The organism is Pseudomonas sp. AFG_SD02_1510_Pfu_092 (genome assembly GCF_003331055.1).
GTDB lineage: Bacteria > Pseudomonadota > Gammaproteobacteria > Pseudomonadales > Pseudomonadaceae > Aquipseudomonas.
Genome location: NZ_PUQD01000004.1, coordinates 1 through 57,105, shown reverse-complemented (window position 1 = coordinate 57,105; position 57,105 = coordinate 1). Strand labels below are relative to the sequence as shown.

Genomic DNA, 57,105 nt, shown 5'->3' with positions numbered 1-57,105 from the left:
CTGCCAGCCATCGCCGAACTGTCCTCGGGGCTGGCCGAGCTGTCGGCGCGCCACCACAAGCTGGTGAAGACCGGCCGCACGCACATGATGGACGCCACGCCGATCACCTTCGGCCAGGAGGTATCGGCCTTCGTCGCCCAGCTCGATTACGCCCAGCGCGCGATCCGCGCCACCTTGCCGGCGGTGTGCGAACTGGCCCAGGGCGGCACCGCCGTGGGTACCGGGCTCAATGCCCCGCATGGGTTTGCCGAAGCCATCGCCGCCGAGCTGGCGGCGTTGTCCGGCCTGCCATTCGTCACGGCGCCGAACAAGTTCGCCGCCCTCGCCGGCCACGAGCCGCTGACCAGCCTGGCCGGTGCCTTGAAGACCCTGGCCGTGGCCCTGATGAAAATCGCCAACGACCTGCGCCTGCTGGGTTCCGGCCCGCGCGCCGGGCTGGCCGAGGTACGCCTGCCGGCCAACGAGCCGGGCAGTTCGATCATGCCGGGCAAGGTCAACCCGACCCAGTGCGAAGCCCTGTCGATGCTGGCCTGCCAGGTGCTGGGCAACGACGCGGCGATCGGTTTTGCCGCCAGCCAGGGGCATTTGCAACTGAACGTGTTCAAGCCGGTGATCATCCACAACCTGCTGCAGTCGATCGAACTGCTGGCTGACGGTTGCCGCAACTTCCAGCAGCACTGCGTGGCCGGGATCGAGCCGGATGCCGAGCAGATGGCGGCCCATCTGGAGCGCGGTTTGATGCTGGTGACGGCGCTGAACCCGCATATCGGTTATGACAAGGCTGCGGAAATTGCCAAGAAAGCCTATGGCGAAGGCAAGACCCTGCGCGAAGCGGCCCTGGAGTTGAAGTACCTGAGCAACGAGCAGTTCGACCAATGGGTGCGGCCGGAGAACATGCTGGCGCCAGGTGGTAAGGGCTGAATATCCTGTCGCCTGTGCCGGCCTCTTCGCGGGCTTGCCCGCTCCCACAGGATCACCACAAAGCTGAATACTGTGGTGTCCCTGTGGGAGCGGGCAAGCCCGCGAAAGGGCCGGCACAGGCAATCACTGAACCTGGGCCAGCCGCGCCCTGCGCGCCCGCCACCCGGCCACCAGCGATGGCCCCAGCGCCACCAGCGCCGACCCCAGCACCACCGTCACCGCCCCCACATACCCCAGGGCATTGATGTCCTCGGCATGCACATACTCAGGCCAGGCCAGCGCCGCCAGCGCCACCGCGACAAAGGTCACCAGCGGGGTCAGCGCCAGCGTGGCACTCACCCGCGAAGCCTCCCAGTGCGCCAGCGCTTCGGCAAACGCGCCATAGGCCACCAGGGTATTCAGGCAACAGGCCAGCAGCAGCCAGCCTTGCACCGGGGTCAGCTGCAATGCCTCCAGCGGGTGCACCCAAGGCGTCAGCAGCGCAGCACAGCAGAGGTAGATCACCATCATCACCTGCTGCGAGTTCCACACCGTCAGCAACTGCTTCTGGCTGAGCGCGTAGAACACCCAGATGCTGGTGGCCAGCAGGATGGTAAGCACCCCGGTGGTGTAGCTGCCCAGCGAGGTCAGCAATTCCTCAAGGCGCTGGTTGAAAAACAGGCCGAACCCCGCCAGCAGGATCAGCAAGCCCACGCCCTGCCCCAGGCTGAAACGCTCGCGGAACACGAACACGCTGGCCACCAGCAACAGCACCGGGCCGAGCTGTACGACCAGTTGCGCAGTGCCTGGGCTGAGCAACTTGAGGCCGATCAGGTAGAGCACGTAGTTGCCCATCAGGCCACAAACTGCCAGCAGCACCAGGCCCTTGCCCTTGAGCCCCAGCTTGCCGAATGAAGGCAAGCGCCGCTTGGCCGCCAGCCAGGCGAACAGCAGGCCACCGGAAACCAGCAGGCGATACCAGGTGACGGTGACCGGGTCGACCACTTGCAGCACCTGCTTGAGCTTGATGGGCAGGATGCCCCAGAGCAGCGCCGTCAGAAGTGCCAGGAACAACCCGTAGCCCCAGCGGCCGGTAGTGATGTGCATAAAATCCTCGATCAAGCCCGTGGTGGGGGTGGTTGAATTCTAAAGGCTTGGAGGGGCGGGACGGGCGCGAGTGCCGAGAAAAGAATTCATCATCATTCTTTTGTGGCATGGCTTGGTGGGGTGGCTTGAGGGTGGCTTGGCTGTGCCGGCCTCTTCGCGGGCTTGCCCGCTCCCACAGGAGCGCCACAAACTTGAATTTTGTGTGATCCCTGTGGGAGCGGGCAAGCCCGCGAAGAGGCCGGTACGGGCTACCAGAACTTGGCTATTTCTTGTCCCGTGCAAACGCCGCCTCGAGTGCCTGGTTGATGGTGCGCAACACCTTCACCCGCGCCCAGCGCTTGTCGTTGGCTTCTACCAGCGTCCATGGCGCGATCTCGCTGCTGGTGCGGTCGACCATGTCGCCCACCGCCTGGGCATAGTCGTCCCACTTGTCGCGGTTGCGCCAGTCATCCTCGGTGATCTTGTAACGCTTGAACGGGATCTGCTCGCGCTCCTCGAAACGTGCCAGCTGGGTCTGCTGGTCGATCGCCAGCCAGAACTTGACCACCACCACGCCGGCATTCACCAGCTGTTCCTCGAAATCGTTGATCTCGCTGTAGGCACGCATCCAGTCGGCCGGGCTGCAAAAGCCTTCCACCCGCTCCACCAGCACCCGGCCATACCAAGAACGGTCGAAGATGGTGAACTTGCCGCGCGCCGGGATGTGCCGCCAGAACCGCCACAGGTAAGGCTGCGCGCGCTCTTCTTCGGTGGGTGCGGCAATCGGCACGATGCGGTACTGGCGCGGGTCCAGCGCGGCCGCCACGCGGCGGATGGCGCCGCCCTTGCCGGCGGCATCGTTACCTTCGAACACCGCCACCAGGGCATGGCGGCGCATGCGCTTGTCACGCAGCAGGCCGGCCAGGCGCGCCTGTTCGCTGACCAGTTGCTCCTGATAGTCGGCCTTGTCCAGGCGCAGCGACATGTCCAGCGCACCGAGCAGGCTGCGCTGGTCGATGCTGCGCCCCAACGGCGCGACGTTGCCCTGGTGCTTGCTTTTGGGGTTGTTGGCCAGTGCCGCCTGCAGGCTTTCCAGAAGGATGCGCCCCACCGCCAGGCTGCGGTAGTTCGGGTCGACGCCTTCGATGATGTGCCATGGGGCATAGTCGCGGCTGGTGCGGCGCAGCACGCGCTCGCCAAAGCGCACGAAACGGTCGTAGGTCTGCGACTGCTGCCAGTCCAGCGGGCTGATCTTCCAGCTGTGCAGCGGGTCGTCCTTGAGCGATTTCAGCCGCGCTTTCATCTGCTTCTTGGACAGGTGGAACCAGAATTTGATGATCAGCGCGCCTTCGTCGCAGAGCATCTCCTCCAGCCGCTCGGCGCCGGTGATGGCCTGGTCGAGCACGGCGTCCTTGAACAAGCCGTGCACCCGCCCCTGCAGCATCTGGCTGTACCAGTTGCCGAAGAACACGCCCATCCGCCCCTTCGGTGGCAGGGCCCGCCAGTAGCGCCAGGCCGGGGGCCGCGCCAGTTCCTCGTCGGTCTGCTGGTCGAAGGTGAGCACATCGATCAGCCGCGGGTCCATCCACTCGTTGAGCAATTTGACCGTCTCGCCCTTGCCGGCGCCTTCGATGCCGTTGATCAGCACGATCACCGGGAAGCGCGCCTGCTGCTTGAGTTCGTACTGGGCTTCGAGCAGGGCCTCGCGTAACGCGGGCACCTCGGCGTCGTAAGCTTCCTTGTCGATGCTGTGGCCGATTTCGGCGGATTCGAACATGCACTGGCTCCTTCAATGGATAAGCAAGACTAGCGGATTTGCGGGTTGCCTGTGCCGGCCTCTTCGCGGGCTCGCCCGCTCTCACAGGGACTGTGCTGCTCTTGCGAGCCGGTACAGCCAGCGCAAAATCTGCGGATGGCATAAAATCCGCCCGTCCGCTGCAACCGAGCCAACCATGTCCACCCTCCTCCAGCATGCCCAGATCGACTGGGACGACCAAGGCCGCCCTCACTCGCGGCAATACGACGACGTCTATTTCGCGGTCAACGAAGGCATCGAAGAAACCAAGCACGTGTTCCTCGGCCAGACCCGCCTGGCCGAACGCTTTGCCAACCTGGCGCCGCACGCCTGCATGGTGATCGGCGAAACCGGTTTTGGCACCGGGATGAACTTTTTCTGCGCCTGGCAGCTGTTTGCCGAGCACGCCCCCAGCGACGCACGCCTGCACTTCGTCAGTGTCGAGAAATACCCCCTCAGCCAGCAGGACATGGCCCGTGCGGTGCGGCTGTGGCCCGAACTCGGCGCCTACACCGAGCCCCTGCTGGAGCAATACGTGGCCGTGCACCCGGGCTTTCAGCAGTTCACCTTCGCCGACGGCAGGGTCAGCCTCACCTTGCTGATCGGCGATGTGCTGGAACAACTGCCGCAACTCGATGCGCAGATCGATGTGTGGTTCCTCGACGGCTTCGCCCCGGCCAAGAACCCCGACATGTGGACCCCGCAGCTGTTCGCGCAACTGGCCCGGCTGTCACACCCTGGCACAGTGCTGGGCACGTTCACCACCACTGGCTGGGTACGCCGCAGCCTGGTCGATGCCGGCTTCGCCATGAAGAAGGTGCCAGGCATCGGCAAGAAATGGGAAGTGATGAGCGGCGCCTACGTTGGCCCCCTGCCCGCCCCTGCTGCGCCGTGGTACGCGCGCCCGGCTGGCTCAGCGCTGCCGCGTGAAGCGCTGGTGATCGGTGCCGGGCTGGCCGGCAGCGCCAGCGCCGCCAGCCTGGCCCGGCGCGGTTGGCAGGTGACCGTGCTGGAGCGCCAGGACGCGCCGGCACGGGAAGCTTCGGGTAACCCGCAAGGGGTGCTGTACCTCAAGTTGTCTGCGCATGGCACCGCGCTGTCGCAGATGATCCTGTCCGGTTTCGGCTACACCCGGCGCCAGTTGCAGCGCCTGCAGCGTGGCCGCGACTGGGATGCCTGCGGCGTGTTGCAGCTGGCCTTTGACGGCAAGGAGGCCGAGCGCCAGGGCAAGCTGGCGGCCGCCTTCGACTACGACCTGCTGCATACACTGGCGCGCAGCGAGGCCGAAGCCATCGCCGGGGTGGCCTTGCCGGCCGGGGGGCTGTTCTACCCCGAAGGGGGCTGGGTGCACCCGCCAGCGCTGTGCCAGCAACAGTTGCAGCACCCAGGTATTCGCCTGCTCACGCACCGGGAGGTGCTGGAACTGCGCAAGGTCGGTGACCACTGGCAGGCCTGGGCGGGGGCACAGCTGCTGGCCAGTGCGCCCGTGGTGATCCTGGCCGCAGCCGCCGAAGTACGGCGCTTCGAGCCGTGCGCGCAGTTGCCGCTCAAGCGTATTCGCGGGCAGATCACCCGCTTGCCGGCCACCACCAGCAGCCGCGCGCTGCGCACCGTGGTGTGCGCAGAGGGCTATGTGGCGCCACCGCGCGAGGACGAACACACCTTGGGCGCAAGCTTCGACTTCCACAGCGAAGACCTAGCGCCGACGGTGGCCGAACACCAGGGCAACCTGGCCTTGCTGGAGGAAATCTCCCGCGACCTGGCCCAGCGCCTGGGTGCCCCCGACCTGGACCCGGAACAGTTGCAGGGGCGTGCCGCGTTCCGCTGCACCAGCCCGGATTACCTGCCGATCGTCGGGCCGCTGGCGGATGCCCAGGCGTTCGCCGAGGCCTATGCGGTGCTGGGGCGCGATGCGCGCCAGGTGCCAGAGGTGGCCTGCCCCTGGTTGGACGGGTTATACGTGAACAGCGGGCATGGCTCGCGCGGGCTGATCACCGCGCCGTTGAGCGGCGAGCTGGTGGCGGCCTGGGTCTGCGGGGAACCGCTGCCGTTACCACGGGCGGTGGCCGAGGCCTGCCACCCGAACCGGTTTGCCTTGCGCAAATTGATTCGCGGAAAGTAGGGAAATGGCGCCGCTGCGCAGCCCAAGAGCCTTTTGCCATATAACAGATCGATCTAAAACTCTCGCAAAGCACATGGGTCAGTTCCTTAAGATGCCCTAATCCGGGGCATCCCCTCCCCAACGGAAAAACCGGTAAGGACCTATGTGCGGATTAGCAGGAGAGTTGCGTTTCACCCCAATCGACCAAGCCCCTCGCCCAGCCGACCTGGCTGCGGTAGAGCGCATCACCCATCACCTGGCGCCTCGCGGCCCGGATGCCTGGGGCTTCCATAGTCAGGGCCCGATCGCCCTCGGCCACCGGCGCCTGAAAATCATGGACCTGTCCGACGGCTCTGCGCAGCCGATGGTCGATAACACCCTGGGCCTGTCACTGGCCTTCAACGGTGCCATCTACAACTTCCCGGAACTGCGCCAGGAGCTGCAGGACCTGGGCTATCGGTTCTGGTCCGACGGCGACACCGAGGTGCTGCTCAAGGGCTACCACGCCTGGGGCGCGGCCCTGCTGCCCAAGCTCAACGGCATGTTCGCCCTCGCCATCTGGGAGCGCGACAACCAGCGCCTGTTCCTGGCCCGCGACCGCCTCGGCGTCAAACCTTTGTACCTGTCGCGCAATGGCGAGCGCCTGCGTTTCGCCTCGACCCTTCCAGCGCTGCTCAAGGGCGGCGACATCGACCCGATGCTCGACCCGGTGGCCCTCAACCACTACCTGAACTTCCATGCCGTGGTGCCAGCGCCGCGCACGTTGCTGGCCAACGTGCAAAAGCTGGAGCCCGGCACCTGGATGCGCATCGACCGCCATGGCGAAGTCGAACGCCAGACCTGGTGGCAGCTGAAATACGGCGCCAACCCGGACGAGCGTGAACTCGACCTGGAAGGCTGGACCACCCGTGTGCTCGACGCCACCCGCGACGCCGTGGCCATTCGCCAACGGGCAGCGGTCGACGTTGGCGTGCTGCTGTCCGGCGGTGTCGACTCGAGCCTGCTGGTCGGCCTGCTACGTGAAGTGGGCGTGGACGACCTGTCGACCTTCTCGATCGGTTTCGAGGATGCCGGCGGCGAACGCGGCGACGAGTTCCAGTATTCCGACCTGATCGCCAGACACTACGGCACCCGCCACCACCAGCTGCGCATTGCCGAGCACGAAATCATCGACCAGTTGCCTGCGGCCTTCCGCGCCATGAGCGAACCGATGGTCAGCCACGACTGCATCGCCTTCTACCTGCTGTCGCGGGAAGTGGCCAAGCACTGCAAGGGCGTGCAAAGCGGCCAGGGCGCCGACGAGCTGTTCGCCGGCTATCACTGGTATCCGCAGGTGGACGGCGCCGAGGATGCCTTTGCCGCCTACCGCGAGGCCTTCTTCGACCGCAGCCACGCCGAATACCGCGAAACGGTGCAACCCTCCTGGCTGCTGGAAAGCGACGCTGCCGGCGACTTCGTACGCGAGCACTTCGCCCGCCCCGGCGCCGCCGACGCGGTGGACAAGGCCTTGCGCCTGGACAGCACGGTGATGCTGGTCGAAGACCCGGTCAAACGGGTCGACAACATGACCATGGCCTGGGGCCTGGAGGCGCGTACGCCGTTCCTCGACTACCGCCTGGTGGAGCTGTCGGCGCGCATTCCGGCGCGCTTCAAGCTGCCCGACGGCGGCAAGCAGGTGCTCAAGCAGGCGGCGCGGCGGGTGATCCCGCACGAGGTGATCGACCGCAAGAAGGGCTACTTCCCGGTACCGGGCCTGAAGCACCTGGAAGGCGCCACCCTCGGCTGGGTACGCGAGTTGCTGACCGACCCCAGCCAGGATCGCGGGCTGTTCAACCCGGCCATGCTCGACCGCCTGCTGAGCAACCCGCACGGCCAGTTGACGCCGCTGCGCGGTTCCAAGCTGTGGCAACTGGCGGCACTCAACCTGTGGCTGAGCGAACAAGGACTCTGACCAATGAAAGCCCACGAAACCCCTTTTGGTCAGCGCCTGATGCGCGGCCAGGCGCCCTCCTACGAGCGCCTGCAAGCGCGCCTGGCGGGCGACGGTAGCCAGCCCCACGACCAACCGCGTGCAGTGCACTGCGGTTGGGGCCGGCTGCTGATCGGCCACACCTACGCCGACCCGGCCAAACTGGCCGAGGACCTGCTGGGCGAGTGCCCCGGCGAACGTGACATCGCGCTGTATGTGGCGGCACCGCAGCAGGTGCTGGCGCATGCACCGCAGCAACTGTTCCTCGACCCCTCCGATACCCTGCGCCTGTGGTTTACCGACTACCGCCCGGCGCAGCGGGTGTTTCGCGGCTTTCGCGTGCGCCGGGCGCAGAACCCGGCCGACTGGCACGCCATCAACACCCTGTACCAGGCGCGCGGCATGCTGCCGGTCGATGCCGAGCTGCTGACGCCGCGCCACTTGGGTGGCCCGGTGTACTGGCTGGCCGAAGACGAGGACAGCGGTGCGGTGATCGGCAGCGTGATGGGCCTGAACCATTGCAAGGCCTTCGATGACCCGGAAAACGGCAGCAGCCTGTGGTGCCTGGCGGTCGACCCGCAATGCACCCGCCCCGGCGTCGGTGAGGTGCTGGTGCGTCACCTGATCGAGCACTTCATGAGCCGTGGCCTGGCCTACCTGGACCTGTCGGTGCTGCACGACAACCGCCAGGCCAAACGCCTGTACCAGAAGCTGGGCTTTCGCAACCTGCCAACCTTCGCGGTCAAGCGCAAGAACGGCATCAACGAGCAGCTTTTTCTCGGGCCCGGGCCGCAAGCCGACCTCAACCCCTATGCGCGCATCATCGTCGATGAGGCGCTACGGCGCGGCATCGAGGTGCAGGTCGACAACGCCGCCGCCGGCTTGTTTACCCTGAGCCTGGGCGGGCGGCGCATTCGCTGCCGGGAATCGCTCAGCGACCTGACCAGTGCCGTGACCATGACCCTGTGCCAGGACAAGCGCCTGACCCAGCAGGCCCTGCATAACGCCGGCCTGCAAGTGCCGACGCAGCAACTGGCAGGCAATGCCGACGACAACCTGGCGTTTCTCGACGAGCACGGCGCGGTGGTGGTCAAGCCGGTCGATGGTGAACAAGGCCAGGGCGTGGCGGTGAACCTGACTTGCATCGACGAGATCACCCGCGCCGTGGCCCATGCCCGGCAGTTCGACAGCCGGGTGTTGCTGGAAAGCTTCCATGCCGGGTACGACCTGCGCGTCGTAGTGATCGGCTATGAGGTGGTGGCCGCCGCCATCCGCCACCCGGCCCAGGTGGTAGGCGACGGCACGCACAGCATCCGCCAGCTGATCGACGCCCAGAGCCGCCGGCGCCAGGCGGCAACCGGCGGCGAAAGCCGCATTCCGCTGGACGATGAAACCGAGCGTACCCTGGGTGCGGCGGGCTTTGCCTATGACGATGTGCTGCCTGCCGGCCAGCGCCTGGCCGTACGGCGCACCGCCAACCTGCACACCGGCGGCACCCTGGAGGATGTGACCGAACGCCTGCACCCGGTGCTGGCCGACGCAGCCGTGCGCGCTGCGCGGGCGCTGGAGATTCCGGTGGTGGGGCTGGACTTCATCGTGCCGGATGCCGGGCAGCCGCAGTACGTGATCATCGAAGCCAACGAACGCGCCGGCTTGGCCAACCACGAACCGCAGCCGACCGCGGAGCGGTTCATCGACCTGCTGTTTCCGCATAGTCGGCCTTTGACCTGACCGCTGAGAGCCTCTTCGCGGGCATGCCCGCTCCCACAGGTTTGCCACCTTTCTTGAGACTTGTGGGGTCCCTGTGGGAGCGGGCGCGCCCGCGAAGAAGTCAACGCAATTGCCAAAAGGAGTACTCATGTCCGAACGACTCCCCGAACCCGATCTCGACTACCTCAAGCGCGTGCTGCTGGAAATGCTCGCCATCCCCAGCCCCACCGGTTTCACCGACACCATCGTGCGCTATGTGGCCGAACGCCTGGAAGAACTGGGCATCCCCTTCGAGCTGACCCGCCGCGGCACCATCCGCGCCACCCTCAAAGGCCGCCAGACCTCGCCTGACCGCGCCGTGTCCGCCCACCTCGACACTATCGGCGCCAGCGTGCGCCAGTTGCAGGACAATGGCCGTCTGGCCCTGGCGCCGGTCGGCTGCTGGTCCAGCCGCTTCGCCGAAGGCAGCCGGGTCAGCGTGTTCACCGACACCGGCGTATTCCGTGGCAGCGTGCTGCCGCTGATGGCCAGCGGGCATGCCTTCAACACCGCCATCGACCAGATGCCGATCAGCTGGGAGCACGTCGAGGTTCGCCTGGACGCCTACTGCGCCACTCGCGCCGATTGCGAGGCGCTGGGCGTGAGCATTGGTGATTTCGTGGCCTTCGACCCACTGCCCGAGTTCACCGAAAGCGGCCACATCAGCGCCCGTCACCTGGACGACAAGGCCGGCGTGGCAGCGTTGCTGGCGGCGCTGAAAGCGGTGGTGGAAAGTGGCCGCCAGCCGCTGATCGACTGCCACCCGCTGTTTACCATCACCGAAGAAACCGGCTCCGGTGCAGCCGGTGCCCTGCCCTGGGACGTCAGCGAGTTCGTCGGCATCGACATCGCCCCGGTGGCGCCCGGGCAGGCTTCCAGCGAGCATGCGGTGAGCGTGGCCATGCAGGACTCGTCGGGGCCCTACGACTACCACCTGTCCCGGCACCTGTTGAAGCTGGCCGGCGACCACGACCTGCCGGTACGCCGCGATCTGTTCCGCTACTACTTCAGCGATGCCCATTCGGCGGTGACGGCGGGGCACGATATTCGTACCGCGCTGGTGGCGTTTGGGTGCGATGCCACCCATGGTTACGAGCGCACCCACATCGACAGCCTGGCGGCGCTGAGCCGCTTGTTGTCGGCCTACCTGCTGAGCCCGCCGGTGTTCGCCAGCGACTCGCAGCCGGCCAATGCCTCGTTGGAACGCTTCAGCCACCAGCTGGAACACGATGCGCAGATGGAGAGCGATACGCGGGTGCCGGCGGTGGACAGCCTGGTCGGCAACAAGGCTTGAGGCCCTTGGGGCTGCCAAGCAGCCCCAAAATGCCGAAGGTTTCGCGTAGCATGGCCACACCGACACCTAGACCACACCTGACATGCTGATCCCCTACGAGCAACTGCAAGCCGAAACCCTGACCCGCCTGATCGAAGACTTCGTCACCCGCGACGGTACCGACAACGGCGACGACACCCCGCTGGAAACCCGTGTACTGCGGGTGCGCCAGGCATTGGCCAAAGGCCAGGCGTTCATCCTGTTCGAGCCGGAGAGCCAGCAGTGCCAGCTGTTGGCCAGGCATGATGTGCCGCGCGAGTTGCTCGACTAGCCGGGCCGGCCTCTTCGCGGGTGAACCCGCTCCCACAGGGATCGCACCGCTCTCGAGGACTGTGCCGTACCTGTGGGAGCGGGTTCACCCGCGAAGAGGCCGTTGCAGGCGACATCAGACCTTGTTTTGCTCGGCCTCCTTGATCCGCTTGTACACCTCGGCCCGATGCACCGGCACCTCACGCGGGGCATCCACGCCAAAACGCACCACCCCGTCCCGGGCTTCCACCACCATGAGCCGAATGTCATCGCCAATCATGATGACTTCCCCTACTTCGCGCCCTATTACCAACATGCTCCGATCCTCCAGCGAAAGGGAAAACCGGAGCCTGCCTTGATGGCATTCGGCTACTCAATAGCTCCGCCGCGATTCAGAAGCGCCCTACACCACTCAGTAATTTTCCTTACAGATTGTTCACCGCGAATGGGCCTTGGCGCGCATTTTCGCCGCCATTTCGGCCATCTCGTCATAGAGCCGCTCGGGGGCCTGGCGTTTCACCTGCCAAGCCTGGCGCCCGGCCTCGTGCGGCAGAATCAGGAACTCACCGGCCGCCACCTGCCGATGGATGTACTCAGCGATTTCCACCGCGCTGATCGGCGATCCTTCCAACAGTTTGCCTACCTGCGCCTTCATCGCCGGGTTCGGCCCGCGGAACGAGTCCAGCAGGTTGGTCTGGAAGAACGACGGGCATACCACGTGCACCGCCACCTGCAGCTGGCGCAGTTCCACCAGCAGGCTTTCCGACAGGGCCAGCACGCCGGCCTTGGCCACGTTGTAGTTGCTCATGCCCGGGCCCTGCATCAGCGCGGCCATGGAGGCGATATTGATGATCCGCCCCTTGCTGCGCTCCAGCAGCGGCAGGAACGCCTTGCACCCCTTGACCACGCCCATGAGGTTGACCGCGATCTGCCAGTCCCAGTCCTCCAGCGAGAGCTCGGCGAAGAAGCCGCCCGAGGCGACCCCGGCATTGTTGACGATCACGTCAATGCCGCCGAACTGCTCGGCGCAGGCCTGAGCCAGCGCGGTGAGCTGGCTGTAGTCGCGCACATCGCAGCGCTGGACGAAGCCATCGCCCCCCGCCGCGCGCACCTGCTCCAGGGTTTCGCGCAGGCCGGCTTCGTTGACATCGGCCAGCGCCAGGCGCCAGCCCTCACGCGCCCAGCGCAGGGCGATTTCGCGACCGAGGCCGGACCCGGCGCCGGTGATCATGATGCGGTTTTGCATGGTGGCTGGCCTTGTGCTGATGACTGTTGAGCGCAGTCTAAACAAGGGCCTGCGCGACGGCAGGGTTAATCAGGGCAGTGAATGAGCGGGCATGACCCTGTGGATAGCCTGCGCATACAAAAATGGAATCTTTCACAAGCGGCGCCGGTCCCATTTTACAAGAGGCCAGCAGTCCGAGGCCCTTGACCTTCAACCACGCAAGGACTCCGTCATGACCACGATTCTCATCATCATCCTGATCCTTTTGCTGATTGGTGGCTTACCGGTCTTCCCGCACTCACGCAGCTGGGGCTACGGCCCGTCCGGCATCATCGGCGTGGTGCTGGTCATTCTGCTGGTGTTGTTGTTGCTAGGCATGATCTAGCGGCAACACCATGAAAAAACCGCGCCTAGGCGCGGTTTTTTCATTACGGCAAGACCGCAAGGATCAGTGCGAAACAGCCCCCGAAGCCCCCAGGCCAGTCTGCGAACGCACGAACTGCGGGAAGAACAGTGCACGTTCGTCTTCAGCAGCCTTGGACTTGTCGGTGACCGAGAAGAACCAGATGCTGACGAAGGCAATGGCCATAGAGAACAGAGCCGGGTACTCGTACGGGTAGATCGCTTTCTCGTGACCGAGGATCTGCACCCAGATGGTCGGGCCGAGGACCATCAGCGTCACCGCGCTCACCAGGCCCAGCCAGCCGCCGATCATGGCGCCACGGGTGGTCAGCTTCTTCCAGTACATGGAAAGCAGCAGTACCGGGAAGTTGCAGCTGGCGGCGATGGAGAATGCCAGGCCGACCATGAAGGCGATGTTCTGCTTCTCGAACAGGATGCCCAGGCCGATCGCCAGCACGCCCAGGGCGACGGTGGTGATCTTCGACACGCGGATCTCGTCCTTGTCGTTGGCCTTGCCCTTGCGCCAGACGCTGGCGTACAGGTCGTGCGACACCGCCGAGGCACCCGCCAGGGTCAGGCCGGCAACCACCGCCAGGATGGTGGCGAAGGCCACCGCCGAGATGAAGCCGAGGAACACGCTGCCACCCACGGCGTTGGCCAGGTGCACCGCTGCCATGTTGTTGCCGCCCAGCAGGGCGCCCGCGGCGTCCTTGAACTCCGGGTTGGTGCTGACCAGCAGGATGGCGCCAAAGCCGATGATGAAGGTGAGGATGTAGAAGTAGCCGATGAAGCCGGTGGCGTACAGCACGCTCTTGCGCGCTTCCTTGGCGTCACTGACGGTGAAGAAGCGCATCAGGATGTGCGGCAGGCCAGCGGTACCGAACATCAGCGCCAGGCCCAGCGAGAACGCCGAGATCGGGTCCTTGACCAGGCCGCCCGGGCTCATGATCGCCTCGCCCTTGGCGTGTACCTTGATCGCTTCGGAGAACAAGGTGTTGAAGTCGAAGCCGACGTGCTTCATCACCATCAGCGCCATGAAGCTGGCACCCGACAGCAACAGCACGGCCTTGATGATCTGCACCCAGGTGGTGGCGAGCATGCCGCCGAACAGCACGTACAGGCACATAAGGATGCCCACCAGGATCACCGCCACGTGGTAGTCCAGGCCGAACAGCAGCTCGATCAGCTTGCCGGCACCGACCATCTGCGCGATCAGGTAGAACGCCACCACCACCAGCGAACCCGAGGCCGACAGGGTGCGGATCTCCTTCTGCCCAAGGCGGTACGAGGCCACGTCGGCGAAGGTGTACTTGCCCAGGTTGCGCAGGCGTTCGGCAATCAGGAAGAGGATGATCGGCCAGCCGACCAGGAAGCCGATCGAGTAGATCAGGCCATCGTAGCCAGAGGTGAACACCAGCGCGGAAATACCCAGGAACGAGGCGGCCGACATGTAGTCACCGGCGATCGCCAGGCCGTTCTGGAAGCCGGTGATCTTGCCACCGGCGGCGTAGTAATCGGACGCCGACTTGTTGCGCTTGGAGGCCCAGTAGGTGATACCGAGGGTGAAGGCGACGAACGCCACGAACATGGCGATCGCAGAAACGTTCAGCGGCTGCTTCTGCACCTCGCCGGTCAGGGCATCGGCGGCCCACACGGCGGGTGCGAAGGCTCCGCAGGCCAGTACGGCCAGGGCTTTGGCGTGGCGAATCATTGTTGCGCCTCCTTCAGGATGGCCTTGTTCAGCTCATCGAATTCGCCGTTGGCGCGGCGTACGTAGATGGCGGTCAGGACGAATGCCGAGATGATCAGGCCGACGCCCAGGGGAATGCCCCAGGTAATCGACGACTCAGGGCTGAGCTTGGCGCCCAGTACTTGAGGACCGTAGGCGATCAGGAGGATGAAGGCGCAGTACAGGCCGAGCATGATCGCCGAGAGAATCCAGGCGAACCGTTCGCGTTTGGTGACCAGCTCCTTGAAACGGGGGCTGTTTTGTATCGAGAGGTAAATGCTGTCGTTCATTGTTTTTGTCCTAGCAGCACAGATAGGGGATGGAACCCACGACCCTTACTTTATGCGGCTATGCAACGCCAACCAGACGACCTTAGTCTTAGATGCAACGGTGTTTTACCGGTTGCGTAACAAAGTGATGGCCCATTCGCGGGCACGCCCGCTCCCACAGGGGTTATCAGTAAGCCTGAAGGCAGTGATATCCCTGTGGGAGCGGGCAAGCCCGCGAAGCAGCAGAACCGGCCCTGACGGGTAGTTACTTGCCAGTCCACTCCTTCACGCGCTCAGGGTGCTTGGCCACCCAGTCCTTGGCCGCCGCTTCAGGCTTGGCGCCTTCCTGAATCGCCAGCATCACCTCGCCGATCTCGTCCTTCGACTGCCAGTTGAACTTCTTCAGGAACTCCGCCACTTCCGGCGCCTTGCTCGCCAGTTCCTTGCTGCCGATGCTGTTCACGGTTTCTGCCGCGCCATACACGCCTTTCGGGTCTTCGAGGAACTTCAGCTTCCACTTGGCGAACATCCAGTGCGGTACCCAGCCGGTCACCGCGATCGACTGCTGTTTGGCATAGGCACGGCCCAGTTCGGCAGTCATCGCCGCGCCGGAACTGGCCTGCAGCTTGTAACCGGTCAGCTCGTAGTCCTTGATGGCTTGCTCGGTTTTCAGCATGACGCCGGAGCCGGCGTCGATGCCGACGATCTTCTGCTTGAAGGTGTCGTCGGTCTTGAGGTCGGCGATGCTCACCGCCTTGACGTATTCGGGGACGATCAGGCCGATCTTGGCGTCCTTGAAGTTGGGGCCGTAATCGACCACGTTGTCCTTGTTCTTGGCCCAGTATTCACCATGGGTCACCGGCAACCAGGCCGACAACATGGCATCGAGCTTGCCGGTCGCCACGCCCTGCCACATGATCCCGGTGGCCACCGCCTGCAACTTCACGTCATAGCCGAGTTTCTGCTTGATCACTTCGGCGGCCACGTTGGTGGTCGCCACACTGTCGGCCCAGCCATCCACGTAACCGATGCTGACTTCTTTGGCCATTGCCTGTGCTGCGCTCATTCCCAGTACCACGGCAGTGCCCACGCCCAGGAAACGTCGCATTTTTTTCAAAGTTGCCATCAAAGCATCCCCTCGTCAGGTCTTGGAGATTGCATCATCTTCCTGCAACACGTGGCGACCTGATCCAGCTGCGACCTGTACCGCACCATAGGCGACAGCACTATGCCATTAGCGCCATCGGCCCGCGCCGACCTGCGCGATCCTTGCATGCCAAAGGTTTGGCGCCGGGCTACTATCTATCCTTTTGCGCCTGACGATGGACCGCCCGATGCCCAGTTCCACCCGCCTGCTGTTGCCGTTGTACCTGCTTGCCTGCCTGCTTGCCCTGCTCGGGCTTGCAGGGCTCTGGTACGGGCTCGGCCAGCCGGTACAGCTGCCCGACGCGGCCAGCCCGACGCACAAGCTGCAATGCGCCTCGTACACGCCGTTCGACAAGGACCAGTCGCCCTACGACCAGCCGTTTCGCCTGCGCCCGGCACGCATGGACGCCGACCTGGCCCTGCTGGCTGCGCGCTTCCAGTGCATCCGCACCTATTCCATGACCGGTCTCGAGGCGATCCCGGCGCTGGCGCGCAAGCATGGCCTGAAGGTGATGCTCGGTGCCTGGGTCAACGCCCACCCCGCCGACACCGACCGGGAAATCGACCTGCTGATCGCCGCCGCCAATGCCAACCCTGACGTGGTCAGCGCGGTGATCGTCGGCAACGAGACGCTGCTGCGCAAGGAAATGACCGGCGCGCATCTGGCCGGGCTGATTGCCCGGGTGAAAAGCCAGGTCAAGGTGCCAGTCACCTACGCCGATGTCTGGGAGTTCTGGCTGCAGCACCCGCAAGTGGCGCCGGCGGTGGACTTCCTGACCATCCACCTGCTGCCCTACTGGGAGGACGACCCGCGCGGCATCGACCAGGCCCTGGCCCACGTTGCCGATGTGCGCCGGGTGTTCGGCACGCGCTTCGCGCCCAAGGACATCCTGATCGGCGAAACCGGCTGGCCCAGCGAAGGCCGCCAGCGCGAGACCGCCAAGCCCAGCCGGGTCAACGAGGCGCGGTTCATTCGTGGCTTTGTCGCCCTGGCCGAGCGCAACGGCTGGCACTACAACCTGATCGAGGCGTTCGACCAGCCCTGGAAGCGCGCCAACGAGGGCGCGGTCGGCGGTTACTGGGGGCTTTACGATGCCGATCGCCAGGACAAGGGCGTGCTCGAAGGGCCGGTAAGCAACCTGCCGCACTGGCCGCAATGGTTGTTCGCCAGTGCTGTGCTGATGGCGCTGATGCTGCTGCTTGCCGGGCGCCCCGCGACCACCACGGCGGCCTTGCTGCTGCCGCTGCTGGCGGCGTTCGGTGCCGGCTGCCTAGGGCTGTGGGGCGAGCTGATGCGGACCCATGCACGGTTTGCCGGGGAATGGTTGTGGGCGCTGCTGCTGGCGGCGCTGAACCTGCTGGTGCTGGCCCACGCGGTGTTGGCCCTGGCGCGGCGCACGGGCTGGCGCGAGCGGCTGTTCGCCTGGCTGCAGGCGCGGGCCGGCTGGCTGTTGCTGGCAGCCGGCTTTGCTGCGGCGGTGAGCATGCTGGCGATGGTGTTCGACCCGCGTTATCGCAGCTTCCCGACTGCGGCGCTGGCGTTGCCGGCGCTGGTGTATGCGCTGTGGCCGGTGCGTGCGCGACGGGCGGAAGTGGCGTTGCTGGCGTTCATGGTCGGGGCCGGGGTGGCGCCGCAGTTGTTTGTCGAAGGGCTGCAGAACCAGCAGGCCTGGGGCTGGGCGGCGGTCAGCGGGTTGATGACCGTGGCGTTGTGGCGGAGCTTGCGCTTGCGACCGGCTTGATGCCCTTGGGGCCGCTGCGCGCGCCCATCGCCGGCAAGGCGGCTCTCACACCGACCGCGTCGCCTTTCAGATTTGAGCAAGACGGCCCTAGGCTGATGCGGTCGGTGTGGGAGCTGGCTTGCCGGCGATGGGCCGCACAGCGGCCCCTGTCGAGTTCACTGCGGTTGCCTGACCAGCCGCAACCCCGCCAGCACCAGCGCGAACACCGCAATGCTGGCGGTATACAGCACCAGCGCCGGCACCGCGAACACCAGCGCCAACAACGCCAGCCACCAGCCGCCCCGCGCGGCCACCAGCTGCGCCAGCAGCGCCAGCCCCAGCCCGCTCCAGGCCAGCACCTGGTAGTGAATGCCCAAGCCCAGCAGCGCGCGCACCTCACACTGCCAGTACGCCGCCGGCACGCTGCACAAGCCCACCCACTGGCCATCTTCCATCAGCCCGTAGCGCACGCCATAACTGGCGGCCAGCCACAGTCCCAGAACCAGTACCAGCAGCGCAGCCGGCAACGAACGAGACATCCAGTTCTCCAATAGCGGTAATCGAAAGCATCCATGATCGCTGAAGCGTTGTTGTAAGGCAAAATCAGCGCTCTGCAGCTATGTTGCAGATAACAAGCACACAAAAGGCCACCACACCCGGCAACTTTGCCCAGGCCGCCGTGGTCCTAGCCTGCACACCGCTCGACCTTGCGTTCTTTTGGGGGATTACATGCTTCGATCTTTGCGCCTCGCTGCCCTGCTCGGCGGCCTGCTCATGGCTGTGGCCGCTTCTGCGCGGGATATCGACGCCGCGAGCTATGGCTACCCCTTGACCAACCCGTTCGAGGCGACCATCGCCACCACGCCGCCGGACCAGCGCCCGACCTTGCCCGGCGACGACGAAATCAGCCAGTCCGACTACAGCCTCAACCTGCGCCCGGACCGTGAATTCACCCTGCCCGACAACTTCTGGGCGGTGAAAAAACTCAAGTACCGCCTGGCCCGCCAGGACCGCGAGGCGCCGCTGATCTTCATCATTGCCGGCACCGGCGCGCCCTACAGCAGCAGCATCAACGAATACCTGAAAAAGCTGTTCTACCAGGCCGGCTTCCATGTGGTGCAACTGTCGTCACCCACCAGCTACGACTTCATGAGCGCCGCCTCACGCTTCGCCACCCCCGGCGTCAGCCAGGAAGACGCCGAAGACATGTACCGGGTGATGCAGGCCGTGCGTGCCCAGCACCCGCGTCTGCCAGTCAGCGAGTTCTACCTCACCGGCTACAGCCTGGGGGCCCTCGACGCGGCGTTCGTCAGCCACCTGGACGAAACCCGCCGCAGCTTCAACTTCAAGCGCGTGCTGCTGCTGAACCCGCCGGTCAACCTGTACACCTCGATCAACAACCTCGACAAGCTGGTGCAGACCCAGGTCAAGGGCATCGACCGCAGCACCACCTTTTACGAACTGATGCTGACCAAGCTGACCCGCTACTTCCAGGAAAAGGGCTACATCGACCTCAATGAGGCGCTGCTGTACGACTTCCAGCAGTCGCGCCAGCACCTGTCCAACGAACAGATGGCCATGCTGATCGGCACCTCGTTCCGCTTCTCTGCGGCCGATATCGCCTTTACCTCCGACCTGATCAACCGCCGCGGCCTGATCATTCCGCCGAAATACCCGATCACCGAAAGCAGCAGCCTCACGCCGTTCTTCAAGCGTGCCTTGCAGTGCGACTTCGACTGCTACATGACCGAACAGGTCATCCCCATGTGGCGCGCCCGCACCGACGGCAACAGCATCCTGCAGCTGGTCAACCAGGTCAGCCTGTACGCGCTGGAGGACTACCTGCGCAGCAGCGACAAGATCGCCGTGATGCACAACGCCGACGACGTCATCCTCGGCCCGGGGGATATCGGTTTTCTGCGCAAGGTGTTCGGTGACCGCCTGACCCTTTACCCTCACGGCGGCCATTGCGGCAACCTCAACTACCGCGTCAACAGTGACGCCATGCTGGAGTTCTTCCGTGGTTAACAAACTCCTCTTCGCCACTGCCCTGTTCGCCAGCGGCCATGCCCTGGCCGCCGAAACCGCAGCGCGGGCCAGCGTGGTCGAGGCCGACCCGCAAGTGGTCGCAACGCCGCTGGCGCCCGAGGCGGATGGCTTCATCGACCCGCTGCGCGAGCTGAAATTCAACCCTGGGCTGGACCAGCGCGAGTTCGAGCGCTCCACCCTGGAAGCGCTGAACGTGTACGACCCGCTGGAGTCGATCAACCGGCGTGTCTACCACTTCAACTACCGCCTGGACCAATGGGTGCTGCTGCCGCTGGTAAGCGGCTACCAGTACGTCACCCCGCGCTTCGTGCGCACCGGGGTGAGCAACTTCTTCAACAACCTGGGCGATGTGCCGAACCTGTTCAACAGCGTCTTGCAGCTGAAGGCCAAGCGTTCGGCGGAGATCACCGCACGGCTGATGTTCAACACCATCATCGGCGTGGGTGGGCTGTGGGACCCGGCGACCAAGATGGGCCTGCCACGCCAGAGCGAGGATTTCGGCCAGACCCTGGGCTTCTACGGCGTACCGGACGGGCCGTACCTGATGCTGCCGGTGCTGGGGCCGTCGAACCTGCGCGACACCACCGGGCTGGTGGTGGACTATGCCGGCGAACAGGCGATCAACTACCTGAACGTGGCCGAAGCCAGCACCGATCACCCGGAAATCTTTGCCCTGCGCGTAGTCGACAAGCGCTACACCACCAACTTCCGTTACGGCCAGCTGAATTCGCCGTTCGAGTACGAGAAGGTGCGCTATGTGTATACCCAGGCGCGCAAGTTGCAGATAGCCGAGTAAGCAGGTCTGGCCTCTTCGCGGGCTTGCCCGCTCCCACAGGATCACCACAGGTCTGGACATTGTGGGGTTCTGTGGGAGCTGGCTTGCCGGCGATAAGGCCAGCACAGGCAACATCAAATCCCCAGAAACTGGCACAGCTCGCGCTTCTTGGCCAAGGCATCGCGCCGCCCCAGCTCGATCAGCTCGCTGCAATAACTCGCTTCGAACAGCAGATAGCTCAACACCCCCGCCCCGCTGGTGCGCGTCGCCCCCGGCCCGCGCAGGAACAGGCGCAACGCCGCCGGCAATTCGCGCCGGTGCCGTGCGGCAATCTCGTCCAGCGGCTGGCTGGGCGCCACCACCAGCACCTCGATGGGCGCCAGCCCCAGGCTCCGGGCATCCAGGTGTGGCGGCAACAGGTGGCTCAGGTGGTTGAGCCGCTGCAGCAACTCGATGTCGTCTTCCAGGCTGTCGATGAACGTGCTGTTGAGCATGTGCCCGCCGATCTGCGCCAGGCTCGGCTGCTGCCCGCTGAACACGCGCTGGGCCGGCAACGGCGGCGCCGGCCGCTGCGGGTTGCCGCTGACCCCGACCACCAGCACGCGGCTGGCGCCCAGGTGCAGCGCCGGGCTGATCGGCGCCGACTGGCGCACCGCGCCATCCCCGAAATATTCGTCGCCCAGCCGCACCGGGGCAAACAGCAACGGGATCGCCGCGCTGGCCAGCAGATGCTCGATGGTCAACGGCGTGGGCATGCCGATGCGACGGTGGCGCAACCAGGCGTCAATGGTGCCGCGCCCCTGGTAGAAGGTTACCGCCTGGCCGGACTCGTAGCCGAACGCCGTGACTGCAACCGCACGCAGTTGTTCGGCGGCCAGGGCGTGCGCGATGCCGTCCAGCTTCAGGTGCGCTTGCAGCAGGCCGCGCAACGGGCTGCTGTCGAGCAATGCCACCGGCGCCGGGCTGCCCACGCCCAACAGGTTGTGGCCGACGAAGCGGCAGGCCTGGCGAACCACGCCGGGCCAGTCGCTGCGGATGACCAGGTGGCTGCGAACGTTCTGCCAGAAGGCCGTGAGCCGTTGCACGGCATCGTTGAAGTGGGCCGCGCCACTGGCCAGGGTGACGGCGTTGATGGCGCCGGCGGAGGTACCGACGATGACCGGAAACGGGTTGTGCGCGCCGGCGGGCAGCAGCTCGGCAATGCCGGCCAGCACACCGACCTGATAGGCGGCGCGGGCGCCGCCGCCAGAAAGGATGAGACCGGTTACCGGGGGTGGGGCCATGGGGTCCTTCCTGGATCAGCTGTTTTCAGGCCCGGCCTGTTCGCGGGCTCGCCCGCTCCCACAGGTGTTGCACAGCCTTCAAGACATGTGGAGAACTTGTGGAGCGGGTTCACCCGCGAATAGGCCGGCACAGGCAAAGCAAGGCTCAGCGCTTTTTCTTCTCATACAACCGCGGCGCCCCTTCGGGCCGCGACTTGAACCGGCGGTGCGCCCACAGATACTGCTCGGGGCATTCGCGCAGCACGCTTTCTACCCACTGGTTGATGCGCAGGCAGTCCGCCTCTTCGCTTTCCCCGGGGAAATCCGCCAGCGGCGGGTGGATCACCAGACGATAGCCGCTGCCATCCTCCAGGCGCTTCTGGGTGAACGGAATCACCTGCGCCTTGCCCAACCGGGCGAACTTGCTGGTGGCGGTCACCGTCGCCGCCGGGATGCCGAACAGCGGCACGAAGATGCTCTGCTTGGCGCCGTAGTCCTGGTCCGGTGCGTACCAGATCGCCCGGCCCGAACGCAGCAGCTTGAGCATGCCGCGCACATCCTCGCGCTCCACCGCCAGCGAGTCCAGGTTATGCCGCTCGCGGCCGCTGCGCTGAATGAAGTCGAACAGCGGGTTACCGTGCTCGCGGTACATGCCGTCGATGGTGTGCTGCTGGCCCAGCAGCGCAGCGCCGATTTCCAGGGTGGTGAAATGCACCGCCATCAGGATCGCGCCCTGCCCCGCCTGCTGGGCGGCCTGCAGGTGCTCCAGCCCCTCGACATGGGCCAGGCGCGCCAACCGGGCCTTGGGCCACCACCAGCTCATGGCCATTTCGAAGAAGGCGATGCCGGTCGAAGCGAAGTTGGCCTTGAGCAGGCGCTGCCGTTGGTCGTCCGACAGTTCCGGGAAGCACAACTCGAGGTTGCGCGCGGCGATGCGCCGCCGTTCCCCGGCGAAGTGGTACATCAGCGCACCCAGCGCCGCGCCGACTTTCAACAGGGCCCGATAGGGCAACTGAACCACCAGCCACAGCAGGCCCAGGCCCAGCCACAGGCCCCAGAAACGTGGGTGAAGGAAATAGCGACGAAAACGCGGGCGTTCCATTGAAGCATCCGGCAAGACAAGGGCCGCGCATTCTACAACGGATCAGCGCATGTTGCGGGCAACCGGTCTTATCGATATAAGTCAGGGCACTTTTTTCGCAACAAGCCGTCTATGCAGACCATGAGCCCAAACCACACACCCGATACCGCCTCCGTGTTCCAGCTCAAGGGCAGCATGCTCGCCATTACCGTGCTGGAACTGGCGCGCAATGACCTTGAAGCCCTTGACCGCCAACTGGCGGCCAAAGTCGCCCAGGCACCGAACTTCTTCAGCAACACGCCGCTGGTGCTGGCGCTGGACAAGCTGCCGGCCGACGAGGGGGCAATCGACCTGCCCGGCTTGATGCGGATCTGCCGCCACCACGGCCTGCGTACCCTGGCCATCCGCGCCAACCGCATCGAGGACATCGCCGCCGCCATCGCCATCGACCTGCCGGTGCTGCCGCCGTCCGGCGCCCGCGAACGGCCGCTGGAGCCCGAGCCCGAGGTGAAGAAGCCCGAGCCGGCGCCCGTGCCGCCGCCGATCCTCGAACCCGAGGTGCGGCCGACCCGTATCATCACCGCGCCGGTGCGTGGCGGCCAGCAGATCTACGCCCAGGGTGGCGACCTGGTGGTGACCGCTTCGGTCAGCCCGGGGGCGGAACTTCTCGCCGATGGCAACATCCATGTGTACGGCGCCATGCGCGGCCGCGCCCTGGCCGGCATCAAAGGCAATACCAAGGCGCGAATCTTCTGCCAGCAGATGACGGCTGAAATGGTCTCGATCGCCGGCCAGTACAAAGTTTGCGAAGACTTGCGCCGCGACCCGCTGTGGGGTACCGGCGTGCAAGTCAGCCTGTCTGGCGACGTGTTGAACATCACCCGTCTTTAACGGATACTTGCCAGCATTTTTAGTGCAACTTTTTATCGTTGCCATTTATTTGTAATTTTTGCAGGGACTTGCGTCCCGATTATTTTAGGGGTGAAACACCTTGGCCAAGATTATCGTGGTTACTTCCGGCAAAGGGGGTGTGGGCAAGACCACCACCAGCGCCGCCATTGGTACCGGCCTCGCACTGCGCGGCCACAAGACCGTCATCGTCGACTTCGACGTCGGCCTGCGTAACCTCGACCTGATCATGGGCTGCGAACGCCGCGTGGTCTATGACTTCGTCAACGTGGTCAACGGCGAAGCCAACCTGCAACAGGCCCTGATCAAGGACAAGCGCCTCGAGAACCTGTACGTGCTGGCCGCCAGCCAGACCCGTGACAAGGACGCGCTGACCCAGGAAGGCGTGGAAAAGGTCCTGATGGAGCTGAAGAAGGACTTCGAATTCGTCATCTGCGACTCGCCGGCCGGTATCGAGAAAGGCGCGCACCTGGCCATGTACTTCGCCGACGAAGCCGTCGTGGTGACCAACCCGGAAGTGTCGTCGGTGCGTGACTCCGACCGCATGCTGGGCATCCTGTCGAGCAAGTCGCGCCGCTCGGAAAACGGCGAAGAGCCGATCAAGGAACACCTGCTGATCACCCGCTACCACCCGGAGCGCGTGGAAAAGGGCGAAATGCTGAGCATTGCCGACGTCGAGGAAATCCTGGCGATCAAGCTCAAGGGTGTGATCCCCGAGAGCCAGGCTGTGCTGAAGGCTTCCAACCAGGGTATCCCGGTCATCCTCGACGACCAGAGCGATGCCGGCCAGGCCTATAGCGATACCGTCGACCGTCTGCTGGGCAAAGAAAAGCCCCTGCGGTTCATCGAAGTGCCGAAGCAAGGATTCTTCGCGCGCCTGTTTGGAGGCAAGTAAACCATGAACCTTTTTGACTTCTTTCGTGGCAGACAGAAACAGACCAGCGCGTCGGTAGCGAAAGAGCGTCTACAGATCATCGTGGCGCACGAGCGCGGCCAACGCAGCGAACCGGACTACCTGCCGGCGCTGCAGAAAGAACTGCTGGAAGTGATCCGCAAGTATGTGAACATCGGCAACGACGATGTGCATATCGAGCTGGAAAACCAGGGTAGCTGCTCGATTCTGGAACTGAACATCACCTTGCCGGATCGCTGATCCGCGCAGTTGGCCATTGGGGCTGCTTTGCAGCCCATCGCCGGCAAACCAGCTCCCACAGAGTCCGCGTTGTACCTGTGGGAGCTGGCTTGCCGGCGATGGGCCGCAAAGCGGCCCCAATGGTTTTTCCCCGATATGACCGAGACCAAGCAATGCCGCTGTCGAACATCCAGATCCTGCACGAAGACGCCGCCATCCTGGTGATCAACAAACCGACCCTGCTGCTGTCGGTACCCGGCCGCGCCGAAGACAACAAGGACTGCCTGATCACCCGCCTGCAGGAAAACGGCTACCCCGACGCGTTGATCGTGCACCGCCTGGACTGGGAAACTTCCGGCATCATCCTGCTGGCCCGGGATGCCGACAGCCACCGCGAGCTGTCGCGTCAGTTCCATGACCGGGAAACCGAAAAGGCCTACACCGCGTTGTGCTGGGGCCAGCCGGGGCTGGACAGCGGCAGCATCGACCTGCCGCTGCGCTACGACCCGCCGACCAAGCCACGGCATGTGGTGGACCACGCGCAGGGCAAGCATGCGCTGACCTTCTGGCGCATCGTCGAGCGCTGCGGTGATTACTGCCGGGTAGAGCTGACACCGATTACCGGCCGTTCGCACCAGTTGCGCGTGCACATGCTGTCGATCGGGCACCCGCTGCTGGGCGACCGGTTGTATGCCAACCCAGAGGCGCTGGCGGCCCATGAGCGGCTGTGCCTGCATGCCTCAATGCTGAGCTTTACCCACCCGGTGACCGGGGAGCGGTTGAAGTTCGAGTGCCCTGCGCCTTTCTGAATTTGTATTGCCTGTACGGCCTCTTCGCGGCTAAAGCCGCTCCCACAGGGACTGCACAGCCCTCAAGAGCGGTGCGGTCCCTGTGGGAGCGGCTTTAGCCGCGAAGAGGCAGGCACAATTTACTGACCCAATACGCTAAACTCGCGCCACTGCTGTCTGGAGTGAGCTATGCGCGACGCACTGAATTCTGGCCTTATCGACTTCCTCAAGGCCTCCCCCACGCCCTTCCACGCCACCGCCAGCCTGGCCCAGCGCCTGGAAGCTGCCGGTTACCAGCGCCTGGACGAGCGCGACAGCTGGGCCACGGTGCCTGGCGGCCGCTACTACGTCACCCGTAACGACTCGTCGATCATCGCCATCAAGCTGGGCCAGCAGGCGCCGCTGCTGAACGGCATCCGCATGGTCGGCGCCCACACCGACAGCCCGTGCCTGCGGGTCAAGCCGCAGCCCGAATTGCAGCGCCAGGGCTTCCTGCAACTGGGCGTGGAAGTGTATGGCGGTGCCCTGCTGGCGCCGTGGTTCGACCGCGACCTGTCGCTGGCCGGGCGGGTCACCTACCGCCGCGACGGCAAGGTCGAGAGCCAGCTGATCGACTTCAAGCTGCCGATCGCGATCATCCCCAACCTGGCGATCCACCTCAACCGCAGCGCCAACGAAGGCTGGGCGATCAACCCGCAGAACGAACTGCCGCCAATCCTGGCGCAGGTGGCGGGTGACGAGCGCATCGACTTCCGCGCCTTGCTCACCGAGCAACTGGCCCGCGAGCACGAGCTGATCGCCGATGTGGTGCTGGATTACGAGCTGAGCTTCTACGACACCCAGGACGCCGCGCTCATCGGCCTGAACGGCGACTTCATCGCCGGCGCCCGGCTGGACAACCTGTTGTCGTGCTATGCCGGCCTGCAGGCGCTGCTGGCCGCCGACAGCGATGAAACCTGCGTGCTGGTGTGCACCGACCACGAAGAAGTCGGCAGCTGCTCGGCCTGCGGCGCCGACGGCCCGATGCTGGAGCAGACCCTGCAACGCCTGCTGCCGGATGGCGACGCCTATGTGCGTACCATCCAGCGTTCGCTGATGGTGTCGGCCGACAACGCCCACGGCGTGCACCCCAACTACGCCGACAAGCACGACGGCAACCACGGGCCCAAGCTCAACGCCGGGCCGGTGATCAAGGTGAACAACAACCAGCGCTACGCCACCAACAGCGAAACCGCCGGGTTCTTCCGCCACCTGTGCATGGCCGAGGAAGTGCCGGTGCAGAGCTTCGTGGTGCGCAGCGACATGGGCTGTGGCTCGACCATCGGGCCGATCGCCGCCAGCCACCTGGGCGTGCGCACCGTGGATATCGGCTTGCCGACCTTTGCCATGCACTCGATTCGCGAGCTGTGCGGTAGCCATGACCTGGCGCACCTGGTGAAGGTGTTGAGCGCGTTCTACCGTAGCCGCGAGTTGCCTTGATGTTGGTGTAGGCAGGCTCGGCCTCTTCGCGGGTAAACCCGCGAAGAGGCCGGGCCTGCTCAAGGTCAATCCCGCTTCGCCTGCTTCCCGCTATGCTTGTCACATGGCCCCATTGCAAAAGGATTGCTGTCCATGTCCCCGTTCCTGTCCCTGTTCGTGCCGGTGTTTCTGTTCCTGCTGCTACTGACCATCGGCTTCAGCCTGCGCGAGCGCAACATCGGCGTGGTGATGATGTGGGTCGGCACGCTGGGCATCTTCGGCCTCACCTGCTGGAAGATCCTCGAGCAACTGCCGTCGTGAACCTCTACACTCGGCCAATCGTTTGCCTGAGGTAGTGTTACCCGTGCCCGCCTTCCTGCGTTGCCTGTTCCTGCTGCTGTCGCTGTTCATTTCCCCGGTACATGCCGCCGGCCTGCCCGGCCTGCTGGGTGCAAGCGCGCCCGCGCAACCGCAAGCCAGCGAACCGCTGGAAAAGTCGCTGGACGAGGTGATCAAAAACCTGGAAAACGACCAGCAGCGGGCCAAGCTGCTGGCCGACCTGAAAAAGCTGCGCGACGCCACCCGGCAATCGCAGCCCAGTGTCGAACAGGGCGTGCTCGGCCTGATCGGCGGGGCCCTGCATGACTTTGAAAAGCAGTTCAGCGGCGATGCCAGCCCGTTTCACCGCTGGGCCGCAGAAATCGAACAGGCCCAGGCCGAACTGGCCGAACTGATCGTGCCGGTGCAGCAGTGGCCGGCCATGCTGTTCGGCTTTGCCGCCGTCATCGCCGTGTGGAGCGTGCTGGCCTACGCCTTCAACTGGGTCGGCCATCGGCTACGCCTGCGCTTCGGCCTGAGCGAGGAGCTGCCGCAGCATCCGCGCACCTGGGACCTGGTGCGTTTTGCCCTGCGCAAGCTGGGGCCATGGCTGGTGGCGCTGGTCTTTACCGTGTACCTGAGCGTGGTGCTGCCGCCGTCACTGGGCAAATCGCTGGCCATGGTGCTGGCCTATGCACTGGTGGTGGGCACCTGCTTCTCGGCCATCTGCGTGATCGCCTTTTCGCTGCTCGACGGCCCGCACCGCCACCGCGCCCTGCACATCCTGCGGCACCAGGCGTTTCGCCCGCTGTGGCTGATCGGCAGCTTCGCCGCGTTTGGCGAGGCGATGAGCGACCCGCGCCTGACGGTCGCCCTCGGCACCCACCTGGCGCATGCCTTGGCGACCCTGGCCAACGTCGTCGCGGCGCTGTGCACCGGGCTGTTCATCCTGCGTTTCCGCCGGCCCATCGCCCACCTGATCCGCAACCAGCCACTGTCACGACGGCTGACCCGGCGTACCCTCAGCGACACCATCGAAATTCTCGGCAGCTTCTGGTTCATCCCGGCGCTGATCCTGGTGGCCATCTCGCTGTTCGCCACCTTCGTCTCGGCCGGCGATACCAGCACCGCGCTGCGCCAGTCGCTGATGTGCACGGTGCTGGTGGTGGTGTGCATGGTGCTCAACGGCCTGGTACGCCGCCACGCCGCCAACCCCAAGCGCGCCAACAAACGCCAGGCGGTGTACGCCGAGCGCCTGCGCAACTTCGCCTACCTGCTGGTGCACCTGTTCATCTGGCTGCTGTTCATCGAGCTGGGCCTGCGCGTGTGGGGCCTGTCGATGATCAGCTTCGCCGAGGGCGACGGCCACGACATCAGCCTGCGCCTGCTGGGCCTGGCCGGCACGCTGATCGTCGCCTGGCTGGTGTGGATCCTCGCCGACACTGCCGTGCACCATGCCCTGGTGCGTTCGCGCCGCGGCTTGGCCAACGCCCGCGCGCAGACCATGATGCCGTTGATCCGCAACGTGATGTTCGTGGTCATCTTCATCATTGCGGTGATCGTCGCCCTGGCCAACATGGGCATGAACGTCACGCCGCTGCTGGCCGGTGCCGGGGTGATCGGCCTGGCCATCGGTTTTGGCGCGCAATCGCTGGTGGCCGACCTGATCACCGGGCTGTTCATCATCATCGAGGACTCGCTGGCCATCGACGACTACGTGGATGTCGGCGGCCACCTGGGCACGGTGGAAGGGCTGACCATCCGTACCGTGCGCCTGCGCGATATCGACGGCATCGTGCATACCATCCCGTTCAGCGAAATCAAGAGCATCAAGAACTACTCGCGCGAGTTCGGTTACGCGATCTTCCGCGTGGCGATCCCGCACAGCATGAACATCGACCAGGCGATCACGCTGATTCGCGAGGTCGGGCAGAAACTGCGCAACGACCCGCTGATGCGCCGCAACATCTGGTCGCCGCTGGAGCTGCAGGGCGTGGAGAGCTTCGAATCGGGTTCGGCGATCTTGCGGGCACGTTTCAAGACCGCGCCGATCAAGCAATGGGAAGTGTCGCGGGCGTTCAACCTGGCGTTGAAGCGGCAGCTGGACGAGGCCGGGCTGGACCTGGCGACGCCGCGCTTGTCGGTGCAGGTGGTGACTGCGGGGGGTGGTGGGCTGGCTGGAACCGGTTCCGCCAGTTAGGGCCCTTTCGCGGGCTTGCCCGCTCCCACAGGATAATCACAGGGCCTGAAACTTTTGCGGTCCCTGTGGGAGCGGGCGAGCCCGCGAACAAGCCACCCCCTATCCAGCCTGGGCCCGAATGCGAATGGCATCATGCCGCCAATACTCCAGGTCACAATCGATCAGATGCCCATGCTGGTCGCTGTTGACCCGGGTAATGTGCAACCCGGGGCTGCCCGCCGACACTTTCAGCGCACTGGCCGCCTCTACCGGCAACGCCGTCGGCAAGATCTCGAAGCACACCTGCCCATACTCGATGCCATACACCCGCCCATAAATCTCGGTCAGCGACTGTGCCAGGTCCTGTTCGAGAATCTCCGGGAAGTACCGCGGGTTGAGGTAATGCTCGGCATACAGCACTGCCCGCCCGTCGATGCGGCGTAACCGGCAGATCCGCACCACGCTGGACAACGCCGGCAGCTGCAGGCGCGCACAGATGGCCGCCGAGGCCGGCTGCAGGCGCGACGACACCAGTTCGGTGGCGGGCACCCGCCCCTGATCGCGCACCATGGCATGGAAATGGCTGCGCTCGATCAGGTCGTAAGTCAGCCGCTCGGGCGCGACGAACCAGCCGCGGCGTTCTTCGCGGTAGATCAGCCCTTGGGCTTCCAGTTGCACCAGCGCCTCGCGCAGGGTGATGCGCGTGGTGTCGAACACCTCGCTGAGCCTGCGCTCGGCCGGCAGCTTGCCGCCCGGCGCCAGCAGGCCGTGCTCGATCTGCTCCTGCAGGGCATGGCAGATGGCTGTTACCGCACGCGGTGGCATCGACTGCATCAAAGGTTACCTATCTGGACTAGTCCAGCCCCATAACAGGGCACCTGGAGAATAGTGCAAGCCTAGGCAGGGCTGATGAACATCCTGTGACAGAGCTGCGCCGCAAGCACTGCCAGAATCGGGCCAGCCCCACAAAACCGGGGGCCGGCCATGGTCTACGCTGTATTGCCAGGAACCCGCTTGCGCCTGTGCGGGCCCCTCCCCTACATCAAATTGTCATGCAAGCGGCCTACCTTGGCTCAAGGTTTGCTGACCTAGACCAACGGTCGCAGGCACAGGCTTCACCCATTACAACGATCGCAAAGGCACTCACCCAAAGGAGCTTCGGATGAAAAAGTTCTTCATGGCGTCACTGCTCGGTTCGGCCATCGCCCTGTGTACCACGGCCATGGCTGCCGGCACCGACCTCAAGGCCCTGGAAGACGCCGCCCGCAAGGAAGGCAACGTCAACAGCGTGGGCATGCCGGATGCCTGGGCCAACTGGAAAGGCACCTGGGAAGACCTGGCCAGCAAGTACGGCCTCAAGCACAGCGACACCGACATGAGTTCGGCCCAGGAAATCGCCAAGTTCGAAGCCGAGAAGGACAACGCCAGCGCCGACATCGGCGACGTGGGTGCGGCCTTCGGCCCGATCGCCGTGAGCAAGGGCGTGAGCCAGCCCTACAAGCCGAGCACCTGGGACCAGGTACCGGAGTGGGCCAAGGACAAGGACGGCCACTGGGCACTGGCCTATACCGGCACCATCGCCTTCATCATCAACAAGGACCTGGTCAAGGAAGACCAACGCCCGAAAACCTGGCATGACCTGGAAAAAGGCCAGTACAAGGTCGCCATCGGTGACGTCGGCACCGCAGCCCAGGCCGCCAACGGCGTACTGGCGGCGGCCATTGCCTACAAGGGCGACGAAAGCAACGTGGCGCCGGGCCTGCAGCTGTTCACCAAGCTGGCCCAGCAAAAACGCCTGTCGCTGGCCAACCCGACCATCCAGACCCTGGAAAAGGGCGAGGTGGAGGTCGGCGTGGTGTGGGACTTCAACGGGCTGAGCTACCGCGAACAGATCGACCCCAAGCGTTTCGAGGTGCTGATCCCGTCGGATGGTTCGGTGATTTCCGGCTATACCACGGTGATCAACAAGTACGCCAAGCACCCGAACGCGGCCAAGCTGACGCGGGAGTACATTTTCAGCGACGCCGGGCAGATCAACCTGGCCAAGGGGCATGCGCGGCCGATCCGTGCCGAACACCTGAAACTGCCTGAGGATGTCCAGGCCAAGCTGCTGCCCAACGAACAGTACAAGGCAGCGCAGCCGATCAAGAATGCCGAAGCCTGGGAGGCGACCTCGAAGAAACTGCCGCAGATGTGGCAGGAGCAGGTGATTATCGAGATGGAGTAAGGGGTTAGCTTTTGTAGTGCCTGATCCGGCCCTTTCGCGGGCTTGCCCGCTCCCACAGGGACTGCACCGCTTCCTAAGGCTGTGCGGTACCTGTGGGAGCGGGCCAGCCCGCGAAGCAGCCAACGCGGTTCATGAACTGGAGCCACCATGCAACACAACGTCATCCTGGTCCTGCTCGACGGCCTCAACTACCAGGTCGCCCACCACGCCATGGGCCACCTGCACGCCTATGTCGAAGCCGACCGTGCCGCGCTGTACCGCGTGGAATGCGAACTGCCGTCCCTGTCGCGCCCGCTGTACGAGTGCATCCTCACCGGCGTGCCGCCCATCGACAGCGGCATCGTGCACAACAACGTCAACCGCCTGTCCAACCAGCGCAGCGTGTTCCACTACGCCCGCGAGGCCAACCTGGGCACTGCAGCGGCGGCCTATCACTGGGTGAGCGAGCTGTACAACCGTTCGCCCTTCGACCCGCAGCGCGACCGCCACACCCACGCGCCGAAGCTGCCGATCCAGCACGGGCTGTTCTACTGGGACGACCGCTACCCTGATTCGCACCTGCTGGCCGATGGCGAATACCTGCGTCGCCGCCACGCGCCCAATTTCCTGCTGCTGCACCCGATGAGCATCGATGACGTCGGCCATCGCCATGGCCTGGACAGCAGCCAGTACCGCAACGCCGCGCGCAGCGCCGACATCCTGCTGGCCGACTACCTGCCGGGCTGGCTCGAAGAGGGTTACCAGGTGCTGATCACCGCCGACCATGGCATGAACAACGACCGCTCGCACAACGGCCTGCTGGCCGAAGAGCGCGAAGTGCCGCTGTTCGTCTTCGGCGACGCCTTCAGCCTCGACCCGGCGGCCAAACCGCTGCAGACCGAGCTGTGCGGCACCATCTGTGAGCTGCTCGGCGCGGCGCATGACAAAACCGTCTGCCGGGAGCTGCTGAAGTGAGCATACGCAAAAGCAGCCGTTCGGGCGGCCGCTACCTGGCCCTGCTCTGCCTGCTACCGTTCGCCGTGTTCTTCGTCATCTTCCAGATCGCCCCGCTGGCCTGGGTGGCGATCAACAGCCTGCAATCGGAAGCGGGCTGGGGCGTGGACAACTTCAGCAAGGTATTCGCCTCGAAGTTCTATTTACAGGCCTTGCAACGCAGCCTGGAGATCAGCTTCTGGTCGAGCCTGTTCGGCATCGTCATCGCCACCCTCGGCGCCTATTCGCTGCGCCAGGTGGACTCGAAGCTGCGCGACTTCGTCAGCGCCTTCGCCAACATGACCAGCAACTTTGCCGGGGTGCCGCTGGCCTTCGCCTTCATCATCCTGCTCGGCTTCAACGGCGCGCTGACCCTGCTGCTGAAGCAGGTCGGCCTGCTGGAAGACTTCAGCATCTATTCGAAAAGCGGCCTGATCCTGGTGTACACCTACTTCCAGATCCCGCTTGGCGTGTTGCTGCTGTACCCGGCGTTCGACGCCCTGCGGGAAGACTGGCGCGAGTCGGCCGCGCTGCTGGGTGCCAGCCATTGGCAATTCTGGCGGCACATCGGCCTGCCGGTGCTGACCCCGGCCCTGCTCGGCACCTTCGTCATCCTGCTGGCCAACGCACTCGGCGCCTATGCCACCGTGTACGCGCTGACCACCGGCAACTTCAACGTCCTACCAATCCGCATCGCCGGCCTGGTGGCCGGTGACATCAGCCTCGACCCCAACCTGGCCAGCGCCCTGGCGATGGTTTTGGTGGGGCTGATGACGCTGGTCACGGTGGTGCATCAATGGCTGCTGAAAAGGAGCTACCATGCGCGCTGACGCCCGTTCCGCCAGCTGGTACCACCGCGCCGTGGTCTACCTGCTGTTCCTGATCCTGCTGCTGCCGCTGGCCGGCACCCTGCTCTACTCGCTGGCCACCAGCTGGTCGGCCAGCCTGCTGCCCAGCGGGCTGACCTTCAAGTGGTACTTCGCGCTGTGGAGCGAACCGCGCTTCCTCGCCGCCTTCGGCCAGTCGCTGCTGGTGTGCGTGGGCGCACTGCTGCTGTCGGTGGTGCTGATCCTGCCGCTGCTGTTCGTGGTGCACTACCACTTCCCCCGGCTCGACGCCCTGATGAACATCCTCATCCTGCTGCCGTTCGCGGTGCCGCCGGTGGTGTCGTCGGTGGGGCTGCTGCAGCTGTATGGCAGCGGGCCGATGGCCATGGTCGGCACACCGTGGATCCTGATCGGCTGCTATTTCACCATTGCCCTGCCGTTCATGTACCGCGCCATCACCAACAACCTGCAGGCGATCAACCTGCGCGACCTGATGGACGCCGCCCAGCTGCTCGGCGCCAGCACCTGGCAGGCGGCGTTGCTGGTGGTGCTGCCGAACCTGCGCAAGGGCCTGATGGTGGCGCTGCTGCTGTCGTTCTCGTTCCTGTTCGGTGAGTTCGTGTTCGCCAACCTGCTGGTCGGCACCCGTTACGAGACCCTGCAGGTGTACCTGAACAACATGCGCAACAGCAGCGGCCATTTCAACAGCGCACTGGTGATCTCGTATTTCGCCTTCGTGCTGGTACTGACCTGGGTTGCCAACCGCCTGAACAAGGACAAGACCTGACATGAGCTTCGTCAGCGTACAGAAACTGCAGAAAAGCTACGCCGGCAGCCCGGTGTTCGAGAACATCGACTGCCATATCGAACGCGGCGAGTTCGTCACCCTGCTCGGCCCGTCCGGTTGCGGCAAATCCACCCTGCTGCGCTGCATTGCCGGGCTGACGCCGGTGGACAGCGGGCAGATCCTGCTCGACGGCCACGACATCGTCCCGCTCAGCCCGCAAAAGCGTGGCATCGGCATGGTGTTCCAGAGCTACGCGCTGTTCCCCAACATGACCGTGGAACAGAACGTCGCCTTTGGCCTGCGCATGCAGAAGGTCAAGGCCGCCGAAAGCCAGGCTCGGGTGCGCGAGGCATTGGAGCTGGTGGAGCTGGGCAGCTTCGCCGGGCGCTACCCGCACCAGTTGTCCGGCGGCCAGTGCCAGCGTGTCGCCCTGGCCCGCTCGCTGGTGACCCGCCCGCGCCTGCTGCTGCTCGACGAGCCGCTGTCGGCGCTGGATGCGCGCATTCGCAAGCACCTGCGTGAGCAGATTCGCGCGATCCAGCGCGAGCTGGGGCTGACCACCATTTTCGTCACCCATGACCAGGAAGAAGCGCTGACGATGTCGGACCGCATCTTCCTGATGAACCAGGGGCGTATCGTCCAGAGCGGCGATGCCGAAACCCTCTACACCGCGCCGGTGGACCTGTTTGCCGCCGGCTTCATCGGCAACTACAACCTGCTCGACGCCGACAGCGCCAGCCGCCTGCTGCAGCGCCCGGTGGCCAGCCGCCTGGCCGTCCGTCCCGAGTCGATCACCCTGGGCAGCAGCGGTGAACTGGACGCCGAAGTGCGCAGCCACAGCCTGTTGGGCAATGTGATCCGCTACCGGGTACAGGTGCGTGAGGTGGAACTGGTGGTCGATGTGCTCAACCGCTCACCGGCCGACCTGCATGCGGACGGACAACGGGTAAGCTTGTCGATCGACCCCACGGCGCTACGGGAAGTGGCCTAAGGAGAAGCAACAGCATGGCATTGGCAATTTTCGATCTGGACGAAACCCTGATCCACGGCGACTGCGCGTCGCTGTGGAGCGAACAGATGGCCCGGCTGGGCTGGGTCGACGGTAAGGAGTTCCTGCGCCGCGACCATGAGTTGATGGAGGCTTATGGCAAGGGCCATCTGCGGATGGAGGACTACATGGCCTTCAGCCTGGAGCCGATTGCCGGGCGTACCCTGGAGGAAGTCGAACACCTGGTGCAACCGTGGGTCGAGGAGGTGATCGAGCCGATCATCTATGGCGACGCCTGCCGCTGCATTGCCGAGCACCGCAAGCGTGGCGATCGCATCCTGATCATTTCCGCTTCGGGCCAGCATCTGGTCGGGCCGATTGCGGCGCGGCTGGGGGTGGAGGAGTACCTGGCCATCGAGCTGGAAGCGCTGAACGGGGTGTATACCGGCGAGACCCATGGGGTGCTGACGTATCGCGAAGGCAAGATCACCCGCTTGCTGGAATGGCTGGACCAGGAGCAGGAGAACCTTGAGGGTGCGAGCTTCTATTCCGACTCGCGCAATGACCTGCCGTTGTTGCTGAAGGTGGACTTCCCGCATGCGGTGAACCCGGATGCGGTGTTGCGTGAGCATGCCGAGATCAACAAGTGGCCGATCTTGAGCTGGACCTGAAATAAATGGGTTGCCTGTACCGGCCCTTTCGCGGGTAAACCCGCTCCCACAGGGCCCGCACAGTTTTCCAGCCTGTGGTGATCCCTGTGGGAGCGGGTTTACCCGCGAAGGGGCCGGGCCTGCTTACCCCAGGCTGGGGTCGATGACCATCACCAGCTTGCCGGAAACCTGGTTGGTTTCCAGTTCGGCATACGCCGCCTGGGCAAACTCGATCGGGTAGGTATCGACCAGCTGCGGCGACAAACGCCCTTCGGCAAACAGCGGCCACACCTGCTGCTGCAACTCGCGCAGCAGTTCGGCCTTGAAGCCATCATCGCGGTTGCGCAGCGTGGAACCGGTAATTTCCAGGCGCTTGCCCAGCACCTGGGCCAGGTCCAGCTCGAACTTGCGCCCGCCCATCAGGCCGATGATCACCCAGCGCCCGTCACGCGCCAGCAACTTGAGGTTGAGCTCGCCGTAGCTGGCGCCCACCGGGTCGAGAATCACGTCGAACGGGCCGAAACCCTCCAGCGCTTCCAGGTTCTGGTTGCGCACCACGCCACCGGCGGCGCCCAGCGCTTCGCAGTAGGCCAGGCGGTCCGGCGAACCGACGCTGACCCACACCGGGCTGCCGAACGCCTTGCACAGCTGGATGGCGGCCGAGCCGACGCCGCTGGCGCCGGCATGCACCAGCACCTTCTCGCCAGCCTTCACGCCGCCCAGCTGGAAGATGTTCAGCCAGGCGGTGGCATACACCTCCGGCAACGCCGCCGCCTCGTGCAGGCTCAGGCCTTCGGGCACCGGCAGCACGTGGCGGGCATCCACCACCACCTCCTCAGCCATGGCGCCGCTGGCGAGCAACGCACACACACGGTCACCCACCCGCCAGTCGGCACCGGCGCCCACCTCGGCGATCACCCCGGCACACTCCAGGCCCATGTACGGGCTGGCGCCTGGCGGTGGCGGATAGAGGCCCTTCATCTGCAACAGATCGGCGCGGTTCAGCCCCGCCGCCGCCACGCGAATGCGCACCTGGCCGGCGTCACAGGCCGGGCGTTCGGCCTCGACCCAGGCCACATGTCCGTCAACGCCTTGCAATGCCTTCACAGTGCCTCCATAGTTGAATCATATGACCGAGCCTGGGAACTGTATCCCCAGGCTTTTTGCAGTATGCGTCCGGTTTTTCATGAACCGGCGAACGGAAAAGACGGCCTACTATGCGTGATCAATTGCCTCCACGTCGAATCAGCATGAAGCATTTCCTCCCAAGCACCGCCCTGGCGCTGATGATCGGCCTGGGCGGCCTCACGCTCGGCGGCAATGCGGCGGCCGCCAACAAGTGGGACAGCCTGCAGCCGGACCGCGACGAGATCGTCGCCAGCCTCAACGTGGTGGAATTGCTCAAGCGCCACCACTACAGCAAGCCGCCACTGGACGACGCCCGTTCGGTCATCATCTATGACAGCTACATCAAGCTGCTGGACCCGGCGCGCAGCTACTTCACCGCGGCCGACATCGCCGAATTCGACAAATGGAAAACGCAATTCGACGATTTCCTCAAAAGCGGCAACCTCGACCCGGGCTTCACCATCTACAAACGCTACCTGGACCGCGTCAAGCAGCGCCTGGACTTCGCCCTGGCCGAGCTGAACAAAGGCGTCGACAAGATCGACTTCAACGCCAAGGAAACCTTGCTGATCGACCGCAAGGACGCGCCATGGCTGAAGGACCAGGCCGAACTCGACGAGCTGTGGCGCAAGCGCGTGAAAGACGAGGTACTGCGCCAGAAGATCGCCGGCAAGGAACCCAAGCAGATCCAGGAAACCCTGACCAAGCGCTACAAGAATCAACTGTCGCGCCTGGACCAGACGCGTGCCGAAGACATCTTCCAGGCCTACATCAACACCTTCGCCCAGTCCTACGACCCGCACACCAATTACCTGTCGCCGGACAACGCCGAGAACTTCGACATCAACATGAGCCTGTCGCTGGAAGGTATCGGCGCCGTGCTGCAAAGCGACAACGACCAGGTCAAGATCGTGCGTCTGGTGCCAGCCGGCCCGGCGGCCAAGACCAAGCAGGTGGCCCCGGCCGACAAGATCATCGGCGTGGCCCAGGGCAACAAGGAAATGGTCGATGTGGTCGGCTGGCGCCTGGACGAAGTGGTCAAGCTGATCCGCGGCCCGAAAGGCTCGGTGGTGCGCCTGGAAATCATCCCGGCCAGCAATGCGCCCAGCGACCAGACCAGCAAGATCGTGTCGATCACCCGCGAGGCGGTGAAGCTCGAAGAGCAGGCGGCGAAAAAATCGGTGCTCAAGCTCAAGCAGGACGGCCGTGACTACAAGCTGGGCATCATCGAGATCCCGGCCTTCTACCTCGACTTCAAGGCCTACCGCGCGGGCGACCCAGAGTACAAGAGCACCACGCGCGATGTGAAGAAACTGCTCACCGAGCTGCAGAAGGAAAAAGTCGACGGCGTGGTCATTGACCTGCGCAATAACGGCGGTGGCTCGTTGCAGGAAGCCACCGAGCTGACCAGCCTGTTCATCGAGAAAGGCCCGACCGTGCTGGTGCGCAACAGCGACGGCCGTGTCGATGTGCTGGAAGACGAAAACCCCGGCGCCTTCTACAAGGGCCCGCTGGCGTTGCTGGTCAACCGCCTTTCGGCCTCGGCTTCGGAGATCTTCGCCGGCGCCATGCAGGACTACCACCGTGCACTGATCATCGGCGGCCAGACCTTCGGCAAGGGCACCGTGCAGACCATCCAGCCGCTCAACCATGGCGAGCTGAAACTGACCCTGGCCAAGTTCTACCGGGTTTCCGGGCAGAGCACCCAGCATCAGGGCGTGCTGCCGGACATCGACTACCCGTCGATCATCGACACCAAGGAAATCGGCGAGAGCGCCCTGCCCGAGGCCATGCCGTGGGACACCATCCGCCCGGTGGTCAAGCCGGCGGCCGACCCGTTCAAGCCGTTCCTGGCCCAGCTCAAGGCGCAGCATGAAGCACGCAGCGACAAGGACGCGGAGTTCACCTACATCCGCGACCGCCTGGCCCTGACCCAGAAGCTGCTGAACGAGAAGACCGTCAGCCTCAACGAGCAGGACCGCCGCGCTCGTCACGACGACATCGAGGCCAAGCAGCTGGCGCTGGAAAACATCCGCCGCAAGGCCAAGGGTGAAGAGCCGCTGAAAGAGCTGAAGAAAGAGGACGAGGACGCGCTGCCGACCGAGGACGAAAACACCAAGCCGGAAGACGATGCCTACCTGTCGGAAACCGGTCGTATCCTGATCGACTACCTCAGTGCCAGCACCAAGGTGGCCAAGAAGTAAGGCGTTGTGCCATTGATGGCAAATTAATGCGACTTGTCATCAAACAGTCATTGCACTGTCGTGAAATAGAGGGGCCGGGCGTGGAAGCGCTCGGCCCTTTCATTTTCAGGAATACGCCATGACCGTCGCCGAACAGCTCAGTGCCTTGAGTGCCATCCTCGCTCAACGCAGCATTCACAGCCTGTTTCAGCCGATCATGAGCCTGAGCGAGCAACGGGTGTTCGGCCATGAGGCCTTGAGCCGCGGGCCGTCCAACAGCCCGCTGCACGCCCCGCTGAACCTGTTCACCATCGCCCGCCAGGCAGGCCGCCTGACCGAACTGGAGGCGGCCTGCCGGGAAAGCGCCTGCCGGCGCTTCAGCGAGCAGCAATTGCACGGCAAGCTGTTTCTCAATGTCTCGCCGGAGTCGCTGCTGGAACCGCACTACCCGTCCGGCCAGACTCTGAAGCTGCTGGAACAGGTCGGCCTGGCACCGGGCCGGGTGGTCATCGAGCTGACCGAACACACCCCGACCGACGACTTCCGGCTGTTGTCCAATGCCTTGCATCACTACCGCGACATGGGCTTCTCGATTGCCCTGGATGACCTGGGGGCGGGTTATTCGAGCCTGCGCCTGTGGTCGGAACTACGCCCCGAATACGTGAAGATCGACCGGCATTTCATAGACGGCATCCACCGCGACCCGCTCAAGCGTGAGTTCGTCGGTTCGATTCTGCAGATTGCCCGCGCCTCGAAAGCACAGGTGATTGCCGAAGGGATCGAATTGGCGGAAGAGCTGGCGGTACTGTTGGAGATGGGTGTGGACCTGGTGCAGGGCTACCTGCTGGGGCGGCCGCAAGAACTGGGGATGCGCGACAGCCGGCCATTACCGGGGCTGGCGAGCACGCCGCTGGCCGAGCAGCCTACGGTGCGGCTCGATGCCACGATCGGGCAATTGCTGGCGTTGTTTGGCCGGCATCAGCACCTGGAGGCGCTGGAAGTCGTGGATGCGGATGGCAGGGCTTGTGGGCTGATCCACAGGGATTCTCTGCCTGTCATGGCCTCTTCGCGGGCACGCCCGCTCCCACAGGTTCATCACAGGCCTTGAGTACTCTGGAACAAGGCTGGTCCTACAGGTCGGCGCGATCCCTGTGGGAGCGGGTTTACCCGCGAAGAGGCCGGTACAGGTAACCGATCAGGCGGTTTCGGGATAGCTGTACTCGAACACCCGCACCACTTCGGAAGCATGCCACGAGGCCGCTTCCATGCCATCGACCGGGCCGGAAAAGCGCCCCAGGCGCTCGACGCATTCGAAAAAGCCGGTGCGCGGCAAGCGGCTGGCGCCCTGGCTGATCACCAGCGAACTGCGCAGCGGCTGCTCGGCGCGGGCATCCAGCACCGCCAGGTATTCCAGCGCGGCCGTCAGCGTCTGCATGGCCGGGCTGGGCAACTGCAGGCGCTCGATCAGTGCTCGGTAGGTCAGCAAGTGGCGTTGACGACGGGCCAGGTCTAGCTCGCCCAGCAGGTTATCCCAGTGCTGACGGCTGATCCTGACCTGGCTCATGATGGCTCGCTCCAGCCAGCCACCCCCAGATGCCAGGCCAGGGCACGGCGGATGGCCGCGTCCGGCTGGCGTTCGCCCGCTTCGATCATGGCCAGGTATGCCGGGCTCACGCCGACATTGCGCGCCAGTTGTTCAGGGGCAATGCCCTTGGCCTGGCGAATCTGCGCGACTTCGCTGAATGCCGGCAGGGGTGCACTGGCAGCGGTGCTGGCCGCCTCACTGGCAACCGCCTCGGCAGGCGCCTGCCCCGCTGCCTTGAGCAACGCCTGGTACTGATCCCAGGGAACGACGGCGTACTCGGGTTGACCGTCCCGGCTGATGACCTGAATACCCATTACAAACCCCTTTAAAAAGGATTACAGCATGTAATCCGTAGGCATAACCCTTATGCCAATTATATTACCAACTTCGGGGTCTGTGCAGTTGAGGTGCCGTTGAGGTACAGCCGAGCAGTACCAGGGCACGGGTTTACTGTGTGTTGCGCTCCAGCCGCAAGGCTTCGGGCGTGTCCGGCAGGCGCTCGACGACCCGTAGCCGCTCGGGCGCCTGGCTGTCGCGCCAGGCCCTGAAGCGCGCCAGTTCGTCGCCCACGGTCTTCAGCACCCAGCCCAGCACCGCGACGTCGTCGAGGAAGCCCACGCCCAGCAGCCAGTCGGGGATGGCGTCGATGGGACTGACGAAATACAGCAGGCCGGCCACGATGGTGATCAGCGCCTTGGGGCTGATCGCACGGTACTCGCCGCGCCACCAGGCCAGGCACAGCGACTGCAGCAGCTTCAGGTCTTCCCGCAGCTGGCCGAGGCGCGGGCCTTTACGGGCTACCGCGAACAACAAGGCCGGCAACCGGCCGCGGCTGAGCAGGCGCTCGGCCAAGGGCAGGAAACGGGCGAAATTCCAAGGTGCGCTCATGGAGCCTCCAGAAGGAAAAGGTTATCCACATTTATTGTGGATAACCTTGTGAACAGGGCAACGTTTCTGACCCCGGGTGCCTGCCGGGCAAGGGCCCCGGTCAGATCGGGCGTTTTTTACACAGTCGTTTCACACCGTCGGTGCGCACGCCGCACACGATTTGCGTCAGAAGCATCCTACTTCTTCACGCTGCATTTCCTCGGACAGTATCAGCTGGTGCAGGTTCGCCCAACTACCCGCCGCAGAAACGAAAACGCCCCGTCAGGACGGGGCGTTTTTCTTGGGCCAACCAGTATTACTTGGCAGGGGCTTCTGCTGGAGCTTCGGCGGGTGCCTCGGCTTCCGGCTCGGCACCTTGCAGCTGGGCCGGGTCCTTGATGGCGATCAGTTCCAGGTCGAACACCAGCACCGAGTTGGCCGGGATCAGCGGGCTCGGGCTCTGTGCGCCGTAGGCCAGTTCAGCCGGGATGAACAGCTTGTACTTCTCGCCAACGTGCATCAGTTGCAGGCCTTCGACCCAGCCTGGAATCACACCGCTGACCGGCAGGTCGATCGGGCTGCCGCGCTCGACGGAGCTGTCGAACACCTTGCCGTCGATCAGCTTGCCTTCGTAGTGGACGGTGACCACGTCGGTCGGCTTGGGCTGCGCGCCGTCGGCCTTCTTGACCACTTCGTACTGCAGGCCCGAGGCCGTAGTGACCACGCCTGGCTTCTTGGCGTTTTCCTCGAGGAACTTCTTGCCGGCGGAAGCCGCTTCTTCACTGGCCTTGGCCAGACGCTCTTCGGCACGCTTCTGCAGCGAGGTGAAGGCTTCTACCAGCTCTTCGTCCTTGATGCGTTGTTCTTTCTTGGCAACGGCGTCTTCGATACCGAGGGCGACCGCTTTCGAATCAAGGTCTTCCATGCCTTCCTGAGCCAGGCTCTTGCCCATGTTCAGGCCGATACCGTAGGAGGCTTTCTGTGCCGGAGTCTTCAGCTCGGGGCTGCTGGCTTGTTGATCACAGCCAGCCAGTACCAGGCCTACCAGGGCAACCGCAGCCGCCAAACGATGCTGTTTCATGCTATTTCCTTGTTCATGCGCCATAAGGGCAATCAGGGTAAAGCCGCGAGCTTAGCAGGCGGCCATGACCAATGGCTACCGGCATAGGAGCGGGTTTTGGTAAGGAAGTTCAGTCGTTAAACGGTTATTCATACAAGCGATTGCAGCCATTGGCCAGTATTGCCCGCTTGCGCCGCTTTTGCCTGGTTTGGCGGTGATTATTTCGCGGGTGTGCAATACGACCTGTAGTCCATTCAGGGGTAATGGCCCTCGCGGTACTCCCCCGCCACTTCCCGCAACACCTCGCACAACCACTGGCCCGGCAGGCTCTGCGGCAAGGCGGCATTGCGGCAGATGCCCACCGAGCCGCCCGGCTCGCGTACACCCAGGTCGAGTTCGACCAGCTCGCCGCGGCGCAGGTCCAGCAACACTGCATCGCGCGGTGCCACCCACAGCGCGTCGCTGCTCAACAGGTAGCGCCGGCTCAGCGCCAGCGACAGGGTTTCCAGGCGCTGAGCGGGCATCTGCATGCCGCCCTGCACGAACAGGCTGTCGGCATGTTGGCGGATGGTGGTGCCTGCCGGCGGCAGCACCAACGGATAACGGCTTACTTGGGCCCGCTCCACCGGCGCGCTGGCCAGCAACGGGTGGCCCGGCCGCACCACCAGGCTCATCGATTCGCTGTACAGGTGCTCGAACGACAGCCCCTGGATTTGCGGGCTGTCGGTCATGCGCCCGACCACCAGTTCCAGCTCGCCCAGGCGCAACTGGCCGAGCAGTTGCGCGCTGACCCCGGTAGCCACGCTGATCACCAACGCCTCATGGCGCTGGTGCAGGCGGCACAACACTTCCGGCATCAGCAGGCCTTCGACGGTGGAGAGCACGCCGATGCGCACCTGTGAAGGTGCCCGCGCTTCGCCACGCAGGCTGCTGACGCCATCGCGCAGGGCTTGCACGCTGGGCCCGGCATAGCGCATGAAACGGCTGCCGGCCGGCGTCAGTTCGACACCCTGGCGGCTACGCGCGAACAGGCGCGTTTGCAGCAGGTCTTCGAGTTCCTTGAGGGTCTTGGAGATGGCCGGCTGGCTGATCGCGAGGATATCGGCGGCCCTGGCCAGGCTGCCCTGCCGGGCAATCTCCAGAAAGCACAGCAGATGGCGGTACTTGATGCGGGTGTCGAGGTTCATGGGTCAAGCTTACTTCATGCAGCCAGTCTGTACCGGCCCTTTCGCGGGTAAACCCGCTCCCACAGGGATATCACCACCGTTACAAGTCAGCGCGATACCTGTGGGAGCGGGTTCACCCGCGAAGAGGCCGGTGCAGGCAACAGATCAGGCCACAGCCAACTCCACCGCCCGGCCATTCAAGCGCACCGGCCACACCCGCAGGCGCTGCCCGGCATCCTCCAGGCACTCCCCGCTCTGCAGGCTGAAGCGCTGCTTGTACAACGGTGCCGCCACCACCAGCTGGCCTTGCACGCTGCCCACCAGCCCACGGCCGATGATATTGGCCCCCGAGCGTGGATCGCGGTTGTCCACCGCATACAGCGGCTGCGCCTGCCCCGGCAGATAGAACAGCGCCACCTGCGCCCCGTCGAGCCACACCACTACCCCGGAATCGGCCACCAGGTCATCGGTCTGGCACACTGCCTGCCAGGTCTCTTGGGTTTTCACAGCAGCATTGCGCAGGTTCATCAGACAGCCTCCTCGACGGTTGGGATCAGGTGCAGCGGTGCCGCAGGCCGGCGCTGTTCGCGTTCACGGACGAAATGCACATCCGGGTCGGCGCGGCGGTCGTTGACGAAGGTACGGAAGCGCTTGAGCTTTTCGGGGTCGTTGAGGGCGTTGGCCCACTCGCACTGATACTGCTCGACCACATGCTGCATCTGCGCCTCCAGCTCGCTGGCCAGGCCCAGGCTGTCGTCGATGATCACCTGTTTCAGGTAATCCAGGCCGCCCTCCAGGCTCTCGCGCCACACTGACGTGCGCTGCAGCTTGTCGGCGGTGCGGATGTAGAACATCAGCACACGGTCGATCAGGCGTACCAGGGTTGCGTCGTCAAGGTCGGTGGCGAACAGTTCGGCGTGCCGCGGGCGCATGCCGCCATTGCCGCACACATACAGGTTCCAGCCCTTGTCGGTGGCGATGACGCCGATGTCCTTGCTCTGCGCCTCGGCGCATTCACGGGTGCAGCCAGACACCGCGAACTTGAGCTTGTGCGGGCTGCGCAGGCCTTTGTAGCGGTCTTCCAGGCGCAGCGCCATGCCGACGCTGTCCTGCACGCCGTAGCGGCACCAGGTGCTGCCGACGCACGACTTCACCGTGCGGGTCGACTTGCCGTAGGCGTGGCCGGTTTCGAAACCGGCGTCGATCAGCTCGCCCCAGATCAGCGGCAGTTCGTGCAACTGGGCGCCGAACAGGTCGATGCGCTGGCCACCGGTGATCTTGGTGTACAGGTCGTACTTTTTCGCCACCTGGCCGATGACGATGAGCTTGTCGGGGGTGATTTCGCCACCGGGGATGCGCGGCACCACCGAGTAGGTGCCGTTCTTCTGCATGTTGGCCATGAAGGTGTCGTTGGTGTCCTGCAGCGGCACCAGTGCCGGGTCCATGATCGGCTGGTTCCAGCACGAGGCGAGGATGCTGCCCACCGCCGGTTTGCAGATGTCGCAGCCAACGTGGCCCTTGCCGTGGCGCTCGAGCAGTTGATTGAACGTACGGATGCCCTCCACCCGCACCAGCCCGTACAGCTCCTGACGGGTGTAGGCGAAGTGTTCGCACAGGCTCTTGTCCACCGCCACGCCACGGGCGCTGAGTTCGTGCTCGAACACCTGCTTGAGCAACGCCGCGCAGCCGCCGCAGCCGCTGGCGGCCTTGGTGCAGCCTTTGACCGCAGCGAGGTCGCCGCAGCCGCTGTCGATGGCGGCGCAGACCGCGCCCTTGCTGACGTTGTGGCAGGAGCAGATGGTCGCACTGTCGGGCAGCGCATCAGCGCCCAGGGCAGGCGCTGCGCCGCCTTGCGGCAAAATCAGCGCCGCCGGCTCGGCTGGCAGGGCGATGCCGTTCTGGGCGTACTGCAACAGGGTGTCGTAATAGCTGTTGTCGCCGACCAGCACCGCGCCAAGCACGCGCTTGCCGCTGGCATCCACCACCAGCCGGCGGTAGGTGCTGCTGGCTTCGTCGATGAAGCGGTAGCTGCGCGCGCCCGGGGTGGCGCCATGGGCATCACCGATGGAGCCGACATCCACGCCCAGCAGCTTGAGCTTGGTCGACATGTCGGCACCGCTGAACTCGCCAGCGCTTTCGCCCATCAGCAACGCCGCCAGGTTGCGTGCCATGCCATAACCCGGGGCCACCAGGCCGAACACGCTGCCGTTCCACGAGGCGCATTCGCCGATGGCGAAGATACGTGGGTCGCTGCTGCGGCAGTGGTTGTCGATCACCACCCCGCCACGCGCAGCGATGTCCAGGCCACAGGCACGGCCCAGGGCATCCTGCGGGCGGATACCGGCAGAGAACACGATCAGGTCGGTTTCCAGGTGCTCGCCACCGTCGAAGTTCATGCGGTAGCGGTAGTCTTGCCCGGCGCTGATCGACTGGGTGGCACGCGACAGATGCACGCCCACCCCCAGCGCTTCGATCTGCGCCTTGAGCGCAGCGCCGCCCTCGCTGTCCAGCTGCACCGGCATCAGCCGCGGGGCGAACTCCACCACATGGGCTTCCAGGCCCAGCGACTTGAGGGCGTTGGCCGCCTCCAGGCCCAGCAGGCCGCCGCCCACGACCACACCACGGCGGGCACTGCCGGCAGCGGCACGGATGGCGTCGAGGTCATCGAGGGTGCGATAGACCAGGCGGGCATTGCCGCTGGAGCCTTCGACCGGTGGCACGAAGGGGTAGGAGCCTGTGGCCAGCACCAGCTGGTCGTAGCCATAGCGGCCCTCGGCGGTGACCACCTCAAAGCGCTCACGGTCGATTTCCAGCACCGCTTCGCCAAGGTGCAGGTGCACGCCGTGGGCCTGGTAGTAGTCCTGATCGCACAGCGCCAGGGTTTCGGCACAGCTGCCGGCGAAGTACTCGGACAGGTGCACGCGGTCGTACGCACGTTGGCGCTCTTCGCCGAACACATGCACTTCGAAGCGCTGCAGGGCGCCGCGGCTGACTAGTTGTTCGACGCAATGGTGGCCGACCATGCCGTTGCCGACGATGATCAGTCGCGCTCGTTGCCCGCTGCTCGCTGTTGCCTTCATAAGCCGATCCTCGATCAAAAAAAAAGCGCCTGGAGCCGAAGCTCCAGGCGCCTTTGCCTGTATTCATCACGGTAGGGGGCCCGGGTTGATCGCCGTTGATCAGTGGGCTTTGTTGTAACTGGGGTAAAGCAGGGAATGTGCCAACCGGGCCGCCTGTGCCGGCCCCTTCGCGGGTAAACCCGCTCCCACAGGGATCTGCGCAATTTTCAGACCTGTGCAAAACCTGTGGGAGCGGGCGCGCCCGCGAAGAGGCCAGCACAGCAAATGCACATTCCAGGTGCATCACTCCCCATCCTGGAGCACTTCAGTACACATCCCGCCGATAGCGCTTGGCCCTGCTCAAATTCTCGACATAGGCAGCCGCCGCCGCTGCATCCATGCCGCCATGCTCGGCCACGATCGCCCGCAACGCCGCATCCACATCCCTGGCCATGCGCTGCGCATCGCCACACACGTAGAAATACGCCCCCGCCTGCAGCCACTGCCACAGCTGCGCGCCCTGTTCGAGCATGCGCTGTTGCACGTAGATCTTCTCCGCCTGGTCCCGCGAGAACGCCGTGTCCAGCTGCAAGTGGCCGGCTGCCTGCCAAGCCTGCAATTGCGCCTGGTAATAGAAATCGGTGGCTGCACACTGCTCGCCAAAGAACAACCAGTTGGCACCTTTCGCCCCGCGTGCCTCACGTTCTTCGAGGAAGGCGCGGAACGGCGCAATGCCGGTGCCGGGGCCGACCATGATCACCGGCACGCTGTCGTCCTCGGGCAGGCGAAAGTGCTTCGACACCTGCGGGAAGATCGCCACCTTCAGTGCCTGCGCACGGTCGGCCAGGAAGCTCGAACACACCCCTTTGCGCGCGCCATAGCGCACCGTGGAAACGGTCAGGTGCACCTGCTGCGGGTGCGCCAGCGGGCTGGAGCTGATCGAGTACAGGCGCGGTTGCAGTGGCTTGAGCAGGTCCAGCCAGCGGGCCAGCGGCAACTGCTGGGGGAAAGCGCGCAGCACATCGGCCAACTGCCGGCCCCACAACCAGTCCTCCAGCTCGGCCTTGCATTCGGGCTGCAACAGGCGCTTCAGGTCCGGCGCATTGTCGGCAAAGGCCTGCAACTGCTGCGCGGTGACCTTGGCGATCTCCAGGTGTGCTTGCAGGGCTTCGGCCAGCGGCATGGCGGGCTGGCCCTTGAGCTCGACCAGGGTCTGGCCGTCGAGCTGCATCAGCGCCAGCAGTTCGTCGACCAGTGCCGGGCAGTTGCGCGGCCACACACCCAGCGCATCCCCGGCGGCGTAGGTGAAGCCGCTGCCGCTCAGGTCGAAGACCAGTTGCCGGGTTTCCTTGCTCGAGCCGGGGCCGTTGAGCAAGCGGTTTTCCAGCAACGTTGCCGCCCACGGTCGCTGCCGGTCAAAGCCCGCCACGGGCGCGGGTTCGGTGACCACCTGCGCCAGGCTGGCGCTGCCCAGCGTGGCCAGTAGCGCATCGAGCCAGGCGCTGAAGGCTTGGTCGAAATCCGGTTCGCAGTCCACCCGTTGCAGCAGGCGCCGCGCGCCTAGTTCGGCCAGGCGCTGATCGAGCTTGCGGCCAAAGCCGCAGAACTGCTCATAACTGGAGTCGCCCAAGGCCAGCACGGCATAACGCAGTGCAGCCCAGTGGGTGCCCTGCTCGCCCTGCAAGGCATGCCAGAACGCCGCTGCGCTGTCGGGCGCATCGCCATCGCCAAAGGTGCTGGCGATCAGCACCACGCTGGCGGCCTGCTTCAGCTGGCCTGGGCTGACCGCGTCCATGCAGCTGAGCTCGACCTCCAGGCCGGCACTGCGCAGGCGCTCGGCACAGCGTTCAGCCAGCAGCTCGCCGTTGCCGGTCTGCGAGGCCCACAGCACCTGATGCCGTGGTGCCGCCAACGCGGTCTCGGGCAGCACCTGCGGCTGGGCGAACAGCCCGGCCAGCAAGCCATCGACGAACAGCCGATGCTGGGCGGCCAGCGGCGCACTGGCCGGCAGGCACGGCGCGCCTTCGCTACGGGCCTGGTCCAGGCCCAGCAGAAAACCTTGCAGGTAGTGGCGCTCTGGCGCGGCCAGCACCGGGACTGGCAGGCTGTCCAGGCCAAGCAGACGGGACAGGGTAGCGGTCGGCATACGGGCAGGCTCGGCAATGGCAGTGTTCAGTTCAAGGGCATCGATGCGCTCGCCTGCAACCCGCTCCAGGGCCACGGCGCAGTGCTTGAACGCCGGTTGCAGCGACAACGGGTCGACCGCATCGCAGGTCACCGCGTTGATTGCCAGTTGCTCGCCGCTCAAGTCGTTCCAGTGGAACGGGGCAAAGCAGTTGCCCGGCATCACCCGCTCGCTGATTCGCGCCGGCAGCACGGCCTGGCCACGGCGCGAGCGAATGGCCACCTGGTCCTTTTCAGCGATGCCCAGCCGGGCAGCATCGTCGCGGTGGATTTCCACGAAGGGGCCGGGCTCGAGCTTGTTCAGCGCCGGCACCTTGCCAGTCTTGGTCAGCGTGTGCCACTGGTGCTGAACGCGGCCGGTGTTCAGCACCATGGGGTAGTCGCCATCCGGCAGCTCGGCCGGCGGCAACCAGGGCCGGGCGAAGAAGCGCGCCTTGCCGCTGGCGGTCGGGAAGGCCAGCGCCTGGCTACCGCCGTGGTCGCGGTAGCGCAACGGGCTACGCGGGTTGTCACAGCCGGGGGCACAAGGCCACTGCCGCGGTTGCTGGCGCAGTTCGGCATACCCGATGCCACGCAGGTCGTAGCCGGTCGCCGGGTTGTGAAAGCGGCGGATCTCGTCATATACCGCTTGTGCATCGGGGTAGTCGAAGGCGTCGGCGTAACCCATGGCGCAGGCGACCCGGGCGATGATCTGCCAGTCCGGCAGGCTCTGCCCCGGTGGCTCGACGGCACGCGGCATCAGGGTGAGGTTGCGCTCGCTGTTGATCATCACGCCCTCGCCTTCGGCCCACAGCGCGGCGGGCAGGAGGATGTCGGCGTAGCGGTTGGTTTCGGTATCGAGGAACGCATCCTGGGTAACCACCAGCTCGGCCTGGCGCAGGGCGTCGATCACTTGCTGGCGGTTGGCGACGCTGGCCACCGGGTTGCTGCAGATGACCCAGCAGGCTTTTATCGCGCCGCTTTTCAGCTGCTCGAACAGGGCAACCGTGCCCTCGCCGCCTTCGCTGCGCAGGCTGCCCGGCGGCAGTTGCCACTGCTGCTCGACGAAGGCGCGGTCCTGCGCCACCAGCGCCGAGCGCTGGCCGGGCAAGCCCGCGCCCATGTAGCCCATTTCGCGGCCGCCCATGGCATTCGGCTGCCCGGTCAGCGAGAACGGCCCGCTGCCGGGGCGGCAGATTGCGCCAGTGGCCAGGTGCAGGTTGCAGATCGCATTGGTGTGCCAGGTACCGTGGATGCTCTGGTTCAGGCCCATGGTCCAGCAACTCATCCAGTTGCTGGCACTGCCGATCCATTCCGCGGCCTGGATGATATCGGCCTCGGCCAACCCGGTGAGGGCCGCCACGCGCTCGGGGCTGTAGTCATCAAGAAAGCCCGCCAGGTCGTCCCAGCCCTCGGTGTGCCGGGCGATGAATGCGGGGTCGGTATGGCCGTTGCGCTGCAGCAGGTGCAGCAGGCCGTTGAGCAAGGCCAGGTCGCTGCCGGGACGCACTTGCAGGAACAGGTCGGCCTTGTCGGCGGTGGCGCTGCGCCGTGGGTCGACGACGATCAGCCTGGCGCCAGCCTTGACCCGGTCGAGCAGGCGCAGGAACAGGATCGGGTGGCAGTCAGCCATGTTGGCGCCGATCACCAGGAATACCTCGGCATGCTCGAAGTCCTGATAGCTGCCGGGCGGGCCGTCGGCGCCGAGCGACAGCTTGTAGCCGCTGCCGGCGCTGGCCATGCACAGGCGCGAGTTGGACTCGATGTGGCGGGTGCGGATAAAGCCTTTGGCCAGCTTGTTGGCGAGGTACTGGGCCTCCAGCGACATCTGCCCGGACACATACAGCGCCACGGCGTCCGGCCCGTGCTGGTCGATGATGCCGCGCAGACGGGCGGCGGCATCGGTGATGGCCTGGTCGATGCCGGTACGCGCCGGCTGCTGGCTGCGCTGCTGACGGACATAGGCGTCTGTCATGCGCCCGGCGGCGGTCAGCGGCAGGTGTGCGGTAAGGCCTTTGGTGCACAGGCGGCCGAAGTTGCTGGGGTGCTGCTTGTCGCCGCTGATCTTGCCGACCTTGCCATCGGCGACGCTCATGACGATGCCGCAACCGACGCCGCAGTAGGGGCAGACGCTGCGCACTTCGCTGTTGGCCATGGGCGGGCTCCTGTGGAAATGCAAAAGGCGCCGGCTGCCCCGGCTTGCACAAGCAAGCGGGGCAACACGGCGCCTTTGTCGTGAGGTTTGCGGGCTGTCGACGTTGATGGCCCGGGATGGCGGTGAGTCAGCAATTAATGGGCCAGCTGTGCCAGCCTCTTCGCGGGTGAACCCGCTCCCACAGCGATATCACGAGGGCTGGGGTGGGTGCTGTAGCTGTGGAGGCGGGTTTAGCCGCGCAGGCGGCGCACCATGCGGTGGCAATTGAAGCCCGTCTGGCGCCATGCTGGGGCATTCCAGCATAGGCAATACAGGCACTTGAGCGTTTTTTCCAAACCGCAGAAACAAAAAAAGCGACCCTAAGGTCGCTTTCATTGTTACTTCCGGGTGTTCAGTAGGCCCTGGAAGTGAAATATGGCGCAGCGGACGGGACTCGAACCCGCGACCCCCGGCGTGACAGGCCGGTATTCTAACCGACTGAACTACCGCTGCGCTAAACATCGAGTGGTGGGTGATGACGGGATCGAACCGCCGACCCTCTGCTTGTAAGGCAGATGCTCTCCCGGCTGAGCTAATCACCCTTCGTCTCGGTGTGGCGCGCATTCTACGGACGGCCCTGTACCCTGGCAAGCACTTTTTCAACTTTCTTCAAAAAAAACCTCAGCCCTTTCAAAGACCTACGCGGCCACCTGGATCTTTACATTCCGCAACAGCTGCTGGCACTCCGACAGGGTTGGCCTGAGAGCACCGCTCGGAGAATAATGCCCGCCTTATGCATTAAGGAGAGATTGCCCCTCATGTGGTTCAAGAACCTGCTGACCTACCGCCTGACCCAGGAAGTCCCGTTCGAGCCTGAAGCGCTGGAAGCGGCCCTGGCCAGCAAGCCGGCCCGCCCCTGCGCCAGCCAGGAGCTGACCACCTACGGTTTCGTCGCGCCATTCGGCAAGGGCGAAGACGCTCCCCTGGTGCATGTCAGTGGCGAGTACCTGCTGATTGCCGCGCGCAAGGAAGAACGCATCCTGCCCAGCAGCGTGGTCAACGACGCGGTGAAGGAAAAGGTCGAAGAGATCGAGACCGAGCAGATGCGCAAGGTCTATAAAAAGGAACGCGACCAGATCAAGGACGAGATCATCCAGGCCTTCCTGCCGCGCGCGTTCATCCGCCGCTCGATGATCTTCGCCGCCATCGCCCCGCGCCTGGGCGTCATTCTGGTCAACTCGGCCAGCGCCAAACGTGCCGAAGACCTGCTGTCGACCCTGCGCGAAGTGATGGGCTCGCTGCCCGTGCGCCCGGCCACGGTGAAGATCGCACCGGTTGCCACCATGACCGATTGGGTCAAGTCGCAGCAGGCCGCAGAAGGCTTCTACGTGCTGGACGAATGCGAACTGCGCGACACTGCCGAAGACGGCGGCATCGTGCGCTGCAAGCGCCAGGACCTGACCGGCGAGGAAATCCAGCTGCACCTGAGCACCGGCAAGGTGGTTACCCAGCTGGCCCTGGCCTGGCAGGACAAGCTGTCGTTCATTCTGGACGACAAGATGGTCATCAAGCGCCTGAAGTTCGAGGAACTGCTGCAGGAGCAGGCTGAACAGGACGGCGGCGACGAGGCTGCCCAGCAGTTCGATGCCAGCTTCCAGCTGATGATGATGACCTTCGCCGAATTCCTGCCGGTGCTGTTCGAAGCGCTGGGTGGCGAGGAGATTCCGCAAGGGGTCTGACGGGCTAGCAAAGCCGGTGCTGGCCCGGGAAACAGCCTGGGCCGGTGCTGGCCTCTTCGCGGGCGCGCCCGCTCCCACAAGGACGCCCCAGACTTGAAGATAGTGCAAACTCTGTGGGAACGGGCGTGCCCGCGAAAGGGCCGGTACAGGCTTGCCCTGAACCGCTCAGGTGTGCACCATGAGGCCACGGTGAGGACGACCTCACGACGCGACGCGTGACCACTCCGGGGACGGCCCCATCATTTACAACGATGGAGACACACCATGTCCTGGATCATCCTGTTCTTCGCCGGCCTGTTCGAGGTCGGTTGGGCTGTCGGCCTGAAATATACCGACGGCTTCAGCAAACCTCTGCCCACCGTACTTACCGTCGCCGCCATGGCCATCAGCCTGGGCCTGCTGGGCCTGGCCATGAAAGAGCTGCCACTGGGTACCGCCTATGCCATCTGGACCGGTGTCGGCGCGGTCGGCACGGTGATCGCCGGCATCATCCTGTTCGGCGAGTCCATGGCCCTGGTGCGGCTGGTCAGTGTGGCGCTGATCATTACCGGCCTGATCGGCCTGAAAGTCAGCGCCAGCTGACCCCTCCCCTAACGCAGGTTGCCGCGCAGGCGGCTGACCTGCTCACGCAATGCTTCTGGCTGCGCTGCCTCCACCGGGATGGCGGCGCCCGCCACGACGGTTACCCGCGACCACAGGCGCTTGAAAAAGCCCTTGCCCGGGTCGCGGCTGAAGAAGCTGCCCCACAAGCCCTGCAAGGCCAACGGGATCACCGGCACCGGGGTTTCTGCGAGGATGCGCTTGACGCCGCCCTTGAACACATCGATCTCGCCATCACCGGTCAGCTTGCCCTCCGGGAAAATGCACACCAGCTCGCCATCGGCCAGGTAGTCGGCAATGCGCGCGAAAGCACGTTCGTAAGTGGCCGAATCTTCATTGCGCCCGGCGATCGGGATGGCGCCGGCCGTGCGGAACACGAAGTTGAGCACCGGCAGGTTGTAGATCTTGTAATACATGACGAAGCGGATCGGCCGGCGGATCGCCCCGCCCAGCAGCAGCGCATCGACGAACGACACGTGGTTGCACACCAGCAACGCCGCGCCTTCGTCGGGGATGCGCTCGAGGTCGCGATGCTGCACGCGGTACATCGAATGGCTGAGCAGCCAGATCAGGAAGCGCATGGTGAACTCGGGCACGACCCTGAAGATATAGGCATTGACCGCGATGTTGAGCAGCGACACCACCAGGAACAGCTGCGGGATGCTCAGTTCGGCCAGGCCCAGCAGGACAATGGTAAGCAGCGCCGACACCACCATGAACAGGGCATTGAGGATGTTGTTGGCAGCGATTACCCGGGCGCGCTGGTCCTCGGCCGTGCGCGCCTGGATCAGCGCATACAACGGCACGATATAGAAGCCGCCGAACACCCCGAGACCGACGATCGACAGCAGGATCCACCAGGCCTGGGTCATGCCCAATAACGTCAGCCAGTCGTGCGGCGCAGCCGCCGCCGGCACATCACCGGAGTGCCACCACCACAGCAGGCCGAACAGACTCAGGCCGAACGAGCCGAACGGCACCAGGCCGATCTCCACCTTGCGCCCACTCAGCCGCTCGCACAGCAGCGAACCCAGGGCGATACCCACCGAGAACAGCGTCAGCACCAGGGTAACCACCGTGCCGTCACCGTGCAGCCAGTCCTTGGCGTAGGCCGGAATCTGCGTGAGGTAGATGGCCCCGACGAACCAGAACCAGGAGTTGCCGACGATCGAGCGCGACACCGCCGGTGGTTGCCCCAGGCCCATGCGCAGGATCGCCCAGGACTGCTTGAAGATGTTCCAGTCCAGCGGCATCTGCGGCGAGGCGGCAGCCGCCCGCGGAATCCAGCGGCTGGCCAGGTAGCCGAGCACCGCCGTGCCGACCACGCCGCCAGCCACCACCGTGGCGTAGCTGTCGGCCGACATCATCATCCCGGCGCCGATGGTGCCGGCGAGAATGGCCAGGAAGGTACCGGTTTCCACCAGCCCGTTGCCGCCGACCAGTTCTTCCTCGCGCAGGGCCTGCGGCAGGATCGAGTACTTCACCGGGCCGAACAGCGCCGAATGGGTACCCATGCCGAACAGTGCTACCAGCATCAGCCCCAGCTGGTTGGTGATGAAGCCGAGCGCACCGATCGCCATGATGGCGATCTCGGCCAGCTTGATCGCGCGGATCAGCGCGTCCTTGGCGAACTTCTCGCCAAACTGCCCGCCCAGTGCCGAAAACAGGAAGAACGGCAGTATGAACAGCAGCGCGCACAGGTTGACCCAGATCGACCGGTCACCGTCACCCAGGCTGAGCTTGAACAGGATCGCCAGGATCAGCGACTGTTTGAACAGGTTGTCGTTGAAGGCACCCAGCGACTGGGTGATGAAAAACGGCAGGAAACGCCGCTTGCCGAGCAAGGTGAATTGCGAGGAATGACTCATCGTCCTTGGTCCTGGAAGCTTTTCGATTGGAGGCGCGCCGGGCGCTGCAAGCCACAAATCTGCATGGGATATGCGTTGCCTGGCAAGCGCTGGCTTGTAAGCTGCTCCTACAAGGGCCAGCGTATGGCATATGCTGGAGCCCGGAAAAACGAAACGACAAGGACGTGGCAATGCTCGCCGCCATCAAGCGCTACCCGCACACCGTTCGCCTGCTGCTGCTCACCACTTTCACCCTCACCGTCGCCCGTGCCCTCACCCTGCCCTACCTGGTGGTCTACCTGGCCGACAACTTCCAGCTGCCGATCAGCCAGATCGGCCTGTTGATCGGTGGCGCGCTGATCATCGCCTCGCTGCTGAGCCTGTATGGCGGCCACCTGGTGGACACCTTGCGCAACCACACGCTGGTCAGCGCCAGTACCCTGCTGTTCGCCCTGGCCTTCGTCGGTGCCATCGCCAGCCGCTCGGCGCTGCTGTTCTTCCTCTGCCTGGTGCTGATCAACCTGGCCCTGGCGGTGGTCGACATCGCTGCCAAGGCGGGCTTCTGCGCATTGCTGCCAGTGGCTGAGCGGGCCGAGGTGTTCGCCATCAAATACACCCTGAGCAATGTCGGCTACGCTGCGGGCCCGTTGCTGGGTGTGGCCATGCTGGAGCTGAACGACCACATGCCATTCATCGCCTCCGCCGCGCTTGGCCTGGCCATGTGCCTGGCCTACTGGCGCCTGGGCGAGCGCAGCCTGCAGGCCAGCGCGGACAAGCCTGCGGCCGGCTTTGCCCAGGTGGCACTGGGGCTCGCGCGCGACCGCCGGCTGGTATGCTTCACCCTCGGCGGCGTGCTCAGTGCAGTGGTGTTCGGCCAGTTCACCGCCTACCTCTCGCAATACCTGGTGGTGACCCGCAGCCCGGCCGAGGCGGCGCGGCTGGTCGGCTACCTGGTGACCACCAACGCAGTGACGGTGATTGCCCTGCAGTACCTGATCGGCCGACGCATCAGCCGCCAGCGCCTGATGCCCTGGCTGCTGACCGGGATGGGCCTGTTCATCGCCGGGCTGCTGGGCTTTGCCCTGGCCGGCTCGGTGTTGGCCTGGTGCCTGGCGATGCTGGTGTTCACCCTGGGCGAGATCATCGTCATCCCCGCCGAGTACATGTTCATCGACCTGATCGCACCGGAGCATTTGCGCGGGGTGTATTACGGCGCGCAGAACCTGTCCAACCTGGGGGCGGCGCTGGGGCCGGTGATGGTGGGGTTTGCCCTGGTGCAGCTGTGGCCGGGGGCGATTTTCTACCTGCTGGTGTTGTCGGTGGTGCTGGCGGGGGTGTTCTACTGGCTGGGTACTCGCAGAGGGTGATGCTGGCTGCACTGGCCCTTTCGCGGGGGGGGCCCCCCCCCCCCCGGGGGGGGGGGGGGGGGGGGGGGGGCCCCCGCGGGGGGGGGGGGGGGGGGGGCGGGGGCGGGGGGGGGGGGGCGCCCCCCGGGGGG

The 57,105-nt window shown here is 64.8% G+C and carries 49 protein-coding genes and 2 tRNA genes (1 of these 51 only partly in view); 28 read left to right on the top strand and 23 right to left on the bottom strand.

The window, feature by feature from the left end:
* A protein-coding gene (locus tag C6A77_RS03300) for a class II fumarate hydratase (protein ID WP_114167996.1) crosses the window boundary here: on the top strand, positions 1-921 show its 3' portion. 474 nt of this gene lie to the left of the window's left edge; 921 of the gene's 1,395 nt are visible here — the last part of the coding sequence; the start codon falls outside the window, past its left edge; its stop codon occupies positions 919-921.
* Positions 922-1,044: 123 nt separating this feature from the next.
* Here C6A77_RS03300 and C6A77_RS03295 read toward each other — a convergent pair whose 3' ends face one another.
* Positions 1,045-2,007: a DMT family transporter gene (locus tag C6A77_RS03295; RefSeq protein ID WP_114167995.1), complete on the bottom strand. Its 963-nt coding sequence runs from the start codon at positions 2,005-2,007 to the stop codon at positions 1,045-1,047.
* Positions 2,008-2,269: 262 nt separating this feature from the next.
* Complete coding sequence (gene pap / locus C6A77_RS03285) at positions 2,270-3,763, bottom strand: polyphosphate:AMP phosphotransferase (RefSeq protein ID WP_114167993.1); 1,494 nt, start codon at positions 3,761-3,763, stop codon at positions 2,270-2,272.
* A gap of 175 nt (positions 3,764-3,938) precedes the next feature.
* Between pap and mnmC the strand changes: the two genes are divergently transcribed.
* From mnmC to C6A77_RS03260, 5 genes are all read left to right on the top strand, one after another.
* Complete coding sequence (gene mnmC, locus C6A77_RS03280; RefSeq protein ID WP_114167992.1) at positions 3,939-5,903, top strand: bifunctional tRNA (5-methylaminomethyl-2-thiouridine)(34)-methyltransferase MnmD/FAD-dependent 5-carboxymethylaminomethyl-2-thiouridine(34) oxidoreductase MnmC; 1,965 nt, start codon at positions 3,939-3,941, stop codon at positions 5,901-5,903.
* Between the two features lie 142 nt (positions 5,904-6,045).
* Positions 6,046-7,833, top strand: coding sequence for an N-acetylglutaminylglutamine amidotransferase (locus C6A77_RS03275; protein WP_114167991.1), 1,788 nt, complete (start codon positions 6,046-6,048; stop codon positions 7,831-7,833).
* 3 nt (positions 7,834-7,836) lie between these two features.
* A complete protein-coding gene (gene ngg, locus C6A77_RS03270; protein ID WP_114167990.1) occupies positions 7,837-9,582 on the top strand; it encodes an N-acetylglutaminylglutamine synthetase in 1,746 nt (581 codons plus the stop codon).
* Positions 9,583-9,709: 127 nt separating this feature from the next.
* Positions 9,710-10,894: an osmoprotectant NAGGN system M42 family peptidase gene (locus C6A77_RS03265; protein WP_114167989.1), complete on the top strand. Its 1,185-nt coding sequence runs from the start codon at positions 9,710-9,712 to the stop codon at positions 10,892-10,894.
* Between the two features lie 82 nt (positions 10,895-10,976).
* Positions 10,977-11,204 carry a YheU family protein gene (locus C6A77_RS03260; RefSeq protein ID WP_114167988.1) on the top strand — a complete coding sequence of 76 codons (228 nt, stop codon included), beginning with the start codon at positions 10,977-10,979 and terminating at the stop codon, positions 11,202-11,204.
* Between the two features lie 114 nt (positions 11,205-11,318).
* Here the strand turns inward: C6A77_RS03260 and csrA are convergent, their stop codons facing one another.
* Positions 11,319-11,498, bottom strand: a complete 180-nt coding sequence (gene csrA / locus C6A77_RS03255; RefSeq protein WP_114167987.1) for a carbon storage regulator CsrA — start codon at positions 11,496-11,498, stop codon at positions 11,319-11,321.
* 120 nt (positions 11,499-11,618) lie between these two features.
* Positions 11,619-12,428, bottom strand: coding sequence for an SDR family oxidoreductase (locus C6A77_RS03250; protein ID WP_114167986.1), 810 nt, complete (start codon positions 12,426-12,428; stop codon positions 11,619-11,621).
* Positions 12,429-12,639: 211 nt separating this feature from the next.
* On the opposite strand from C6A77_RS03250, the gene C6A77_RS03245 reads away from it, so the two are divergent.
* Entirely contained in the window at positions 12,640-12,792 is a 153-nt protein-coding gene (locus tag C6A77_RS03245) for a DUF3309 family protein (RefSeq protein ID WP_003252624.1), read from the top strand.
* Between the two features lie 63 nt (positions 12,793-12,855).
* Here the strand turns inward: C6A77_RS03245 and C6A77_RS03240 are convergent, their stop codons facing one another.
* From C6A77_RS03240 to C6A77_RS03230, 3 genes are all read right to left on the bottom strand, one after another.
* On the bottom strand, positions 12,856-14,520 hold the full coding sequence (locus tag C6A77_RS03240; protein ID WP_114167985.1) for a cation acetate symporter: 1,665 nt from the start codon (positions 14,518-14,520) through the stop codon (positions 12,856-12,858).
* Positions 14,517-14,828, bottom strand: a complete 312-nt coding sequence (locus C6A77_RS03235; protein ID WP_114167984.1) for a DUF485 domain-containing protein — start codon at positions 14,826-14,828, stop codon at positions 14,517-14,519. Before C6A77_RS03235 ends, C6A77_RS03240 begins: the two co-directional genes overlap by 4 nt.
* 244 nt (positions 14,829-15,072) lie before the next feature.
* On the bottom strand, positions 15,073-15,933 hold the full coding sequence (locus tag C6A77_RS03230) for a glycine betaine ABC transporter substrate-binding protein (RefSeq protein ID WP_114167983.1): 861 nt from the start codon (positions 15,931-15,933) through the stop codon (positions 15,073-15,075).
* A 196-nt stretch (positions 15,934-16,129) separates the two neighbouring features.
* On the opposite strand from C6A77_RS03230, the gene C6A77_RS03225 reads away from it, so the two are divergent.
* Positions 16,130-17,695: a beta (1-6) glucans synthase gene (locus tag C6A77_RS03225; RefSeq protein ID WP_114167982.1), complete on the top strand. Its 1,566-nt coding sequence runs from the start codon at positions 16,130-16,132 to the stop codon at positions 17,693-17,695.
* A 155-nt stretch (positions 17,696-17,850) separates the two neighbouring features.
* Here C6A77_RS03225 and C6A77_RS03220 read toward each other — a convergent pair whose 3' ends face one another.
* Entirely contained in the window at positions 17,851-18,213 is a 363-nt protein-coding gene (locus C6A77_RS03220) for a hypothetical protein (protein ID WP_114167981.1), read from the bottom strand.
* A 190-nt stretch (positions 18,214-18,403) separates the two neighbouring features.
* Here C6A77_RS03220 and C6A77_RS03215 point away from each other — a divergent pair, with 190 nt between their 5' ends.
* Complete coding sequence (locus C6A77_RS03215) at positions 18,404-19,702, top strand: serine/threonine protein kinase (RefSeq protein WP_114167980.1); 1,299 nt, start codon at positions 18,404-18,406, stop codon at positions 19,700-19,702.
* The gene (locus C6A77_RS03210) at positions 19,695-20,519 is read left to right on the top strand and encodes a VacJ family lipoprotein (RefSeq protein ID WP_114167979.1); all 825 of its coding nucleotides are present in this window, start codon (positions 19,695-19,697) and stop codon (positions 20,517-20,519) included. Before C6A77_RS03215 ends, C6A77_RS03210 begins: the two co-directional genes overlap by 8 nt.
* A 113-nt stretch (positions 20,520-20,632) precedes the next feature.
* On the opposite strand, the gene C6A77_RS03205 is transcribed toward C6A77_RS03210, so the two are convergent.
* Both C6A77_RS03205 and C6A77_RS03200 read right to left on the bottom strand, forming a co-directional pair.
* On the bottom strand, positions 20,633-21,781 hold the full coding sequence (locus C6A77_RS03205) for a patatin-like phospholipase family protein (protein WP_114167978.1): 1,149 nt from the start codon (positions 21,779-21,781) through the stop codon (positions 20,633-20,635).
* Positions 21,782-21,926: 145 nt separating this feature from the next.
* The gene (locus C6A77_RS03200) at positions 21,927-22,862 is read right to left on the bottom strand and encodes a lipid A biosynthesis lauroyl acyltransferase (protein ID WP_114167977.1); all 936 of its coding nucleotides are present in this window, start codon (positions 22,860-22,862) and stop codon (positions 21,927-21,929) included.
* A 111-nt stretch (positions 22,863-22,973) separates the two neighbouring features.
* Between C6A77_RS03200 and minC the strand changes: the two genes are divergently transcribed.
* The 7 genes from minC to C6A77_RS03170 all read left to right on the top strand — a co-directional run bounded on the left by minC (position 22,974) and on the right by C6A77_RS03170 (position 29,646).
* The gene (gene minC, locus C6A77_RS03195) at positions 22,974-23,732 is read left to right on the top strand and encodes a septum site-determining protein MinC (protein WP_023660587.1); all 759 of its coding nucleotides are present in this window, start codon (positions 22,974-22,976) and stop codon (positions 23,730-23,732) included.
* A gap of 100 nt (positions 23,733-23,832) precedes the next feature.
* The gene (minD, locus tag C6A77_RS03190) at positions 23,833-24,645 is read left to right on the top strand and encodes a septum site-determining protein MinD (RefSeq protein WP_114167976.1); all 813 of its coding nucleotides are present in this window, start codon (positions 23,833-23,835) and stop codon (positions 24,643-24,645) included.
* Positions 24,646-24,648: 3 nt separating this feature from the next.
* Positions 24,649-24,903, top strand: a complete 255-nt coding sequence (minE, locus tag C6A77_RS03185; RefSeq protein ID WP_003252572.1) for a cell division topological specificity factor MinE — start codon at positions 24,649-24,651, stop codon at positions 24,901-24,903.
* A gap of 152 nt (positions 24,904-25,055) precedes the next feature.
* Entirely contained in the window at positions 25,056-25,691 is a 636-nt protein-coding gene (locus C6A77_RS03180; protein ID WP_114167975.1) for an RluA family pseudouridine synthase, read from the top strand.
* 168 nt (positions 25,692-25,859) lie between these two features.
* Complete coding sequence (locus C6A77_RS03175; RefSeq protein WP_114167974.1) at positions 25,860-27,149, top strand: M18 family aminopeptidase; 1,290 nt, start codon at positions 25,860-25,862, stop codon at positions 27,147-27,149.
* Between the two features lie 132 nt (positions 27,150-27,281).
* A complete protein-coding gene (locus C6A77_RS25650; protein ID WP_003260099.1) occupies positions 27,282-27,449 on the top strand; it encodes a hypothetical protein in 168 nt (55 codons plus the stop codon).
* Between the two features lie 43 nt (positions 27,450-27,492).
* A complete protein-coding gene (locus C6A77_RS03170) occupies positions 27,493-29,646 on the top strand; it encodes a mechanosensitive ion channel domain-containing protein (protein WP_114167973.1) in 2,154 nt (717 codons plus the stop codon).
* Between the two features lie 99 nt (positions 29,647-29,745).
* Here the strand turns inward: C6A77_RS03170 and C6A77_RS03165 are convergent, their stop codons facing one another.
* Positions 29,746-30,459, bottom strand: coding sequence for a UTRA domain-containing protein (locus C6A77_RS03165; RefSeq protein ID WP_114167972.1), 714 nt, complete (start codon positions 30,457-30,459; stop codon positions 29,746-29,748).
* A gap of 328 nt (positions 30,460-30,787) precedes the next feature.
* Between C6A77_RS03165 and C6A77_RS03160 the strand changes: the two genes are divergently transcribed.
* The 6 genes from C6A77_RS03160 to C6A77_RS03135 all read left to right on the top strand — a co-directional run bounded on the left by C6A77_RS03160 (position 30,788) and on the right by C6A77_RS03135 (position 36,097).
* Positions 30,788-31,852, top strand: coding sequence for an extracellular solute-binding protein (locus tag C6A77_RS03160; RefSeq protein ID WP_114167971.1), 1,065 nt, complete (start codon positions 30,788-30,790; stop codon positions 31,850-31,852).
* Between the two features lie 147 nt (positions 31,853-31,999).
* Positions 32,000-32,806, top strand: coding sequence for an alkaline phosphatase family protein (locus C6A77_RS03155; protein ID WP_114167970.1), 807 nt, complete (start codon positions 32,000-32,002; stop codon positions 32,804-32,806).
* Complete coding sequence (locus tag C6A77_RS03150) at positions 32,803-33,654, top strand: ABC transporter permease subunit (protein ID WP_114167969.1); 852 nt, start codon at positions 32,803-32,805, stop codon at positions 33,652-33,654. Before C6A77_RS03155 ends, C6A77_RS03150 begins: the two co-directional genes overlap by 4 nt.
* Positions 33,644-34,438, top strand: coding sequence for an ABC transporter permease (locus C6A77_RS03145; protein ID WP_114167968.1), 795 nt, complete (start codon positions 33,644-33,646; stop codon positions 34,436-34,438). The genes C6A77_RS03150 and C6A77_RS03145 overlap by 11 nt, the downstream gene beginning before the upstream one ends.
* Position 34,439: 1 nt before the next feature.
* Positions 34,440-35,429, top strand: a complete 990-nt coding sequence (locus tag C6A77_RS03140; protein ID WP_114167967.1) for an ABC transporter ATP-binding protein — start codon at positions 34,440-34,442, stop codon at positions 35,427-35,429.
* A 14-nt stretch (positions 35,430-35,443) separates the two neighbouring features.
* Positions 35,444-36,097 (top strand): HAD family hydrolase, encoded by a 654-nt coding sequence (locus tag C6A77_RS03135; RefSeq protein ID WP_114167966.1) that lies wholly within the window; start codon positions 35,444-35,446, stop codon positions 36,095-36,097.
* 123 nt (positions 36,098-36,220) lie between these two features.
* Here the strand turns inward: C6A77_RS03135 and C6A77_RS03130 are convergent, their stop codons facing one another.
* Positions 36,221-37,183: an NAD(P)H-quinone oxidoreductase gene (locus C6A77_RS03130; RefSeq protein ID WP_114167965.1), complete on the bottom strand. Its 963-nt coding sequence runs from the start codon at positions 37,181-37,183 to the stop codon at positions 36,221-36,223.
* A 143-nt stretch (positions 37,184-37,326) separates the two neighbouring features.
* Between C6A77_RS03130 and C6A77_RS03125 the strand changes: the two genes are divergently transcribed.
* On the top strand, positions 37,327-39,408 hold the full coding sequence (locus C6A77_RS03125; protein WP_164497649.1) for a carboxy terminal-processing peptidase: 2,082 nt from the start codon (positions 37,327-37,329) through the stop codon (positions 39,406-39,408).
* 118 nt (positions 39,409-39,526) lie between these two features.
* Complete coding sequence (locus C6A77_RS03120; RefSeq protein ID WP_114167963.1) at positions 39,527-40,495, top strand: EAL domain-containing protein; 969 nt, start codon at positions 39,527-39,529, stop codon at positions 40,493-40,495.
* An 87-nt stretch (positions 40,496-40,582) separates the two neighbouring features.
* Here C6A77_RS03120 and C6A77_RS03115 read toward each other — a convergent pair whose 3' ends face one another.
* The 10 genes from C6A77_RS03115 to C6A77_RS03070 form a co-directional block, all read right to left on the bottom strand.
* Positions 40,583-40,951 carry a hypothetical protein gene (locus tag C6A77_RS03115; protein ID WP_013971408.1) on the bottom strand — a complete coding sequence of 123 codons (369 nt, stop codon included), beginning with the start codon at positions 40,949-40,951 and terminating at the stop codon, positions 40,583-40,585.
* Complete coding sequence (locus C6A77_RS03110; RefSeq protein WP_114167962.1) at positions 40,948-41,286, bottom strand: helix-turn-helix transcriptional regulator; 339 nt, start codon at positions 41,284-41,286, stop codon at positions 40,948-40,950. Before C6A77_RS03110 ends, C6A77_RS03115 begins: the two co-directional genes overlap by 4 nt.
* A gap of 133 nt (positions 41,287-41,419) precedes the next feature.
* Positions 41,420-41,860 (bottom strand): YkvA family protein, encoded by a 441-nt coding sequence (locus C6A77_RS03105; RefSeq protein ID WP_114167961.1) that lies wholly within the window; start codon positions 41,858-41,860, stop codon positions 41,420-41,422.
* A 295-nt stretch (positions 41,861-42,155) separates the two neighbouring features.
* The gene (locus tag C6A77_RS03100; RefSeq protein ID WP_114167960.1) at positions 42,156-42,920 is read right to left on the bottom strand and encodes an FKBP-type peptidyl-prolyl cis-trans isomerase; all 765 of its coding nucleotides are present in this window, start codon (positions 42,918-42,920) and stop codon (positions 42,156-42,158) included.
* Positions 42,921-43,153: 233 nt separating this feature from the next.
* Positions 43,154-44,086, bottom strand: a complete 933-nt coding sequence (gene pcaQ, locus C6A77_RS03095; RefSeq protein WP_114167959.1) for a pca operon transcription factor PcaQ — start codon at positions 44,084-44,086, stop codon at positions 43,154-43,156.
* Positions 44,087-44,230: 144 nt separating this feature from the next.
* Positions 44,231-44,593, bottom strand: coding sequence for a nitrite reductase small subunit NirD (gene nirD / locus C6A77_RS03090; RefSeq protein WP_114167958.1), 363 nt, complete (start codon positions 44,591-44,593; stop codon positions 44,231-44,233).
* A complete protein-coding gene (nirB, locus tag C6A77_RS03085; protein WP_114167957.1) occupies positions 44,593-47,145 on the bottom strand; it encodes a nitrite reductase large subunit NirB in 2,553 nt (850 codons plus the stop codon). The genes nirD and nirB overlap by 1 nt, the downstream gene beginning before the upstream one ends.
* Before the next feature lie 304 nt (positions 47,146-47,449).
* Positions 47,450-51,442, bottom strand: a complete 3,993-nt coding sequence (locus tag C6A77_RS03080) for a bifunctional nitrate reductase/sulfite reductase flavoprotein subunit alpha (protein WP_114167956.1) — start codon at positions 51,440-51,442, stop codon at positions 47,450-47,452.
* Between the two features lie 415 nt (positions 51,443-51,857).
* A tRNA-Asp gene (locus C6A77_RS03075) sits at positions 51,858-51,934 on the bottom strand.
* Between the two features lie 13 nt (positions 51,935-51,947).
* A tRNA-Val gene (locus C6A77_RS03070) sits at positions 51,948-52,023 on the bottom strand.
* A 216-nt stretch (positions 52,024-52,239) separates the two neighbouring features.
* Between C6A77_RS03070 and rdgC the strand changes: the two genes are divergently transcribed.
* Positions 52,240-53,160 carry a recombination-associated protein RdgC gene (gene rdgC, locus C6A77_RS03065; protein WP_003252510.1) on the top strand — a complete coding sequence of 307 codons (921 nt, stop codon included), beginning with the start codon at positions 52,240-52,242 and terminating at the stop codon, positions 53,158-53,160.
* 264 nt (positions 53,161-53,424) lie between these two features.
* Positions 53,425-53,742 carry a quaternary ammonium compound efflux SMR transporter SugE gene (gene sugE, locus C6A77_RS03060; protein WP_054887036.1) on the top strand — a complete coding sequence of 106 codons (318 nt, stop codon included), beginning with the start codon at positions 53,425-53,427 and terminating at the stop codon, positions 53,740-53,742.
* An 8-nt stretch (positions 53,743-53,750) separates the two neighbouring features.
* Here the strand turns inward: sugE and C6A77_RS03055 are convergent, their stop codons facing one another.
* Positions 53,751-55,628, bottom strand: coding sequence for a 1-acyl-sn-glycerol-3-phosphate acyltransferase (locus C6A77_RS03055; protein ID WP_114167955.1), 1,878 nt, complete (start codon positions 55,626-55,628; stop codon positions 53,751-53,753).
* 170 nt (positions 55,629-55,798) lie between these two features.
* Here C6A77_RS03055 and C6A77_RS03050 point away from each other — a divergent pair, with 170 nt between their 5' ends.
* Positions 55,799-56,974, top strand: coding sequence for an MFS transporter (locus C6A77_RS03050; protein WP_114167954.1), 1,176 nt, complete (start codon positions 55,799-55,801; stop codon positions 56,972-56,974).
* Positions 56,975-57,105 lie beyond the last annotated feature (131 nt).

What these genes read in the sequence shown, in the direction of transcription:
- C6A77_RS03080 (WP_114167956.1), bottom strand. Translation starts at nt 51,442, where the DNA reads ATGGCCAACAGCGAAGTGCGCAGCGTCTGCCCCTACTGCGGCGTCGGT.
- C6A77_RS03225 (WP_114167982.1), top strand. Translation starts at nt 16,130, where the DNA reads ATGGACCGCCCGATGCCCAGTTCCACCCGCCTGCTGTTGCCGTTGTAC.
- C6A77_RS25650 (WP_003260099.1), top strand. Translation starts at nt 27,282, where the DNA reads ATGTCCCCGTTCCTGTCCCTGTTCGTGCCGGTGTTTCTGTTCCTGCTG.
- C6A77_RS03215 (WP_114167980.1), top strand. Translation starts at nt 18,404, where the DNA reads ATGCTTCGATCTTTGCGCCTCGCTGCCCTGCTCGGCGGCCTGCTCATG.
- C6A77_RS03275 (WP_114167991.1), top strand. Translation starts at nt 6,046, where the DNA reads ATGTGCGGATTAGCAGGAGAGTTGCGTTTCACCCCAATCGACCAAGCC.
- rdgC (WP_003252510.1), top strand. Translation starts at nt 52,240, where the DNA reads ATGTGGTTCAAGAACCTGCTGACCTACCGCCTGACCCAGGAAGTCCCG.
- C6A77_RS03220 (WP_114167981.1), bottom strand. Translation starts at nt 18,213, where the DNA reads ATGTCTCGTTCGTTGCCGGCTGCGCTGCTGGTACTGGTTCTGGGACTG.
- C6A77_RS03155 (WP_114167970.1), top strand. Translation starts at nt 32,000, where the DNA reads ATGCAACACAACGTCATCCTGGTCCTGCTCGACGGCCTCAACTACCAG.
- C6A77_RS03050 (WP_114167954.1), top strand. Translation starts at nt 55,799, where the DNA reads ATGCTCGCCGCCATCAAGCGCTACCCGCACACCGTTCGCCTGCTGCTG.
- C6A77_RS03205 (WP_114167978.1), bottom strand. Translation starts at nt 21,781, where the DNA reads ATGGCCCCACCCCCGGTAACCGGTCTCATCCTTTCTGGCGGCGGCGCC.
- csrA (WP_114167987.1), bottom strand. Translation starts at nt 11,498, where the DNA reads ATGTTGGTAATAGGGCGCGAAGTAGGGGAAGTCATCATGATTGGCGAT.
- C6A77_RS03105 (WP_114167961.1), bottom strand. Translation starts at nt 41,860, where the DNA reads ATGAGCGCACCTTGGAATTTCGCCCGTTTCCTGCCCTTGGCCGAGCGC.
- C6A77_RS03140 (WP_114167967.1), top strand. Translation starts at nt 34,440, where the DNA reads ATGAGCTTCGTCAGCGTACAGAAACTGCAGAAAAGCTACGCCGGCAGC.
- nirD (WP_114167958.1), bottom strand. Translation starts at nt 44,593, where the DNA reads ATGAACCTGCGCAATGCTGCTGTGAAAACCCAAGAGACCTGGCAGGCA.
- C6A77_RS03260 (WP_114167988.1), top strand. Translation starts at nt 10,977, where the DNA reads ATGCTGATCCCCTACGAGCAACTGCAAGCCGAAACCCTGACCCGCCTG.
- C6A77_RS03265 (WP_114167989.1), top strand. Translation starts at nt 9,710, where the DNA reads ATGTCCGAACGACTCCCCGAACCCGATCTCGACTACCTCAAGCGCGTG.
- pap (WP_114167993.1), bottom strand. Translation starts at nt 3,763, where the DNA reads ATGTTCGAATCCGCCGAAATCGGCCACAGCATCGACAAGGAAGCTTAC.
- minC (WP_023660587.1), top strand. Translation starts at nt 22,974, where the DNA reads ATGCAGACCATGAGCCCAAACCACACACCCGATACCGCCTCCGTGTTC.
- pcaQ (WP_114167959.1), bottom strand. Translation starts at nt 44,086, where the DNA reads ATGAACCTCGACACCCGCATCAAGTACCGCCATCTGCTGTGCTTTCTG.
- C6A77_RS03235 (WP_114167984.1), bottom strand. Translation starts at nt 14,828, where the DNA reads ATGAACGACAGCATTTACCTCTCGATACAAAACAGCCCCCGTTTCAAG.
- C6A77_RS03115 (WP_013971408.1), bottom strand. Translation starts at nt 40,951, where the DNA reads ATGAGCCAGGTCAGGATCAGCCGTCAGCACTGGGATAACCTGCTGGGC.
- C6A77_RS03160 (WP_114167971.1), top strand. Translation starts at nt 30,788, where the DNA reads ATGAAAAAGTTCTTCATGGCGTCACTGCTCGGTTCGGCCATCGCCCTG.
- C6A77_RS03175 (WP_114167974.1), top strand. Translation starts at nt 25,860, where the DNA reads ATGCGCGACGCACTGAATTCTGGCCTTATCGACTTCCTCAAGGCCTCC.
- C6A77_RS03110 (WP_114167962.1), bottom strand. Translation starts at nt 41,286, where the DNA reads ATGGGTATTCAGGTCATCAGCCGGGACGGTCAACCCGAGTACGCCGTC.
- C6A77_RS03245 (WP_003252624.1), top strand. Translation starts at nt 12,640, where the DNA reads ATGACCACGATTCTCATCATCATCCTGATCCTTTTGCTGATTGGTGGC.
- C6A77_RS03055 (WP_114167955.1), bottom strand. Translation starts at nt 55,628, where the DNA reads ATGAGTCATTCCTCGCAATTCACCTTGCTCGGCAAGCGGCGTTTCCTG.
- C6A77_RS03100 (WP_114167960.1), bottom strand. Translation starts at nt 42,920, where the DNA reads ATGAAACAGCATCGTTTGGCGGCTGCGGTTGCCCTGGTAGGCCTGGTA.
- nirB (WP_114167957.1), bottom strand. Translation starts at nt 47,145, where the DNA reads ATGAAGGCAACAGCGAGCAGCGGGCAACGAGCGCGACTGATCATCGTC.
- C6A77_RS03120 (WP_114167963.1), top strand. Translation starts at nt 39,527, where the DNA reads ATGACCGTCGCCGAACAGCTCAGTGCCTTGAGTGCCATCCTCGCTCAA.
- C6A77_RS03135 (WP_114167966.1), top strand. Translation starts at nt 35,444, where the DNA reads ATGGCATTGGCAATTTTCGATCTGGACGAAACCCTGATCCACGGCGAC.
- C6A77_RS03250 (WP_114167986.1), bottom strand. Translation starts at nt 12,428, where the DNA reads ATGCAAAACCGCATCATGATCACCGGCGCCGGGTCCGGCCTCGGTCGC.
- C6A77_RS03180 (WP_114167975.1), top strand. Translation starts at nt 25,056, where the DNA reads ATGCCGCTGTCGAACATCCAGATCCTGCACGAAGACGCCGCCATCCTG.
- C6A77_RS03295 (WP_114167995.1), bottom strand. Translation starts at nt 2,007, where the DNA reads ATGCACATCACTACCGGCCGCTGGGGCTACGGGTTGTTCCTGGCACTT.
- minE (WP_003252572.1), top strand. Translation starts at nt 24,649, where the DNA reads ATGAACCTTTTTGACTTCTTTCGTGGCAGACAGAAACAGACCAGCGCG.
- C6A77_RS03230 (WP_114167983.1), bottom strand. Translation starts at nt 15,933, where the DNA reads ATGGCAACTTTGAAAAAAATGCGACGTTTCCTGGGCGTGGGCACTGCC.
- C6A77_RS03125 (WP_164497649.1), top strand. Translation starts at nt 37,327, where the DNA reads ATGAAGCATTTCCTCCCAAGCACCGCCCTGGCGCTGATGATCGGCCTG.
- C6A77_RS03145 (WP_114167968.1), top strand. Translation starts at nt 33,644, where the DNA reads ATGCGCGCTGACGCCCGTTCCGCCAGCTGGTACCACCGCGCCGTGGTC.
- C6A77_RS03200 (WP_114167977.1), bottom strand. Translation starts at nt 22,862, where the DNA reads ATGGAACGCCCGCGTTTTCGTCGCTATTTCCTTCACCCACGTTTCTGG.
- C6A77_RS03165 (WP_114167972.1), bottom strand. Translation starts at nt 30,459, where the DNA reads ATGCAGTCGATGCCACCGCGTGCGGTAACAGCCATCTGCCATGCCCTG.
- mnmC (WP_114167992.1), top strand. Translation starts at nt 3,939, where the DNA reads ATGTCCACCCTCCTCCAGCATGCCCAGATCGACTGGGACGACCAAGGC.
- sugE (WP_054887036.1), top strand. Translation starts at nt 53,425, where the DNA reads ATGTCCTGGATCATCCTGTTCTTCGCCGGCCTGTTCGAGGTCGGTTGG.
- ngg (WP_114167990.1), top strand. Translation starts at nt 7,837, where the DNA reads ATGAAAGCCCACGAAACCCCTTTTGGTCAGCGCCTGATGCGCGGCCAG.
- C6A77_RS03240 (WP_114167985.1), bottom strand. Translation starts at nt 14,520, where the DNA reads ATGATTCGCCACGCCAAAGCCCTGGCCGTACTGGCCTGCGGAGCCTTC.